This window comes from uncultured Reyranella sp., assembly GCF_945957355.1.
Lineage (GTDB): Bacteria > Pseudomonadota > Alphaproteobacteria > Reyranellales > Reyranellaceae > Reyranella.
The window spans coordinates 1-45,990 of sequence record NZ_CAMFKM010000025.1 but is presented as its reverse complement, the minus strand read 5'-3'; the positions used below and the strand labels follow the sequence as shown (position 1 = coordinate 45,990).

The 45,990-nt window shown below is 67.3% G+C and carries 53 protein-coding genes and 2 tRNA genes; 24 read left to right on the top strand and 31 right to left on the bottom strand.

Annotation, left to right across the window (positions count from 1 at the left end; genetic code table 11):
* Nucleotides 1–744 (top strand): GTP-binding protein (locus Q0Q48_RS25995; protein ID WP_295144767.1); only part of this gene is annotated, 744 nt, incomplete at its 5' end.
* 4 nt (nt 745–748) lie between these two features.
* A complete protein-coding gene (locus Q0Q48_RS25990; RefSeq protein ID WP_295144766.1) occupies nt 749–1,792 on the top strand; it encodes a WD40 repeat domain-containing protein in 1,044 nt (347 codons plus the stop codon).
* A gap of 1 nt (nt 1,793) precedes the next feature.
* Here the strand turns inward: Q0Q48_RS25990 and Q0Q48_RS25985 are convergent, their stop codons facing one another.
* Nucleotides 1,794–2,999 (bottom strand): Bcr/CflA family multidrug efflux MFS transporter, encoded by a 1,206-nt coding sequence (locus Q0Q48_RS25985; protein ID WP_295144763.1) that lies wholly within the window; start codon nt 2,997–2,999, stop codon nt 1,794–1,796.
* Between the two features lie 53 nt (nt 3,000–3,052).
* Between Q0Q48_RS25985 and moeB the strand changes: the two genes are divergently transcribed.
* Genes moeB through Q0Q48_RS25965 form a run of 4 tightly spaced genes read left to right on the top strand, consistent with a single transcriptional unit; the run spans nt 3,053 to nt 6,609 of the window.
* The gene (gene moeB, locus Q0Q48_RS25980; protein WP_295144761.1) at nt 3,053–3,841 is read left to right on the top strand and encodes a molybdopterin-synthase adenylyltransferase MoeB; all 789 of its coding nucleotides are present in this window, start codon (nt 3,053–3,055) and stop codon (nt 3,839–3,841) included.
* A complete protein-coding gene (locus Q0Q48_RS25975; protein WP_295144758.1) occupies nt 3,838–4,227 on the top strand; it encodes a DsrE family protein in 390 nt (129 codons plus the stop codon). The genes moeB and Q0Q48_RS25975 overlap by 4 nt, the downstream gene beginning before the upstream one ends.
* A 16-nt stretch (nt 4,228–4,243) precedes the next feature.
* A complete protein-coding gene (locus Q0Q48_RS25970; protein ID WP_295144757.1) occupies nt 4,244–5,221 on the top strand; it encodes an adenosine kinase in 978 nt (325 codons plus the stop codon).
* The gene (locus Q0Q48_RS25965) at nt 5,218–6,609 is read left to right on the top strand and encodes an MFS transporter (RefSeq protein WP_295144755.1); all 1,392 of its coding nucleotides are present in this window, start codon (nt 5,218–5,220) and stop codon (nt 6,607–6,609) included. The genes Q0Q48_RS25970 and Q0Q48_RS25965 overlap by 4 nt, the downstream gene beginning before the upstream one ends.
* 187 nt (nt 6,610–6,796) lie before the next feature.
* Here the strand turns inward: Q0Q48_RS25965 and phoB are convergent, their stop codons facing one another.
* The 6 genes from phoB to pstS form a co-directional block, all read right to left on the bottom strand.
* The gene (gene phoB, locus Q0Q48_RS25960; protein ID WP_295144777.1) at nt 6,797–7,489 is read right to left on the bottom strand and encodes a phosphate regulon transcriptional regulator PhoB; all 693 of its coding nucleotides are present in this window, start codon (nt 7,487–7,489) and stop codon (nt 6,797–6,799) included.
* A 47-nt stretch (nt 7,490–7,536) separates the two neighbouring features.
* Nucleotides 7,537–8,247 (bottom strand): phosphate signaling complex protein PhoU, encoded by a 711-nt coding sequence (gene phoU / locus Q0Q48_RS25955; protein ID WP_295144753.1) that lies wholly within the window; start codon nt 8,245–8,247, stop codon nt 7,537–7,539.
* 32 nt (nt 8,248–8,279) lie between these two features.
* On the bottom strand, nt 8,280–9,104 hold the full coding sequence (pstB, locus tag Q0Q48_RS25950; RefSeq protein ID WP_295144774.1) for a phosphate ABC transporter ATP-binding protein PstB: 825 nt from the start codon (nt 9,102–9,104) through the stop codon (nt 8,280–8,282).
* Nucleotides 9,105–9,109: 5 nt separating this feature from the next.
* Complete coding sequence (gene pstA, locus Q0Q48_RS25945) at nt 9,110–9,982, bottom strand: phosphate ABC transporter permease PstA (RefSeq protein ID WP_295144751.1); 873 nt, start codon at nt 9,980–9,982, stop codon at nt 9,110–9,112.
* Between the two features lie 5 nt (nt 9,983–9,987).
* On the bottom strand, nt 9,988–10,980 hold the full coding sequence (pstC, locus tag Q0Q48_RS25940; RefSeq protein WP_295144748.1) for a phosphate ABC transporter permease subunit PstC: 993 nt from the start codon (nt 10,978–10,980) through the stop codon (nt 9,988–9,990).
* A gap of 72 nt (nt 10,981–11,052) precedes the next feature.
* Nucleotides 11,053–12,096, bottom strand: coding sequence for a phosphate ABC transporter substrate-binding protein PstS (gene pstS, locus Q0Q48_RS25935; RefSeq protein WP_295144746.1), 1,044 nt, complete (start codon nt 12,094–12,096; stop codon nt 11,053–11,055).
* A gap of 259 nt (nt 12,097–12,355) precedes the next feature.
* On the opposite strand from pstS, the gene phnG reads away from it, so the two are divergent.
* The 8 genes from phnG to phnN are packed head-to-tail and all read left to right on the top strand — an operon-like array spanning nt 12,356 to nt 18,608.
* Complete coding sequence (gene phnG / locus Q0Q48_RS25930) at nt 12,356–12,814, top strand: phosphonate C-P lyase system protein PhnG (protein WP_295144744.1); 459 nt, start codon at nt 12,356–12,358, stop codon at nt 12,812–12,814.
* The gene (gene phnH, locus Q0Q48_RS25925; RefSeq protein WP_295144743.1) at nt 12,811–13,401 is read left to right on the top strand and encodes a phosphonate C-P lyase system protein PhnH; all 591 of its coding nucleotides are present in this window, start codon (nt 12,811–12,813) and stop codon (nt 13,399–13,401) included. Before phnG ends, phnH begins: the two co-directional genes overlap by 4 nt.
* 2 nt (nt 13,402–13,403) lie before the next feature.
* On the top strand, nt 13,404–14,507 hold the full coding sequence (locus tag Q0Q48_RS25920; RefSeq protein WP_295144740.1) for a carbon-phosphorus lyase complex subunit PhnI: 1,104 nt from the start codon (nt 13,404–13,406) through the stop codon (nt 14,505–14,507).
* A gap of 3 nt (nt 14,508–14,510) precedes the next feature.
* Complete coding sequence (locus Q0Q48_RS25915) at nt 14,511–15,368, top strand: alpha-D-ribose 1-methylphosphonate 5-phosphate C-P-lyase PhnJ (RefSeq protein WP_295144737.1); 858 nt, start codon at nt 14,511–14,513, stop codon at nt 15,366–15,368.
* Entirely contained in the window at nt 15,365–16,138 is a 774-nt protein-coding gene (phnK, locus tag Q0Q48_RS25910; RefSeq protein WP_295144735.1) for a phosphonate C-P lyase system protein PhnK, read from the top strand. Before Q0Q48_RS25915 ends, phnK begins: the two co-directional genes overlap by 4 nt.
* 4 nt (nt 16,139–16,142) lie before the next feature.
* Complete coding sequence (gene phnL, locus Q0Q48_RS25905) at nt 16,143–16,877, top strand: phosphonate C-P lyase system protein PhnL (protein WP_295144732.1); 735 nt, start codon at nt 16,143–16,145, stop codon at nt 16,875–16,877.
* The gene (locus Q0Q48_RS25900) at nt 16,874–18,019 is read left to right on the top strand and encodes an alpha-D-ribose 1-methylphosphonate 5-triphosphate diphosphatase (protein ID WP_295144729.1); all 1,146 of its coding nucleotides are present in this window, start codon (nt 16,874–16,876) and stop codon (nt 18,017–18,019) included. The genes phnL and Q0Q48_RS25900 overlap by 4 nt, the downstream gene beginning before the upstream one ends.
* A 10-nt stretch (nt 18,020–18,029) precedes the next feature.
* Nucleotides 18,030–18,608 carry a phosphonate metabolism protein/1,5-bisphosphokinase (PRPP-forming) PhnN gene (gene phnN / locus Q0Q48_RS25895; protein WP_295144773.1) on the top strand — a complete coding sequence of 193 codons (579 nt, stop codon included), beginning with the start codon at nt 18,030–18,032 and terminating at the stop codon, nt 18,606–18,608.
* On the opposite strand, the gene Q0Q48_RS25890 is transcribed toward phnN, so the two are convergent.
* From Q0Q48_RS25890 to Q0Q48_RS25835, 12 genes are all read right to left on the bottom strand, one after another.
* On the bottom strand, nt 18,556–19,305 hold the full coding sequence (locus tag Q0Q48_RS25890; RefSeq protein ID WP_295144727.1) for a DUF1045 domain-containing protein: 750 nt from the start codon (nt 19,303–19,305) through the stop codon (nt 18,556–18,558). The two genes, phnN and Q0Q48_RS25890, sit on opposite strands and share 53 nt — an antisense overlap.
* The gene (gene phnE / locus Q0Q48_RS25885; protein ID WP_295144724.1) at nt 19,302–20,138 is read right to left on the bottom strand and encodes a phosphonate ABC transporter, permease protein PhnE; all 837 of its coding nucleotides are present in this window, start codon (nt 20,136–20,138) and stop codon (nt 19,302–19,304) included. Before phnE (Q0Q48_RS25885) ends, Q0Q48_RS25890 begins: the two co-directional genes overlap by 4 nt.
* Nucleotides 20,138–20,974 carry a phosphonate ABC transporter, permease protein PhnE gene (gene phnE / locus Q0Q48_RS25880; protein WP_295144770.1) on the bottom strand — a complete coding sequence of 279 codons (837 nt, stop codon included), beginning with the start codon at nt 20,972–20,974 and terminating at the stop codon, nt 20,138–20,140. The genes phnE (Q0Q48_RS25885) and phnE (Q0Q48_RS25880) overlap by 1 nt, the downstream gene beginning before the upstream one ends.
* A gap of 85 nt (nt 20,975–21,059) precedes the next feature.
* On the bottom strand, nt 21,060–21,974 hold the full coding sequence (phnD, locus tag Q0Q48_RS25875; RefSeq protein WP_295144721.1) for a phosphonate ABC transporter substrate-binding protein: 915 nt from the start codon (nt 21,972–21,974) through the stop codon (nt 21,060–21,062).
* Between the two features lie 37 nt (nt 21,975–22,011).
* Entirely contained in the window at nt 22,012–22,830 is an 819-nt protein-coding gene (gene phnC, locus Q0Q48_RS25870) for a phosphonate ABC transporter ATP-binding protein (RefSeq protein WP_295144718.1), read from the bottom strand.
* A 200-nt stretch (nt 22,831–23,030) separates the two neighbouring features.
* Nucleotides 23,031–24,074: a 2OG-Fe(II) oxygenase gene (locus Q0Q48_RS25865; RefSeq protein WP_295144715.1), complete on the bottom strand. Its 1,044-nt coding sequence runs from the start codon at nt 24,072–24,074 to the stop codon at nt 23,031–23,033.
* Nucleotides 24,075–24,233: 159 nt separating this feature from the next.
* Entirely contained in the window at nt 24,234–24,932 is a 699-nt protein-coding gene (locus Q0Q48_RS25860) for a response regulator transcription factor (RefSeq protein ID WP_295144712.1), read from the bottom strand.
* Nucleotides 24,933–24,957: 25 nt separating this feature from the next.
* Nucleotides 24,958–25,230 (bottom strand): hypothetical protein, encoded by a 273-nt coding sequence (locus Q0Q48_RS25855; protein ID WP_295144710.1) that lies wholly within the window; start codon nt 25,228–25,230, stop codon nt 24,958–24,960.
* A gap of 92 nt (nt 25,231–25,322) precedes the next feature.
* Complete coding sequence (locus Q0Q48_RS25850; RefSeq protein ID WP_295144708.1) at nt 25,323–25,505, bottom strand: hypothetical protein; 183 nt, start codon at nt 25,503–25,505, stop codon at nt 25,323–25,325.
* 118 nt (nt 25,506–25,623) lie between these two features.
* Nucleotides 25,624–27,018 carry an ATP-binding protein gene (locus tag Q0Q48_RS25845; RefSeq protein WP_295144705.1) on the bottom strand — a complete coding sequence of 465 codons (1,395 nt, stop codon included), beginning with the start codon at nt 27,016–27,018 and terminating at the stop codon, nt 25,624–25,626.
* 17 nt (nt 27,019–27,035) lie between these two features.
* Entirely contained in the window at nt 27,036–27,695 is a 660-nt protein-coding gene (locus tag Q0Q48_RS25840; RefSeq protein ID WP_295144702.1) for a rhomboid family intramembrane serine protease, read from the bottom strand.
* A 40-nt stretch (nt 27,696–27,735) separates the two neighbouring features.
* Nucleotides 27,736–28,992: an argininosuccinate synthase gene (locus Q0Q48_RS25835; protein WP_295144699.1), complete on the bottom strand. Its 1,257-nt coding sequence runs from the start codon at nt 28,990–28,992 to the stop codon at nt 27,736–27,738.
* A gap of 111 nt (nt 28,993–29,103) precedes the next feature.
* Between Q0Q48_RS25835 and Q0Q48_RS25830 the strand changes: the two genes are divergently transcribed.
* The gene (locus Q0Q48_RS25830) at nt 29,104–30,132 is read left to right on the top strand and encodes a class I SAM-dependent methyltransferase (protein WP_295144696.1); all 1,029 of its coding nucleotides are present in this window, start codon (nt 29,104–29,106) and stop codon (nt 30,130–30,132) included.
* Here the strand turns inward: Q0Q48_RS25830 and rlmN are convergent, their stop codons facing one another.
* Both rlmN and Q0Q48_RS25820 read right to left on the bottom strand, forming a co-directional pair.
* Nucleotides 30,133–31,281, bottom strand: a complete 1,149-nt coding sequence (gene rlmN, locus Q0Q48_RS25825; RefSeq protein ID WP_295144694.1) for a 23S rRNA (adenine(2503)-C(2))-methyltransferase RlmN — start codon at nt 31,279–31,281, stop codon at nt 30,133–30,135.
* A 53-nt stretch (nt 31,282–31,334) separates the two neighbouring features.
* Entirely contained in the window at nt 31,335–31,901 is a 567-nt protein-coding gene (locus Q0Q48_RS25820) for an RNA methyltransferase (RefSeq protein ID WP_295144691.1), read from the bottom strand.
* An 83-nt stretch (nt 31,902–31,984) separates the two neighbouring features.
* On the opposite strand from Q0Q48_RS25820, the gene Q0Q48_RS25815 reads away from it, so the two are divergent.
* Nucleotides 31,985–33,235, top strand: coding sequence for a class I SAM-dependent methyltransferase (locus Q0Q48_RS25815; RefSeq protein ID WP_295144689.1), 1,251 nt, complete (start codon nt 31,985–31,987; stop codon nt 33,233–33,235).
* 22 nt (nt 33,236–33,257) lie between these two features.
* Nucleotides 33,258–34,187, top strand: coding sequence for a hypothetical protein (locus Q0Q48_RS25810; protein ID WP_295144686.1), 930 nt, complete (start codon nt 33,258–33,260; stop codon nt 34,185–34,187).
* A gap of 127 nt (nt 34,188–34,314) precedes the next feature.
* Here Q0Q48_RS25810 and Q0Q48_RS25805 read toward each other — a convergent pair whose 3' ends face one another.
* Nucleotides 34,315–35,310: a D-2-hydroxyacid dehydrogenase family protein gene (locus tag Q0Q48_RS25805; protein ID WP_295144684.1), complete on the bottom strand. Its 996-nt coding sequence runs from the start codon at nt 35,308–35,310 to the stop codon at nt 34,315–34,317.
* 54 nt (nt 35,311–35,364) lie between these two features.
* Between Q0Q48_RS25805 and Q0Q48_RS25800 the strand changes: the two genes are divergently transcribed.
* The gene (locus tag Q0Q48_RS25800; protein ID WP_295144681.1) at nt 35,365–36,249 is read left to right on the top strand and encodes a TauD/TfdA family dioxygenase; all 885 of its coding nucleotides are present in this window, start codon (nt 35,365–35,367) and stop codon (nt 36,247–36,249) included.
* A 20-nt stretch (nt 36,250–36,269) separates the two neighbouring features.
* Here the strand turns inward: Q0Q48_RS25800 and panC are convergent, their stop codons facing one another.
* Both panC and Q0Q48_RS25790 read right to left on the bottom strand, forming a co-directional pair.
* On the bottom strand, nt 36,270–37,133 hold the full coding sequence (panC, locus tag Q0Q48_RS25795) for a pantoate--beta-alanine ligase (protein ID WP_295144678.1): 864 nt from the start codon (nt 37,131–37,133) through the stop codon (nt 36,270–36,272).
* 163 nt (nt 37,134–37,296) lie between these two features.
* Nucleotides 37,297–37,371, bottom strand: a tRNA-Gly gene (locus Q0Q48_RS25790).
* A 112-nt stretch (nt 37,372–37,483) separates the two neighbouring features.
* On the opposite strand from Q0Q48_RS25790, the gene Q0Q48_RS25785 reads away from it, so the two are divergent.
* The 3 genes from Q0Q48_RS25785 (at nt 37,484) to Q0Q48_RS25775 (ending at nt 40,713) form a co-directional block, all read left to right on the top strand.
* Nucleotides 37,484–37,978: a prolyl-tRNA synthetase associated domain-containing protein gene (locus tag Q0Q48_RS25785; protein WP_295144675.1), complete on the top strand. Its 495-nt coding sequence runs from the start codon at nt 37,484–37,486 to the stop codon at nt 37,976–37,978.
* 17 nt (nt 37,979–37,995) lie between these two features.
* Entirely contained in the window at nt 37,996–38,901 is a 906-nt protein-coding gene (locus tag Q0Q48_RS25780; RefSeq protein ID WP_295144672.1) for a zinc ABC transporter substrate-binding protein, read from the top strand.
* Nucleotides 38,902–38,985: 84 nt separating this feature from the next.
* The gene (locus tag Q0Q48_RS25775; protein ID WP_295144670.1) at nt 38,986–40,713 is read left to right on the top strand and encodes a GSCFA domain-containing protein; all 1,728 of its coding nucleotides are present in this window, start codon (nt 38,986–38,988) and stop codon (nt 40,711–40,713) included.
* Between the two features lie 7 nt (nt 40,714–40,720).
* On the opposite strand, the gene folD is transcribed toward Q0Q48_RS25775, so the two are convergent.
* The 6 genes from folD to Q0Q48_RS25745 form a co-directional block, all read right to left on the bottom strand.
* Nucleotides 40,721–41,623, bottom strand: a complete 903-nt coding sequence (folD, locus tag Q0Q48_RS25770; RefSeq protein WP_295144668.1) for a bifunctional methylenetetrahydrofolate dehydrogenase/methenyltetrahydrofolate cyclohydrolase FolD — start codon at nt 41,621–41,623, stop codon at nt 40,721–40,723.
* The gene (locus Q0Q48_RS25765) at nt 41,616–41,888 is read right to left on the bottom strand and encodes a DUF167 domain-containing protein (protein ID WP_295144665.1); all 273 of its coding nucleotides are present in this window, start codon (nt 41,886–41,888) and stop codon (nt 41,616–41,618) included. The genes folD and Q0Q48_RS25765 overlap by 8 nt, the downstream gene beginning before the upstream one ends.
* 47 nt (nt 41,889–41,935) lie before the next feature.
* A complete protein-coding gene (locus Q0Q48_RS25760; RefSeq protein WP_295144662.1) occupies nt 41,936–42,229 on the bottom strand; it encodes a YggT family protein in 294 nt (97 codons plus the stop codon).
* Nucleotides 42,230–42,307: 78 nt separating this feature from the next.
* The gene (locus Q0Q48_RS25755) at nt 42,308–42,967 is read right to left on the bottom strand and encodes an FHA domain-containing protein (protein ID WP_295144660.1); all 660 of its coding nucleotides are present in this window, start codon (nt 42,965–42,967) and stop codon (nt 42,308–42,310) included.
* A 3-nt stretch (nt 42,968–42,970) separates the two neighbouring features.
* Nucleotides 42,971–43,210: a hypothetical protein gene (locus Q0Q48_RS25750; RefSeq protein ID WP_295144657.1), complete on the bottom strand. Its 240-nt coding sequence runs from the start codon at nt 43,208–43,210 to the stop codon at nt 42,971–42,973.
* Between the two features lie 4 nt (nt 43,211–43,214).
* Nucleotides 43,215–43,607, bottom strand: a complete 393-nt coding sequence (locus Q0Q48_RS25745) for a RidA family protein (RefSeq protein WP_295144655.1) — start codon at nt 43,605–43,607, stop codon at nt 43,215–43,217.
* Between the two features lie 105 nt (nt 43,608–43,712).
* Here Q0Q48_RS25745 and Q0Q48_RS25740 point away from each other — a divergent pair.
* The 3 genes from Q0Q48_RS25740 to Q0Q48_RS25730 all read left to right on the top strand — a co-directional run bounded on the left by Q0Q48_RS25740 (nt 43,713) and on the right by Q0Q48_RS25730 (nt 45,204).
* Nucleotides 43,713–43,788: transfer RNA gene (locus Q0Q48_RS25740), tRNA-Ala, on the top strand.
* A gap of 78 nt (nt 43,789–43,866) precedes the next feature.
* A complete protein-coding gene (locus Q0Q48_RS25735) occupies nt 43,867–44,532 on the top strand; it encodes a hypothetical protein (RefSeq protein WP_295144652.1) in 666 nt (221 codons plus the stop codon).
* Between the two features lie 12 nt (nt 44,533–44,544).
* Entirely contained in the window at nt 44,545–45,204 is a 660-nt protein-coding gene (locus Q0Q48_RS25730; RefSeq protein ID WP_295144649.1) for a hypothetical protein, read from the top strand.
* Nucleotides 45,205–45,408: 204 nt separating this feature from the next.
* On the opposite strand, the gene Q0Q48_RS25725 is transcribed toward Q0Q48_RS25730, so the two are convergent.
* Nucleotides 45,409–45,990, bottom strand: a 582-nt coding sequence (locus tag Q0Q48_RS25725) for a diiron oxygenase (RefSeq protein WP_295144646.1), incomplete at its 5' end; no start/stop codon positions are given.

Below are 45,990 nucleotides of genomic sequence, written 5' to 3'. Positions count from 1 at the left end.
CTGATCCGCATCATCGAAGGGCTGATGAAGCGCAAGGACAAGTTCGACGGCATCCTGGTCGAGACGACCGGCCTCGCCGATCCCGGTCCCGTCGCGCAGACCTTCTTCACCGACGACGACGTCAAGGCGAAGACACGGCTGGACGCCATCGTCACGGTGATCGACGCCAAGCACTTCTTCGGCCAGCTCGAGCAGGGCAGCGAGGCCGAGCAGCAGGTCGCTTTCGCCGACGTGATCCTGCTCAACAAGACCGACCTGGTGAGCGAAGACGAGCTCAGGAAGGTCGAGGACAAGATCCGCGGCATCAACCGCTACGCCCGCATCTTCCACACGCAGAAGAGCCAGATCGAGCTCGACGCGATCCTCGACAAGGGCGCGTTCGATCTCGGCCGCATCCTCGAGTTCGAGCCGGACTTCCTGCACAGCGGCCACGACCACAATCACGAGGACGAGATCCGCAGCCTGTCGATCGCGGCCGACCGGCCGGTCGATCCCGACAGGTTCCAGAAGTGGATGGGCGCGCTGCTGCAGATCAAGGGCGCCGACATCTTCCGCAGCAAGGGCATCCTCGCCATCGACGGTGCGCCGCGCCGCTATGTCTACCAGGGTGTCCACATGATGATGGACAGCGCCTGGGGCACGCCGTGGAAGGACGGCGAGACGCGCGCGAGCAAGCTGGTCTTCATCGGCCGCAACCTCGACGGCGACAACCTCCAGCGCGGCTTCGAAGAGTGCCTGAAGTAGTCCCGTGAAGATCGATCTCGCCAATCCCGCCTGGCAGCAGACCCTGCCGCCGGCCCGCTCCCTCAGCTCCGACGCGCCTGTGGCCGCCTGCGCCTTCAACAAGGACGGCAGCACCGTTGCCTTCGCCCTGGGCGATGGCCAAGTCCGCGTCCTCCCCGCCGACATCAAGGCAGCCGCGCCCGATGCGGCGGCACCGCTGCACAAGGGCGTCGTGCTGTCGCTGGCCGGCGATCCGGCCGGCGACGGCTTCGTGAGCGGCGGCGACGACGGCCGCGTGCTGCGCATCGCTGCCGACGGCTCCGCGACGGAGCTGCTGGCGCAGAAGGGCAAATGGATCGAGCATCTCGTCGCCCACAAGACGGGCGCGATCGCGGCCTCGGCCGGCAAGACCATGTTCCTGTTCCGCGACGGCGAGGCCCGCGAGTTCGGCCCGCATCCCAGCACGGTGGCCGGCCTCGACTTCAGCAAGGACGGCAGCCGGGTCGCCTGTGCACATTACGGCGGCATCACCGTGTGGAGCCTGAGCAAGGACGTCGCCCTGCCGCCGCGGCGCTTCGCCTGGCAGGGCAGCCACGTGGCGCTGCGCTGGAGCACAGACGGCAAGTTCATCGCCACCGGCACGCAGGAGAACGACATCCATGTCTGGCGCGTGGCGCAGGCCACCGACATGCGCATGCAGGGCTATCCCGCCAAGGTGAAGTCGCTGTCGTGGACCGCCGACGCGCGCTTCCTCTACACCTCCTCGCAGCCGGTGTTCACCGCCTGGCCGTTCTCCGGCAAGGGCCCCGAAGGCAAGCCGCCGCTGCAGTTCGGCGACGAAGGCGCGGGCCTCATGACCGTGGTCGCCGCCCACCCGTCCGCCGAGTTCGTGGCCGGTGGCTACGACTCGGGCGAGCTGCAGCTCGGCGACATCCGGACCAGGCGCTCGGTCGTGCTCAAGATGGCCGACGGCGCCGCAATCACCTGCCTCGCCTGGTCGCCCGACGGCTTCAAGCTCGCCGTCGGCAATGACCGCGGCGATCTGCTGGTGATCGACCTGCGGCGCTGAGCTACCCCCGCCGCACCAGCGCGCGGTGCGAGATCAGGCAGAGGACGCCCGCGATGCCCATCGCCGTCGTCATCGGCGCGATGGTGCCGTCGAAGGTCTGCCCGACGATGGCGCCGAAGATCGCGCCGGCGCCGAATGTCATGACGCCCATCAGCGACGACGCCGTGCCCGCCATGTGCGGGTAGCGCTGCATCGCCATCGCCGTCGAATTGGGCGCGATCAGGCTCAGCGTCGCGATCTGGAAGACCATGCAAACCAGGAAGGGCCACAGGCCGATCGTGCCGTACCGGGCCTCGATCCAGCCCATGACCATCGCCGCTGCGCCGGACACGGCCGGAACGATCACCGCGAAGCGCAGGATGCGCCCTGCTCCCAGGAGGCGCACGAACCGCGCATTGAACAGGCTGCCGATGGTCATGAAGATCACCATGCCGCCGAACACCACGCCGTAGAAACGGGGCGAAATCCCGTAGCGCTCGATGAACACGAACGGCGATCCCGAGATGTACGAGAACAGGGCGGCGAACATGAAGGACGAGGTCAGGGCGTATCCCATGAAGGTGCGCGTGCTCAGCAACTCGCCGAATCGCTTCAGGATCTGGGTGAAGACCAGCGGCTGGCGATACTCAGGCTTCAGCGTCTCGGGCAGCTGGAACCACGCGACGACGAAGGCAATCACGCCGGCGGACGCCAGCACCCAGAAAATGGCGCGCCAACCGGCAAACCACATCACCTGGCCCCCGATCACGGGCGCCAGCATCGGCGCGATGGAGGTGCAGGCCATCATGAGCGACATGGCGCGCGCGGCGTGATCCTTCTCGGCAAGGTCGCGTACCATCGTGCGCGCCAGCACGACGCCGCCGCAGGCGGCGAGGCCCTGCAGGAAACGCAGGCCGATGAGATGGCCTGCCGCCGCCGCAAACGCACAACCGATGCTCGTCAGCACGTAGATCACCAGGCCGATGAGGATGACCGGGCGGCGGCCGAACCGGTCGCCCGCGGGGCCATAGAAGACCTGCCCCACGCCAAAGGCGAACATGAAGGCCGACAGCGTCAGCTGGATGTCGCCGGCCGAGGATTGGAGGTCGACCGCGATCACCGGCAGGGCCGGCAGGTACATGTCGATCGAAAGCGGGGTGAAGGCCGACAACAGCGCCAGCACCGCCAGGAGGAGCGGCGACAGGGTCGGACGGGTTGAGGTGTTCATTGCGCGGTGGCTCTACAGGCATCCATGGCGTCTCGCCATGCTATAAGCGGACCATGACATCGCTGCCTGACCTGTCGGAAACGCAGATCCGCCGTTACGCGCGACATATCGTGCTGGCGGAGATCGGCGGCATCGGCCAGTCGAAGCTGATTGCAGCGAAAGTCCTGGTCGTCGGCGCCGGCGGCCTCGGCGCACCCCTCCTGCAGTATCTGGCGGCGGCGGGTATCGGCACGCTGGGTGTGATCGACCACGACAGGGTCGATCTTTCGAACCTGCAACGGCAGGTGATTCACCGCACGTCCGACGTGGGTGTTTCCAAGGTCGAAAGCGCACGCCGCGCGCTGGAAGAGATCAACCCGGAAGTGAGCGTGCGGACCCATGACGAGCGCCTCACGGCGGACAATGCCGACCGCATCGTGTCGGGCTACGACGTCGTCGCCGACGGCAGCGACAACTTCGCCACGCGCTACCTGCTGAATGACGTCTGCTACCGGCTCCGCAAGACGCTGGTCTCGGCGGCGATCCTGCGCTTCGACGGCCAGATCTCGACCTACAAGGCGTGGCAGGGCGCGGGCCATCCCTGCCTGCGCTGCCTTTTTCCCGAAGCACCATCCGAAGACGCCGTGCCGAGCTGCGCGCAGGCCGGCGTGCTGGGCGCGCTGGCCGGCACGCTGGGTACCCTGCAGGCCACCGAAGTGGTGAAGGAGATCCTGGGCGTCGGCCGCTCGCTCTCGGGATCGCTGCTGATGTACGACGCGCTCAATGCCTCCTTCGAGACCCTGACGGTGACGAAGCGGCCCGACTGCCCGACCTGCGACGTCTCCGCGGGAGCCGCGCTGTGAGCGAAGGCGGCCTTTCGGTCATCCTGCGCTCCGACGACTACGAGAGCGTCCATTACGGCCTCGCCCTGGCAGCGGCCGCGCTGGCCGTCAACAAGCCGGCCGTCCTGTTCTTCACCATGGGGGGCATCCGCGCCCTGCAAGGCTCTCCGCCGGCGTTGCGCGACTGGGCGCGCGATGCCGCCAACCGCGCGCGCGGCGTCGGCGACTTCGAGACGCTGCTGCAGGCCTGCGTCGAGCTTGGCGCGCGCCTGATCGTGTGCGAAATGGGCCTGCGGTCGCTCGACATCGATCGTGCGGGCCTGCGGGCCGACGTACCGTTCACGGTCGCCGGCATCGTCACCTTGCTGGAAGAGACCAAGCCGGGCATGCACCTGGTATCACTGTGACTGTGTGGGAGACTTCATGACATCCGCCCCCTTCGACGTGCTGGGAATCGGCAACGCCATCGTCGACGTCATCGCACGCTCCGACGACGCCTTCCTCGGCCAGCACGGCCTGGTGAAGGGCAGCATGATGCTGATCGACGAGGCCCGCGCCGAGCAGCTCTACGAGGGCATGGGGCCCGGCATCGAGGTGTCCGGCGGCTCCTGCGGCAACACGATGGCCGGCATCGCCTCGTTCGGCGGCAAGGGCGCCTATATCGGCAAAGTGCGCGACGACCAGCTCGGCAAGGTGTTCGGCCACGACCTCAAGGCGACGGGCGTGTCCTTCGCGACGCCGGCCGCGACGGAGGGCCCGGCGACGGCGCGCTGCCTGATCCTGGTGACGCCCGACGCCCAGCGGACCATGAACACCTATCTCGGCGCCTGCACGGGTCTCGGGCCGGCCGACATCGACGCCAAGCTCGTCGCCTCGGCCCAGGTTACCTATGTCGAGGGCTACCTCTGGGACGCGCCGGCCGCCAAGCAGGCGGTGCTCAAGGCCTTCGACGCCGCCCGCGCCGCCGGCCGCAAGGTTTCGATCACCCTGTCGGATTCGTTCTGCGTCCATCGCTACCGCGAGGAGTTCCGCGACCTGATCCGCAACAAGGTCGACATCCTGTTCGGCAACGAGTCCGAGATCAAAGCGCTCTACGAGGTCGAGACCTTCGAGGAAGCGCTCGAGGCCACCCGCAAGGAGGCGAAGATCGCCGCGCTGACGCGCAGCGAGAAGGGCTCGGTCGTGATCAAGGGCAGCGAAACCTACGAGGTTCCGGCGGCCCCGGTTGCCAAGGTCGTCGACACGACCGGCGCAGGCGATCTCTACGCCGCGGGCTTCCTGTTCGGCTTCACGCACGGCAAGCCGCTGGCTGAATGCGCGCGGCTGGGCGGCATTGCCGCGGCCGAGGTCATCTCCCATGTCGGCGCCCGCCCCGAGCTGCCGCTCAAGGGCCTGATTTGAGCGCTGGCGCACAGCCGCCGGGCTGGCGGGAGTCGCTCGCGACTTACCGCCATCCCCGCGTCGTCCAGTTCCTGTTTCTCGGCTTCTCGGCCGGGCTGCCCTTCCTGCTGGTCTTCTCGACCCTGTCGGCGTGGCTGCGCGAGTATGGCATCAGCCGTACCGCCATCGGTTTCATCAGCTGGATCGGCATCACCTATTCGTTCAAGTTCGTCTGGTCGCCGGTCGTCGATCGCGTGCCGCTGCCGCTGCTGACGCGCTGGCTGGGACGGCGTCGTTCCTGGATGCTGCTGGCCCAGAGCGGCATCGCGGGCGGCCTGCTCGCCATGGCGTTCTGCGACCCGCGGACCGACCTCTGGTGGATGGTCGTCTTCGCGCTGATCGTCGCCTTCTCCTCGGCAACGCAGGACATCGCCCTCGACGCCTGCCGCATTGAGGCGACCGACGCGAGCCTGCAGGGAGCGACGGCCGCGACCTATCAGCTGGGCTACCGCATCGCCGTCCTCGCCGCCGGCGCAGGCGCCCTCTACGTGGCGCAGTTCGTCTCCTGGACGGCGGCCTACCAGACGATGGCGGCGCTCGGCCTCGTCGGCATACTCACGACCCTCCTGATCACGGAGCCGGAGCGCCGCGCCACCGCGGGGACGACCGAACTCGAAGGCAAGGTCGCGACCTTCGCCGCAGGGCTCGGAAGCATGCCGGGCTGGGTCCGCAAGGCGCTGATCTTCGTCTATGGCGCGATCGTCTGCCCGTTCGTCGATTTCTTCGCGCGCTTCCGCTGGATGGCCGTCCTGCTGCTGCTGTTCATCGGCCTGTTCAGGCTGTCGGACATCGCCATGGGCGTCATGGCCAACCCGTTCTACATCGACATGGGCTTCAGCAAGGACCAGATCGCCGACGTCTCGAAGATCTTCGGGTTCGTGATGACGATCCTGGGCGCGCTGCTCGGCGGCGCGCTGGTGTTCCGCATGGGCGCGGCGCGGTTGCTGGCGCCGGCGGTGTTCCTGATCGCGGCAAGCAATCTCACCTTCTCCTGGCTCGCCTGGGTCGGACAGCCCGACCTCACGATCCTCACCATCGCCATCAGCGTCGACAACCTGGTGGGCGGCATGTCCGGCTCGATCTTCATCGCCTTCCTGTCGGGCCTGACCAACACGGCCTACACGGCGACGCAGTATGCGCTCTTCACCTCGATCATGACCCTGCCCGGCAAACTGCTGGGCGGCTCCTCGGGATGGGTCGTCGACCGGCTGCAGGAAGACTTCACCGCCACCCACAAGTTCGGCGGCTACGCGATCTTCTTCGTCTACACGGCGCTGCTCGGCCTGCCCGCGCTGGTGCTGGCGGTGATCGTTCGCCGTCACTTCGAAAAAGAAACCCCTCCTTCCTGACGGAAGGAGGGGTCAGTGGCTCGGCTGCGGTTGTCGTGTCCGAGCCGGGGAACCGGCCCATTCCGGGGAGCGGGGCGTGGGGGCCTGCAAGGAACGGGCAAGCTCTCTCTAGGCCTCCGACGCTACAAAAACGTTACTGGGCGTGTGGAAAACCCGCGGGGCGCAACCGCTTTTCCCTCGCGCCGGATCAGCCCGGCGTCGAATCGAGCGCGTAGCCGGCGGCACGGACGGTGCGGATCACATCGGTATGATTGTCGCTGTTCAGGGCGATGCGCAGGCGGCGGATGTGGACGTCGACGGTTCGGGCCTCGACATAGACGTCCTTGCCCCACACCGAATCGAGGAGCTGCTCGCGCGAGAAGACGCGGCCCGGATGCTCCATGAAGTGACGGAGCAGGCGGAACTCGGTGGGGCCGAGATGCAGCGGCTTGCCGCCGCGCGTCACGCGATGCGCCACCAGGTCCATGACGATGTCGGCGTAAGACAACGCCTCGTCGGCCAGCGCCGGGCGAATGCGCCGCAGCACGGCACGGATGCGCGCCACCAGCTCGGTGGGCGAGAAGGGTTTCGGGACGTAATCGTCGGCACCGGCGTCGAGGCCGCGCACACGGTCGCCCTCCTCGCCGCGCGCCGTCAGCATGATGATCGGCACGTTGGCGGTCGATGTCTGACGGCGCAGCTGGCGGCAGACCTCGATGCCCGACATCAGGGGCAGCATCCAGTCGAGCAGGATGAGGTCGGGCACATCTTCCTGCACGGAGCGCAGCGCCTCTTCGCCATCGTAAGCGACGGCGACCTTGAAGCCCGACTGCTCGAGATTGTAGCGCAGCAGCTCGACCAGCGCCGTCTCGTCCTCGACGATCAGCACGTGCGGCTTCATGGACGAGGTCGGCGCGTCGCGACGCGTTGGGCTGGTGGCCACCATACTCACGGCGTGCTGCCCGCGGCGTATATCGCCTCGCTGCCCTTCGGCCGGACCTCGTCGAAGCCGTGGCCTGTCGTGCGGAAGCTCACCAGCTCGGCGATGTTGGTGACGTGATCGCCGGCCCGTTCGATGTTCTTGGCCATGAACATGAGATGCGTGCACGCGGTGATCGTGCGCGGATCCTCCATCATATAGGTGAGCAGCTCGCGGAACAGGCCCGTATAGACCTGGTCGATCTCCTCGTCGCGTTCCCACACGTCGCGCGCCTTGACGACGTCGCCATGGGCGAAGGCGTCGAGGACGTCCTTGAGGGCGGCGCGCACCAGGCGGCCCAGCCGGTCGATGCCGGCGACCCCCGAGACCGGCGGCGCCATCTGGGCCAGCACGATGCTGCGCTTGGCTGTGTTCTTCGCATAGTCGGCGATGCGTTCGAGGGCGGCCGCGATCTTGATCGACGACAGGATGACGCGCAGGTCGACCGCCATCGGCTGGCGCAGCGCCAGCAGCCGCACGGTCTGCTCCTGCACCGCCACGTCGAGCGCATCCACGCGCGGATCCTCGACGATCACCTTCTCCGCGATCTCCGTGTCGCGATCGCGCAGGGCACGAAGCGCCTGTGCGAGCTGGCTCTCGGCCAGGCCGCCCATCTCGCTGATCGTGGCGCTCAGCCGCTCCAGCTCCTCGTCGAACCGCTTCAGGGTATGCTCGGGCATGATCTGTCCCTTCTTCTCGTTCTCGTGGCCGCTCAGCCGAACCGGCCGGTGATGTAGGCCTGGGTGCGCTTGTCGGTCGGGGTGGTGAACAAAGTGGCGGTCGCGCCGAACTCGACCAGTTCGCCCAGGTACATGAAGGCGGTGAAGTCCGAGACGCGGGCGGCCTGCTGCATGTTGTGGGTCACGATGACGATCGTGTAGTCCTGCTTCAGCTCGTCGATCAGCTCCTCGATCTTGGCCGTCGAGATCGGATCGAGCGCCGAGCAGGGTTCGTCGAACAGGATGACTTCGGGCTTCACCGCCACGGTGCGGGCGATGCAGAGCCGCTGCTGCTGGCCACCCGACAGGCTCTGGCCGCTGGCGTTCAGCTTGTCCTTGACCTCGTCCCACAGCGCGCCGCGACGCAGCGCGTGCTCGACCCGGCCGTCGAGCTCCGACTTGGGCAGGTTCTCGTAGAGACGGATGCCGAAGGCGATGTTCTCGTAGATCGACATCGGGAACGGCGTCGGCTTCTGGAACACCATGCCGATGCGCGCGCGCAGCAGGTTGATGTCCTGGCCGTCGCGCAGGAGATTGTCGCCGTCGAACATCACTTCGCCGGTGGCGCGCTGACCGGGATAGAGGTCGTACATCCGGTTCAGGATGCGCAGCAGGGTCGACTTGCCGCAGCCCGAGGGTCCGATGAACGCCGTCGCCTTGTTGGCGTAGAGCGACATGGTGATGCCCTTGAGCGCCCGGCTGTCGCCGTAGAAGAATTCGAGGTTCTTGATCGAAATCTTGGGCGTGAGCGTCGAGACGTCGAGCTTGGCGTGGCTCGCGACGGGAACGGCGACGCTGGGCGTTTCCGAGGATTGCATGGACATCAGGATTTCCTCGCGGAGGTGAGCGAACGGGCCAGGATGCTGAGCCCCAGGACGGTGACGGTGATCAGGAGCGCGCCGGTCCAGGCGAGCTTCTGCCATTCGGCATAGGGCGACAGGGCGAACTGGAAGATGACCACCGGCAGGCTGGGCATCGGCTGGTTCATGTTCATGCTCCAGAACTGGTTGTTCAGGGCGGTGAACAGGAGCGGCGCGGTTTCGCCGCTGATGCGGGCGATGGCCAGCAGGACGCCGGTGACGATACCTGCCTGCGCCGCACGATAGGCGATGCGGACGATCATGTGGGCGCGCGGCAGGCCGATCGAGGCGGCGGCCTCGCGCAGCGTGTCGGGCACCAGGCTCAGCATGTCCTCGGTCGTGCGGACCACGACGGGGATCACGATGACCGCGAGCGCGACCGCGCCGGCCCATCCCGAGAAGTGGCCCATCGGCGCCACCATGATCTCGTAGACAAACAGGCCGATCACGATCGACGGCGCGCTGAGCAGGATGTCGTTGATGAAGCGCACGACGCTCGAGAGCTTGTCGTGACGGCCGTACTCGGCGAGGTAGGTGCCGGCCAGGATGCCGATCGGCGTGCCGATGATCACGGCCAGGATCGTCATCACGAGGCTGCCGACGATCGCGTTGAGCAGGCCGCCCGCGGCGCCCGGCGGCGGCGTATTCTCGGTGAACACCGAAAGCGAGAGCCCGCCGATTCCCTGGTAGAGCAGGACGCCGAGGATCAGGACCAGCCAGCCCAGGCCGAAGATCGTGGCGGCGAGCGCCAGTCCCTTGGCGATGGCATTGCGGCGACGGCGGCCCGCGTAGAGCGGACTGTCGATGGCGGCCGTCTTGGAGGTGGTGATGGCCATTGACGTTACCTCCCCTGCCGCTGCAGGCGGAGCAGCATGTAACGCGCGATCGCCAGCACGCAGAAGGTGATGAAGAAGAGGATGAGGCCGAGCGCGATCAGCGACGAGGTGTAGAGGTCGCCCACCGCCTCGGTGAATTCGTTGGCGATCGAGGCCGAAATCGTCGTGCCGGGAGCGAACAGCGAGGCCGAGACGTGATGGGCGTTGCCGATCACGAAGGTGACGGCCATCGTCTCGCCCAGCGCGCGGCCGAGGCCCAGCATGAAGCCGCCGATGACGCCCACCCGCGTGAACGGCAGGACGACGTGGCGGAACACTTCCCAGGTCGTGCAGCCGACGCCGTAGGCGGCTTCCTTGAGGACCGGCGGCACCGCGTCGAACACGTCGCGCGAGATCGAGGTCACGAAGGGCAGGACCATGATGGCGAGGATCAGGCCGGCGGTGAACATGCCGATGCCGTAGGGCGGGCCCGCGAACAGCGTCGACAGGACCGGCACGTTCTCGAACGCGCCGATGAAGAAGGGCTGCACGTACTGCTGCAGGAACGGCGCGAACACGAACAGGCCCCAGATGCCGTAGATGATGCTGGGAATGCCGGCGAGCAGCTCGATGGCGATGCCGATCGGGCGGCGCAGCGCCTTCGGGCAGAGCTCGGTGAGGAAGAAGGCGACCATCAGGCCGACCGGCACCGCGATCAGCATGGCGATGAGGGACGTGACCAGGGTGCCGAAGATCGGCGCCAGCGCACCGAACCGCTCGGTCACCGGGTTCCAGGATTCGTCGAACAGGAAGCCGAAGCCGAAGGTGCCGAGCGCGGGCGCCGCGCCGATGATGAGGGCGATGATGACGCCGCTCAGCAGGGCGAGCACGGCGAGCGAGGCGCCGCGCGTGAGCCCGTGGAATATCGAGTCGGTCAGCCTCAGGCGTCGCAACACGGCTGCCCGCGAGGCCGATCCCGCCGCCGGTGCGCTGGCGCCCTTTAGTGCAACTTCACTCACGTCCCGTTCCCCCGAAGCCATTCAACTCCCCAAGAATGAGGGGCGGGTGTCACCACCCGCCCCGTCGCGATCCTAGTTGGTCGGCGAGTAGAGCGGCTTGCCGTCCGCGCTCTTGATCTCGGCCTGCCACATCTTCTGGATGTCGCCCACGACGTTGGCCGGCATCGGCACGTAGTCGAGCTCCTCGGCAGCCTTGGCGCCCTTGGCATAGGACCAGGCGAAGAACTTCAGCGCCTCGGCGGTCTCGGCGGCCTTCTCCGGCTTCTTGTAGAGCAGGATCCAGGTCGCGGCGGTCATCGGCCAGGACTGGTCGCCGGGCTGGTTGGCGAGGATCACGCCGTAGCCGGGCTGCGACTTCCAGTCGGCGTTGGCGGCGGCGGCCTGGAACGCGGCCGAGGTCGGCTCGACCGTCTTGCCGGCCTTGTTGACCATCTTGGTGTGGATCAGCTTGTTCTGCTTGGCGTAGGCGTACTCGACATAGCCAATCGAGCCCTTGGTCTGCGCCACGTTGCCGGCGACGCCCTCGTTGCCCTTGGCGCCGATACCCACCGGCCACTGCAGCGCCGTGCTCACGCCGACCTTCGTCTTCCAGTCCGGGCTCACGTCGGCCAGGTAGTAGGCGAAGTTGTAGGTCGTGCCCGATCCGTCCGAACGGCGCACCGGGACGATGGCCTGCTTGGGCAGCTTGACGTTCGGATTGAGCTTGACGATCGCCGGGTCGTCCCAGCTCTTCACTTCACCCAGATAAATCCTGGCAACGGTCGGACCGTCGAGGGTCAGTTCGCCCGGCTTGATACCTTCGAGGTTCACGACGGGGACGATCGCGCCCATCACCATCGGGAACTGCGCGAGCCCGGTCTCGTCGAGATCCTTGCCCGATAGAGGCGCGTCGGTGGCGCCGAAGGTCACGGTCTTGGCCTTGATCTGCTTGATGCCGCCGCCCGAGCCGATCGACTGGTAGTTGAGACCGTTACCGGTCTCCTTCTTGTAGCTGTCGGCCCACTTGGCATAGATCGGGTAGGGGAAGGTGGCGCCGGCGCCGGAAATGTCGATGGCATAGGCAGCCGCCGGCGACAGCGCGAAAGCTGCCGTAAGGACGATCTTGGTAAGGTTCACGGGGTTTCTCCTTCGGTGAATTTCGAAGCGCCCGTCATCTAGGAGCCGTACGTCTCCCTCATATGACGGATATGTGACAATCCGGTTACAGAGACGGCCTGCCCGACACGATGCCCCTCGGCCGGCCATGAATAATTGACCCAAATCAAGGGGTTGGCGGCCGGGCCCGGCGTCGGCATCCCGTCACATTAATTTAACGCCGCGCCCTCGGAACCGTAACGCAGGCCCTCGAAGGTGCGCCCCTTTCGAGAGCATCCCCATGTCGTCCACCTCCATGATCGCGCACCGCCAGCGATGGCTTTCCGTCCTTGCAAAGGCGCCCGGTACGCGGCTCGCTTCCCTCTGGCAGGCGGTCGGACCGATACCTGCCTACACCGTCCTCCGTCGACCCGAGATCGGGCTGGTAATGGTGCAGGGCCGCATTTCCGGCACCGGCGCACCCTTCTGCGCGGGTGAAATGACGGTGACGCGCGCGGCCGTGCGACTGGACAGCGGCGAGATGGGCTTCGGCTATGTCCGGGGCCGCGATGCACGGCATGCCGAAATCGTCGCCGCGGTGGATGCGCTCGGCCAGCGCGCCGAATGGGTCGAGACGCTCGAAGCCGCGATCGTGACACCGCTCGCCGATGAAGCCGAGGCCCGGCACCGCCTGATCGCCGCGCGTGCCGCCGCCACCCGGGTCGACTTCTTCACCGTCGCCCGTGAGGGCGGCGCATGAGCACGACGGTTCTCGCCCCCGGCTTCACCAATGCGCCGCACGATGCGCAACGCCTGTTCCGCGGCGTGCTCGATGCCTTCTCCCATCCCGGCCGCATCGTCGAGTTGCGCGATGCGCCGGCCGGCCCGGGCACGCTGAGCACCGCCGCGATCGGCTTCCTGCTGACCTTCGCCGACCGCGAGACGCCGCTTTGGCTCGAGGCCGGGATCGACAAGCAGGAGGTCCGCGACTTCCTGCGCTTCCACGCCGGTGCGCCGATCGTCCAGGCGCGCGAGGCCGCGACCTTCGGCGTGATCGTCGCCGGCGGCGGCGAGCCCTTCGCCGGCTTCGCCATCGGCACCGATACCTATCCCGACCGCGCCGCAACCTTGGTGATCGAAGTGCCGGCGCTCGACGGCGGCCAGCCCGCGATCTGGCGGGGGCCCGGCATCGACAGAGAGGTCCGCGTCGCAATCGACGGGCTGGGCGACGGCTTCTGGCCGGCCTGGTCCGCCAACCACGCTCTCTTTCCCTGCGGCGTCGACCTCGTCTTCGCCTCCGGATCCCGACTCATCGCGCTGCCGCGCAGCGTCGCCGTGGAGGCCTGACCATGTATGTAGCGGTCAAGGGCGGTGAGACCGCCATCGCCCATTCGCTGGATTTCGTGGCCGACAAGCGCCGCGGCGACCGCGATGTCTCCGAGCTGTCGCTCGAACAGATCGACCAGCAGCTCGGCCTCGCCGTCGACCGCGTCATGACCGAAGGCTCCTGCTACGACCGCAGCCTCGCGGCTCTCGCCATCAAGCAGGCGCGCGGCGACCTGATCGAGGCGATCTTCCTGCTGCGCGCCTATCGCACCACCCTGCCCCGCTTCGGCGCGTCGGAGCCGCTCGACACCACCCGCATGGTGGCGGAGCGGCGCATCTCCGCGACCTTCAAGGACGTGCCGGGCGGCCAGGTCCTGGGCCCGACCTACGACTATACCCACCGCCTGCTGGACTTCTCGCTGGCCGCCGCGGGCGAACGTCCCGAAGCACCGACCGCGCCGGCCGATGCCGCGCACACCCTGCCGCGCGTCGGCGACATCCTGCAGCGCGACGGGCTGCTCGAGCCGCCGCCGTCCCGGCTCAACGGCGAAGCGGGCGACCTGACGCGCGAGCCGCTGGTGCTGCCGGCCGACCGGTCGCTGCGTCTGCAGAACCTGGCGCGCGGCGATGAAGGTTTCCTGCTGGCGCTCGGCTATTCGACGCAGCGCGGCTACGGCAACAACCACCCCTTCGTCGGCGAGATCCGCTACGGCCACGTGCCGGTGTCGTTCGTGCCGGAGGAGCTGGGCTTCGCCATCGAGATCGGCGAGATCGAAGTGACCGAGTGCGACATGGTCAACCAGTTCGCCGGATCGCACGACGTGCCGCCGCAGTTCACGCGCGGTTATGGCCTCGCCTTCGGACATGTCGAGCGCAAGGCGATGTCCATGGCCCTGGTGGATCGTGCGCTGCGGGTCGATGAGCTCGGCGAGGCCGTGACCTCGCCCGCGCAGGACGAGGAATTCGTGCTGGCCCACAGCGACAATGTCGAGGCCTCGGGCTTCGTGCAGCACCTCAAGCTGCCGCACTATGTCGACTTCCAGTCCGAGCTGGTGGTGGTACGGGCGTTGCGCGCCGAGGTCGAGAAACGCCTCGAGCAGGCCGCCCTTGCCCAGGCGGCGGAGTGAACAATGCCTGACACGACGATCCAGAACACGCTCCCGCAGGACGGTGCGTACAACTACGCCTACCTCGACGAGCAGACCAAGCGGATGATCCGGCGCGCCATCCTGAAGGCGGTGGCGGTACCGGGCTACCAGGTCCCGTTCGGCGGCCGCGAGATGCCGCTGCCCTATGGCTGGGGCACCGGCGGCATCCAGGTGACCGCCGCCCTCATCGGCCGCGACGACACGCTAAAGGTGATCGACCAGGGCGCCGACGACACCACGAACGCCGTCTCGATCCGCCGGTTCTTCGCCCGGGTCGCCGACGTCGCCACGACGACCCATACCGAGGAAGCCACCATCATCCAGACACGGCATCGCGTGCCCGAGACGCCGCTTAAGGACGGCCAGATCCTGGTCTTCCAGGTGCCGATTCCCGAGCCGCTGCGCATGCTCGAACCGCGCGAGACCGAGACGCGGACCCTGCATGCACTGTCGGAATACGGCGTCATGCAGGTGAGCCTCTACGAGAGCATCGCCCGCCACGGCCGCATCGCCAAGACCTACAACTATCCGGTGATGGTGAACGGGCGTTACATCATGAGCCCCTCGCCGATCCCGAAGTTCGACAATCCCAAACTCGATCACAGCGCCGCACTGCAGCTCTACGGTGCGGGTCGCGAGAAGCGCATATATGCCGTACCGCCGCACACGCCGGTTAAGAGTCTCGATTTCGACGACCATCCGTTCGAGATCGAGACCTGGACCGAGAGCTGCGCGCTCTGCGGATCGACGGAGAGCTTCCTCGACGAGATGATCGTCGACGACACCGGCAAGCGCCTGTTCGTCTGCTCCGACACCGACTACTGCGAGAGCCGGCGATGAGCAGTCCACTCCTCTCCGCCTGCCGCGTCACCAAGCGCTTCGGCGGCCGCACCGCCTGTCACGACGTGAGCTTCGACCTGTGGCCCGGCGAGGTGCTGGGCATCGTGGGCGAGTCGGGCTCGGGCAAGACGACCCTCCTCAATTGCCTGGCCGGGCGCCTCGTCCCCGACGGCGGATCCGTCGCCTACGAGACGAGGTCCGCCGGCATCGTGGACGTACACCACCTTTCCGAGGCCCGACGCCGGCTGCTGGCGCGGACCGAATGGGGCTTCGTTAACCAGGACGCCCGCGAGGGACTGCGCATGGGCGTCAGCGCCGGCGCCAACATCGGCGAGCGGCTGATGGCCGTTGGTGCGCGCCACTACGGCGAGATCCGCGGCCAGGCCATCGACTGGATGGCCCGGGTCGAGATCGATGCCGACCGCATCGACGACCGGCCCACGACCTATTCCGGCGGCATGCGCCAGCGCCTGCAGATCGCCCGCAACCTGGTGAGCAATCCGCGGCTGGTCTTCATGGACGAGCCGACCGGCGGCCTCGACGTCTCGGTGCAGGCACGCATCCTCGACCTGCTGCGCGGCCTCGTCGAAGGGCTGCACCTGTCGGCGGTGCTGGTGACCCACGATCTCGGAGTCGCGCGACTGCTGACGCATCGGCTGATGGTGATGCAGGGCGGCGCGGTCGTGGAGCAGGGGCTCACCGACCAGGTGCTCGACGATCCGCAGCATCCCTACACCCAGATGCTCGTCGCCTCGATCCTGCCGGTGTAACGATATGACCTCCTCCCAACCCGCCCTGCGCGTCTGCGGCCTCGCCAAGTCCTTCACCGTCCATGCCCAGGGTGGCCTGGCGCTTCCCGTGCTGCGCGACGTGTCGCTGGCGGTGTCGCCCGGCGAATGCCTGGCGCTGGTCGGTCCGTCGGGCGCCGGCAAGAGCACCTTGCTGCGATCGCTCTACGGCAACTATCGCGCCGACAGCGGCTCGATCCGCGTACGCCAGGACGATTCCTGGACCGAGCTGGTCGGCGCCGAGCCGCGCACAGTACTCGACGTGCGTCATCGCACGATGGGCTTCGTCAGCCAGTTCCTGCGGGTGATCCCGCGCGTCTCGGCCGTCGACATCGTGGCCGAGCCGCTGCGGCGGCGCGGCGCCGATCCCGCGGAGGCGCGGCGCAAAGCCGAGTTCCTGCTGGGCATGCTCGGCATTCCGTCGCGGCTGTGGGCGCTGCCGCCTGCGACCTTTTCCGGCGGCGAGCAGCAGAGGATCAACATCGCCCGCTCGCTGATCGTCGACTATCCGGTCCTGCTGCTCGACGAGCCGACCGCCTCGCTCGACGTCGCCAATCGCGACGGTGTCGTCGAACTCATCTGCCAGCGCCGCGACGCCGGCGCCGCCATCGTCGGCATCTTCCACGACACCGACGTGCGCGATGCCGTGGCGACCCGGGTGCATGAAGTCATCCCCCCTGCCTCAAGTCCCCCCGTCTCCCCGGCCGGAGTTTCCCCATGAGCCTCGAGACCATCCTGACCAACGCCCGCGTCGTCACCGCCGACGCGGAGTTCGACGGCACCGTCGTCGTTCGGGGCGGACGCATCGCCGGGATCGACACCGAGCGTTCCCATGCCGCGGGCGCCCTCGATCTCGAAGGCGACTATCTCGTGCCCGGCCTGGTCGAGCTGCACACCGACAACATGGAGAAGCACTTCGCCCCGCGTCCGGGCGTGAAATGGCCGAGCGTTTCGGCCGTGATGGCGCACGACACCCAGATCAGCGCCGCCGGCATCACGACGGTGTTCGATTCGCTGGCGCTGGGCGATGTCCACGGCAAGTCGGATCGCGTGCAGAACCGCGAGCGCATGATCGAGGCGATCTGCACCGCCAGCGACCGGCGCATCACGAGAGCGGAGCACCGCATTCACCTGCGCTGCGAGATCACGGCCGACGATGCCGTCGAGGCCGTCGACAGGTGGATCGACCTGCCCCTGGTCGGCCTGGTGTCGATCAACGATCACACGCCCGGCCAGCGCCAGTTCCTCGATCCGGAGAAGCTGAAGCAATACTACAAGGGCAAGTATTCCATGACCGACGCGCAGTTCGAGGAATTCTCGATCCGCGTCACCGAGCTCCATCACCGCAACGCCGTCCGGCATCGCAGTGAGATCGTGGGTCGCGCCCAGGCCCGCGCCCTCCCGATCGCGAGCCACGACGACGCGACCCACGGCCATGTCCAGGAAGCCGTTGCCAATGGCATGACCATCGCGGAATTCCCGACCACGCATGAGGCCGCCAGCGCCTCGCGGGACGCCGGCCTCGCCGTGCTGATGGGAGCGCCGAACCTGGTGCTCGGCGGTTCTCATTCCGGCAACATCGCCGCGATCGACCTGCTGCGCGCCCGCCAGGTCGACATTCTTTCGTCGGACTATGTGCCGGCCAGCCTGATGGAGAGCGTGTTCAAGCTGCCGTCGTCCGGCATCGGGATCTCGCTGCCGCAGGCCGTTCGACTTGCAACACTCAATCCGGCGCGCGCGGTCGGCCTCGGCGACCGCGGCGAGATCGCTCCCGAGCGCCGCGCCGACCTGGTGCGGGTTCGCACGGTCGACGGCGCCGCCGTCGTCCGCGCCGTGTGGCGCGAGGGCGAGCGCGTCGTCTGAACCGGTGACGATGATGGAAGGCTCGCTGGTCTACGTCATGGGTCCTTCCGGCGCCGGCAAGGACTCCGTCCTCGGCCGCGCCCGCGCCTTGCTGCCCGCCGAGGCGCCCATCGTGTTCGCCCATCGCTACATCACCCGGCCAGCCGACGCCGGCGGCGAGAACCACGTGGCGGTGACGCGCGCAGAGTTCGCCGTTCGTCGCGCCTACGGCCTGTTCGCCTATCACTGGCACGCCCATGGCAACGACTATGCCGTCGGCCGCGAAATCCACGACTGGCGGGCCGCCGGCATGACTGTCGTGGTGAGTGGCTCGCGCGACCATTTCCTGCGGACCGGCGGCCTCGACTCGCAGGCGCGGCCCGTGTTGATCACGGCGCCCGCCGAGCGCCTGCAACAGCGCCTTGCCGGCCGCGGCCGCGAATCCGCCGTCGAGGCGGCAGAACGGCTGCAGCGCGCCGAAGCCTACGAAATCGACGACCCGCGCCTGGTGACGATCGTCAACGACGGCACGATCGACGACGCCGCCGCGTCCTTCGTCAGGCTGCTCGCCAGACCTGAGTGGCCAGGCGCCGTCCTCCGCCGAGCCTGAACCGCGCCAGGACGGTGAAGGGCCGGCCCGGCGCCGGCTGACGGAAGACGCAGAGGTCGCGCACGGCCAGCGGCCGGTCGACGAAGGCCACGAAGCGCCGGCGCAGCTCGTCGAGAATGACGCCGCGTTCGCGGAGATCCGGAATCCGACCGGTCAGGGTCAGATGAAAGCGGCCCTGCTCGAGGACATAAGGATAACCCCAGCGCAGCAGCAGATCCTCCTGCCGCTGCGTCAGGCTGGCTGCGCGCCGGCGCGCCAGCTCGGCCTCGCCGGCGGGGCGGCGAAACTCGTCGAACTCCACGACGCAGCGATCCGAGAAGTCCTGCAGGGCAGCGCAACGGCCCGTCGGGACCAGCGCCAGGAAATCCTGCAGCTCGGCCAGCGTCATGGAAGGCACGTCGATCTGGCATTCGGTCGCGGCGAGGGTGCCGACGGCCTCGAGGAAGTCGCGTTCGGTCGCGCCCTCGACGAGCGCGATCGGCGGCTTCAGCGTGCCGTGGAAGCCGTAGAGACGCGGATCGGTGACGATCTGTGACAGCCGCTCGTGCGAAATGCCGCCCACCGGGACAAGGTCCCGCGCCTCGCCTGTGTCCGGGCTGCGGCCGAGCCACCGGCTGGCGGCCACGGCCAGCGCTTCCTCCGCACGCGGCGCATAGTACAGCGCATAGCGGGGCAACTCCGGGGACGGATCGTTCATTTCCCTATCCCTGCACGCCGGCCGATCATGGCGAAGCGGAGCTGGCTGGAGACGATATCGATGGCGGCCACGGTGACGAGGATCATCAGGATGATGAACGAGGTCTGCTGAAGCTCCAGCGTCCGGATCGCCTCGGCGAGGTGCAGACCGATGCCGCCGGCGCCCACGATGCCGATGATGGTGGCCGAGCGGGTGTTGGACTCGAAATAATAGAGAACCTGGCTCGCCAGCACCGGGAAGACTTCTGGCAGAATGCCGAAGCGAATGCCCAGCAGATGGCTGCCGCCCGTCGATTCGATACCTTCGACCGGCTTGCGGTCCGCAGCCTCGATGGCTTCCGAGAAGAGCTTGCCGAAGCTGCCGATGTCGGAGGTCATGATGGCGAGCGCCCCGGCAAAGGGACCCAGCCCGACCACATTGATCCAGATCAGCGCCCAGATCAGGATGTCGACGCTGCGGATCGTATCGAGCGAGCGCCGGGCGAGGAACCGGACGATGCGCCGGGCCGTCACGTTGCGGGCCGCCAGCAGGCCAACCGGCAGGGCGAGGATCGCCGCCGACAACGTTCCGAGCAGGGCGATGGCCACCGTCTCGATCAGCGCCATGCCATAGGCCCGGGCATGCGCCCACGATCCGGGATCGGGCGGCAGCATGAGGCCGGCAATCTCGACCAGCCGGCCCATTCCCGACAGGAGCTTGCCGTCGAAGAAGCCCAGCCTTTCCATGCCGAACAGGAGGAGAGCGAACATCGCGGTCGCAATGGCGATCACGGGCAGGCGCTGGGCGCCGGTGCGCCGGAAATGCTCGGGATAGCGGTCGCGCAGGGCGTCCATCAGTTCTTCCCCTCGAGACCGATCAGGCGATGCCGCAACAGGGAGGTCAGGCTGTCGATGATTGCCACGGTGACCAGGATCATCACCAGGATGGCGGAAACGTCCGAATAGTAGAACTTGCGGATCGCCTCGATCAGGTCCTGGCCGATACCGCCCGCGCCGACGAAGCCCATGACGGCGGCGCCGCGCACGTTGACCTCGAAGCGCAGCAGCGCATAACTCGCAAAGTTGGACAGGACCTGCGGCAGCGCGCCGAAGCGCATCGCGACGTGCCACGGCGCCCCCGTCGACGACACGCCCTCGACCGGCTTCATGTCGATGTTCTCGACGACTTCGGCGAAAAGCTTGCCGAGCGCCCCCAGCGTATGAATGGCCACGGCGAGGACGCCCGCCATGGGACCGAGGCCGAAGGCGATCACGAACAGCAGCGCGAAGACCAGCTCAGGCACGGTGCGGCAGAGCTCACAGAACCGGCGCACGACCAGGCGCACCCAGCGCGCTGGCGCGACGTTGGCCGCCCCCAGGAAGGCGAGGCACGCAGCAGTCAGAGCCCCCAGCAGCGTGCCGACATAGGCCATCAGCAGAGTCTCCCAGAGCAGCCGAAGCCAGCGGCCCAGGCCCCAGAACCACTCTCCGAAGTCCGTCCAGACAGGCTGGCCATTCTCGAGATGGAACAGTCGGATGATGTAGCTGGGGAAGCGATGGATGTTCTCGAGGAACTTGACCGGCGAGACCTCTGCCGAGATCGACGCGAGCAACATCGCCGCCGCGACACACGCCACCATCAGCAGCGTGTGCCACCGACGCGACCGCACCGAGGCATCGTAGGCCGCCATGAGCGGCCGCAGCTGCGCCTCGGGCAGGCGGACGACGTGGGTACTCAAGACAACACGGACGCCAGAAAGGAAGCCCGGGTCCCGATCAGCTCTTCTGCTTGCGGAGCTGGTCGATGAACTTGATGAGCTCGACGACAGGCTCGTAGTACTGCGCGTCGACGACCTTGAACTCGCGATCCTTGCCGTCGGACAGCTTGTCGAACGCCGCCTTGGCCTTGGTCGGCGATTCCATGAAGGCCTTGGTGATCGCGGCTTTCAGGTCGGGCGGCAGGCTCGCGAGATAGGCGAACGGCGAGTTGGGAATCAGGTCCGACTTGTAGATGATGCGGAAGTCTTCCTTCTTGGCCAGCCCCTTGGAGACCATGCGCGTCAGGTTGGAGTCGTTCTCGGCGTTCCACCAGTTGGCGGCGACGTCGACCGTCTTCTGCTGCAGCGCGATGACCGCATTCTCGTGGCTGCCAGCGTAGGTGACGCGGGCGAAGAAGGTCTCGGGATTGAGCTTGAGCTTGTTCAGCGCAAAGCGCGGGACGTTGTTGCCCGAGGTCGAATTGGGATCGACGAGGCCGAGGTTCTTGCCCTTCAGGTCGTCGATCGTCTTGTACGGGCTGTCGGCGCGCACGTAGAAGACGGAATAGTAGCCGACCGTGCCATCATTGTTCACGGTGGTGACGAACGGCTCGACCTTGACGCCGGTTACGATCGCCCGGGCATAGGAGGCCGGGCCGTAGCCCGCGATATGGATCGACCCGTTGCGCTGCCCCTCGATGACGGCGGCGTAGTCGTTGGCGACCCGCAGGGTCACCTTGGTGCCGAGCGTCTGCGACAGGTACTCGATGAACGGACCGTAGCGCTCCGTCACGCCCGAGGCGTTCTCGGCCGGAATCACGGCGAAGACGAGCTCGGGATAGGCACTTTTCCAGGACTGGGCGTGGGCGGCACCGGTGAGGACGAACGACGAGGCCGCGAGCGCGGCGCCCAGGGCATGACGACGGGTAAGCATGGTTGTTCTCCTTGGATGACGATCGATTGTCTGAAGATCAGGAGCCGGCCAGGGCGAGGCCGGGTTGTACGCCGGCCGGCAGGGCCGCAGGCGAAGGCACGCCATGGCCCATGACGTCGCCGGCTTCGAGCCCGTAGAGCTCGCGGGCCGTCGCTTCGGTGAGCGCCGCCGGCACGTCGTCGAACACGACGCGACCGCCGGCCATGCCGACCAGCCGGTCGCAATAGCCGCGCGCAAGGTCGAGGCTGTGGAGGTTGCACATCACGGTGATGCCGAGATGGCGGTTGATGTGCTGCAGCGCATCCATCACCACCTTGGTGTTGCGCGGGTCCAGGGAGGCGATGGGCTCGTCGGCGAGGACGATGTCGGGCTGCTGGACGAGGGCGCGCGCGATGGCGACCCGCTGCTGCTGGCCGCCGGACAGGGTCTCGGCGCGCTGGCCGGCCATCCGCGCCATGTCGAGGCTTTCGAGCGCCGACAGAGCCTGGGCCTTCTCGTCGTCGCTCCACATCTTCAGGAGGGCCCGGGTGGCCGGCATGTGGAAGGCCCGGCCCATCATGACATTGGTCAGCACGTCGAGGCGGCCGGCGAGATTGAACTGCTGGAAGATCATGGCGCAGCGCGCGCGCCAGGCACGCAGCGGCCGGCCGCGCAGCGCGGTCACATCGGTATCGCCGAACAGAATGCGGCCCGAGGTCGGGTCGCCGAGGCGATTGATCATGCGCAGGAGGGTCGACTTGCCGGCGCCCGACCGGCCGATCACGCCGACCATCTGTCCCGCCGGCACGACGAGCGAAACGCCGTCCACGGCATGCTTGCCGCCGAAGCTCTTGGTAACGCCTTCCAGTCGCAGCATCCCGCCTCCGCTCCCACGGAGGCTCGGTACCGGCCGCACGCTTCGACCACGCTACACTTTCGTTACGGACATGAGACACGCAGTGGAGAAGCGGCTGGGCCGGGACGCCTCATTCGGCGTCGCCGGCAGAGGGCAATCGCGTGCCGGGCGTGTCTCCACAGGCCCGATCGGGACGATGGCCGCGCTCCTGGACGGGTTTTCTATCGCGCCATGCCCCGCGGACCGTAACCGGCAGCCGACCCACCCGACGAAAGGAAGGTGAAGAGGCCAAAACGGCGACCTCGCGTCACCGGATTGACCTCGTGCAGCAAGGCCGCCGAGAACACCACGGCGCAACCGACGGCGGGCCGGTAGAGCTGACGGCCGAACTCGGGGAAGCGCAGTTCGCCTCCTTCATATTCGTCGCCTGGATTGAGGTTGATGCTGACCGCAAACTGGCGGTGCGCGGTCATGCGGCTCGTATTGTCGCGATGGCGGCGGAACCAGCCGCCACTCGCCACATCGTAGCAACCGATGCGTGGCGCTTCGATCACCGAGGTATGGATGTGCGAGGCCTGGGTGATGGCCGGCGCCACGCGGCGCACGAGCGAGTCGCGCACGCGGGCGAACAGGGCGGGGTCAGCGAGGTTGGTGTCGAGGCGGCGCTTCGTCTGGGTATCGACGACATTGCCGTCGTCCGACCCGACGATGCTGGCGACCTTGTCGCGGACCGACCAGTACTCGATCAGGGAACGGCAGAGTTCAGGCTCGAGCACGCGATTGAGCAGTATGATCGGTGCGGCGTTCCGAACCACCACCGGTTCCGTCGCGTCGTAGAGGCGCTCGACAATGGCTGCGACGTCGTCTGCCGATGGGGAGGGCACCAAAGCCGCCACACGGCCGGCCGTATCAACCACGATCGCAAGCGTTCCCTGTGCACCGAACGCCCGGGCGAGTTCGCCGTCCCGATCGACGATGCACGCCGCATCCGTGCCAAGGCCATCCGACGGCTGGCGCGCCACGAAGCACAACATCGCCTCGCACCTCGCGAGGCGCGCCGCCATCCTTGCGATTCCCTCCCCGCAAGGCTGCGAACCAAGCCAATAGACTCGCGTGAAGCCCGACACGGCGGCATCCCAGGAGTCGAAGATAACGCCGGAATGGAGGGGCAGCGTGATGCGCGGCATCGGATCGCCGACGCCAAGGCCGGGCGGATGGTACGGACGGCCGACGAGCGTCTCATTCCAGCTTCGAGTTCGCTTCATGACGTTGGTCTCCCTGACGTCAATGAACTCCTTAAGCCTGAATCGAACCTTACATCTCGGGTGGGAAGCACATATGCAACACTGAAACAGTTGCCGTGCCTCCCACATTACAACTGTCGCCTGCATCTCGGGTGAACATGTCGAACGGCTCGGACAGGCTCATGCCCCGGCCATCGCACCCGCCGCCGCGACCGGCTTCATCAGGTAGCCGACACCGCGGATCGTGTGGATCTCGACATTGGATCCGGCGTCGGCCAGCAGGCGACGCAGGCGATGGATATAGACTTCGACAGCATTCGACGACTTGTCGTGCGTGCCCCCGAACACCAGGGCGTCGAGGACGTCGTGGACCAGCACCCTCCCGCCACGCTTCAGAAAAACCTCCAGCAGCTCGGCTTCCCGGGCCGGAACGCTGAAGGCATTGCCGTTGACGACCGCTCTACGACTGCCGGCATCGAACGCCACGTTGCCCAGCACGAAGACATGAGAAGGCACGTCCGGCGGGCGCTGCATGAGTGCCCGCAGTCGGGCGACCAGCTCGGCCGTGGCGAACGGTTTGATCATGTAGTCGCTGGCGCCCCTGTGGAGGCCGCCGACCCTGTCGCCCAGCGCACTGCGCGACGACAGGATGAGCACCGGCGTCGGATCGTGACGCTTCTTCATATGATCGAGCACGGCCAGTCCGTCGGCATCGGGGAGGCCGAGATCGAGCACGATCGCCGAGTACTGTATGGCCTGGACGGCGAGCCTCGCCTCCTCGGCGAGGCCCACGATATCGGCGTCCATGCCTGCACGTTTCAGGGCGTCGCCGATCAATCCTGCCAGTTCGTGGCTATCCTCGATGATGAGCACACGCATGGCCGGATCTCCCTCGTTGCAAGTACTACCCGCGCGATGGCAGGTCGATCTTGGCGTTCCTCAGCGCCTTCTCGATTGCGGGAATGCCGCTCGTGTCGCCCGCCTTGCATTTCTCGACGGCGGCTCGCGAATCCAGGCTCTGCGGCTGCTGGACGCGTCCCGAATTCTTGTCGAGATACTGTTCATACTTCTGCACCAGGGCGGTGCAGTAGGTCGCGTCGGCGGACTGGGCGAATGCGGCCATTGGCATCAGCGTCGCCACCAGCATTGCAGAACCGAGCAGCATCTTCTTCATCATCTGATCCTCCTTCGCTCTCAACGAGCACCACCAGTGAAGACGGGAACGGAGGCTCGATTGCGGCTGCAGGATTTCGAGGAGCTTACGATGCGCTACTTGTGACCCAGCATCCGCAACGCCTGCAGCATCGTCGGCGTCGGCATGCTGAGGGCAAGACTTTCCGGAGGCGCTGCCGCCGCCATTGCCCGGTAGGCCATGGCCAGCGCCTCGCCGTCGGCGAGGGACGGCCACGATTTCACGACGTCGAGACCGGCCCGGATCATTCGGGCCGTCACGACAATTTCGCTCGGGTCGCTTGCTTTGCATGTCATGGGGAGGGCTCTTGCGGACTCAATTCCCCAAACTATGCGTCGGATTCCTTACAAAGCGCTTTCGCGACGACCGAAGCCGGGTTCAGGCGGCGTCCGACGCCGGCAGGGTCACCGTGAAGGTCGACCCCTTGCCCGGCGTGCTCTGGATGTCGAGCCGGCCACGGTGGCGGTTGACGACATGCTTCACGATGGCAAGGCCGAGGCCCGTGCCGCCGAGCTGGCGCGAGCGGGCGGTATCGACGCGGTAGAAACGCTCGGTGAGCCGCGGCAGATGCGCTGCGGGAATACCGTCGCCCTCGTCCTTGACCGCGACCGCGACACGGTCCGTGCCCGACGGACGTGCCTCGACGCGGACGGACGTGGCCGGCCGCGCATACTTGACCGCATTGTCGATCAGGTTCTGGAACACGATGATGAGCTCGTCATGGTCGCCGACGGCTCGCGGCAGATCCGCCGGCAGGTCGAGTTCCAGCCTGACCTTGCGCGACGAGGCCTTGAGCTGCAGCAGGTCGAGCACGGAGCGCAGCACGCGGCCGAGATCCACGGCGGCGGCGGGCTTCGCATGTTCGTGCTGCTCGATGCGCGACAGCATCAGCAGGTCGTCGACCAGGCGGCGCATGCGGTCGGCCTGCTCGGCCATGATGCCGAGGAAGCGCTCGCGCGCCGCCGTGTCTTCCCGCGCCGGGCCGCGCAGCGTCTCGATGAAGCCCGCCAGGCCCGCGATCGGCGTCTTCAGCTCGTGGCTGGCATTGGCCACGAAATCGGCGCGCATGCGCTCGGCCCGGCGCAGCGCCGTCGTGTCGTGCAGCACGATCAGCGCCAGCGAGCCATCGGCGGCCGCCCGCGGCAGGCGCCGCAGATGGGCCACCATGTCGAGCTCCGGCGGCCCGGCCAGCACCAGTTCGACCACGCTCTGGTCGGCGCGCGCGAAGTTGCCGTCCGGACCGGTTTCGAGCAGGGCATCGATGGCCGCCAGGAGCTGCGGCTGGCGCAGCACGGTCGAGACGTCACGTTCGGAGCCGCCGGGACTGCCCAGCAACAGGGCGGCCGCGAGATTTGTGCGCACGATGCGGCGTTGCCGGTCGAGGCACACCAGGGGGTCGGGAAGACCGTCGACGATGGTCTGCGCCGACGCCGCCAGATTGTCGATCGATGCCCGCTGGCGCCGCCAGCCGATCGAGAGAGTCGCGGCCGCGCTCGCCAGTTCCTCGGTCGCCGGCGCGAAGGAAAGCCGCGGCATCACCGGCGCGCGCTCGTCGGACAGCTCGCCGACGAAGCGCGCAAAGCTCGCCAGCGAACTGAGATAGCGCTGGACCAGGAGGGTGGTGACCGCGGCGATGCCTGCCATCGCGATCAGCGTGGTCCGGCCCGACAGTTCGCCGAGACCGAAGAGGATGGCGAGCGCACCCCAGGACGGCGCCAACGCCACGGCGTTGGCGACCAGCGTGCGACGGAGGGGAATCGCGTTGTCGGCCATGTGCCGACTATAGCGGCTCAGCTCATCCGGGGCGCGAAGAAGCGTATGCTCGCCATGCCGAACACGAAGCCGGCGATGTGCGCGACCCAGGCGACCGATTCGCCGCCCGCACCGGGCGTGCCGCCGAAGATGCCGAAGAAGACGTTGAGGCCGATCCAGATGCCGGCGACCGGCAGCAGCGACGTCAGGCTGCCGACGTAGCGCATCAGCATCAGCACGGCGCCGAAGATGCCGCTGATGGCGCCGGATGCGCCGACCACCGGATCGACCGAATCGGGATAGACGAGGATGTGCACGAGGCCGGCGACGACGCCGCACAGGAGATAGAAGAACACGAAGCGGCGCACGCCGAGCAGCCGTTCGACCGGCGCGCCGAACGCCGCCAAGGTCAGCATGTTGATGCCGAGATGCATCCAGCCGCCATGGAGGAACTGGTAGGTGACCGGCGCCACCAGCAGCGAGAAGAGATCCTGGCCGCTGTCGGTCGTGTAGGCGGCCGGAACCAGCCCGAACTGGAGGATGATCTCCTGGTCGGCCTGTTCGCCGAGAAGCTGGCGCAGCAGATGGACGGCGACGTTGATGCCGATCAGCCACAGCACGGCGGGCGGCAGGTTGATCGCCCGCTCGCCCGTTCCGCGCCCTCCGGGAAGGCGGCGCTCGTCGTCGTCGAATGGCATGCGCCGTTCCCGTCAGGTCAGGAGGTTCAGCTCGAGCCCGCTAGCTCTTGGGGCCACCCTGGCCGAGTGCACGCAGGCGCAACCTGAGCGCGTTCAGCTTGATGAAGCCCTCGGCGTCGCGCTGGTTGTAGGCGCCCTGGTCTTCCTCGAAGGTCACGTGCTGCATCGAGTAGAGCGACACGGGCGACTTGCGGCCAACGACGGTCGTGTTGCCCTTGTAGAGCTTGAGCCGCACCGTGCCGGTGACGTTCTCCTGGCTCTTGTCGATCAGCGCCTGCAGCATCTCGCGCTCCGGCGAGTACCAGAAGCCGTAGTAGATCAGCTCGGCATACTTCGGCATCACCTCGTCCTTGAGGTGCCCGGCGCCGCGGTCGAGCGTGATCGATTCGATGCCGCGATGGGCGGCGTAGAGGATCGTGCCACCGGGCGTCTCGTAGATGCCGCGGCTCTTCATGCCGACGAAGCGGTTCTCGACCAAGTCGAGGCGGCCGATGCCGTTGGCCTTGCCCAGTTCGTTGAGTTTCGTGAGCAGCGTCGCGGGCGACATCGCGACGCCGTCGATGGCGACGGCATCGCCCTTCTCGAACTCGATCTCGATGTAAGTCGCCTTGTCCGGCGCGCTCTCGGGCGAGATGGTGCGCTGGTAGACCATCTCATCGGCCTCTTCCCACGGATCTTCGAGGATCTTGCCCTCGCTGGACGAGTGCAGGAGGTTGGCGTCGACCGAGAACGGGGCCTCGCCGCGCTTGTCCTTGGCGATGGGAATCTGGTGCTCCTCGGCGAACTCGAGCAGCTTGGTGCGCGAGGTCAGCTCCCACTCGCGCCACGGTGCAATCACCTTGATGTCCGGCTTCAGCGCGTAATAGGACAGCTCGAAGCGGACCTGGTCGTTGCCCTTTCCGGTGGCGCCGTGGCAGACGGCGTCGGCGCCGGTCTTCAGCGCGAGATCGATCTGATGCTTCGAGATCAGGGGCCGCGCGATCGAGGTGCCGAGCAGGTACTGGCCCTCGTACAGGGCGTTGGCGCGGAACATCGGGAAGACGAAATCCTTCACGAATTCTTCGCGTACGTCCTCGATGAAGATGTTCTCGGGCTTGATGCCGAGCAGCTCCGCCTTCTTGCGGGCCGGCGACAGCTCCTCGCCCTGGCCGAGATCGGCGGTGAAGGTCACCACCTCGCAGCCATAGGCCGTCTGCAGCCACTTCAGGATGACCGAGGTGTCGAGGCCGCCGGAATAGGCCAGGACGACCTTCTTGATGTCGCCCTTCTTGTAGGGCCCGGTATAAGAAACGCTCATGCTGGCCGCTTTCGTGTCGATTCGGTAAAGGCGCGCGGAATATAGCGGTCGACCCCACCGGGGCAAGCGCGCCGCAAAGAGGCTACAATCCGGGACAAAATCGAGCCAACCATGGTTTCCGCCCTCGATCGCCTTTCCTACGCCGCCCGCCAGACCGCTCGGGTCGCCTGGTACGCCGGCCACTATGCCGCCGGACGCCGGCTGATGAAGCCCATGCCCAAGCCCGATTTTGCCATCGGGCCGACGCCCGGGCGGGCCGAACTGACGGCCGATATGCGCGCCTTGTTCCGGCGCGAATGGCGGGACGTCGCGGCCGGCCTGTTTCCCGCACCTCGCCTGCTGGGACCGGAGCCCGCCGAGTTCCTGCGCCGCAGCCTGCTCTATTTCCGCGACCTGCCGCAGGTCGATGCGCGGCGGCACGGCGCGCTGGACGGCGAACTCCCGCCCGGCACCCAGGCCGACAGGCTCCCTGACTATTACCGGCAGAATTTCCACTTCCAGAGCGACGGCTGGCTCTCGGATCACTCGGCCGCCCTGTACGACACCCAGGTCGAGGTCCTGTTCACCGGCGCCGCCGACGTCATGCGCCGCCGCGCGCTGGCGCCGATCGCCACCTGGCTCGCCGGCCGCAGCCAGCGCGACCTCCGCGGCCTCGACGTCGCCTGCGGCACCGGCCGCCTGCTCGCCGCCCTCCATGGCGCCTGGCCTGGCATGAAGCTCACCGGCATCGACCTCAGCCGCCCCTATCTCGACGAAGCGCGCCGCCTGGTCGGCCGCACGGCGCGGGTGAAACTTGACGAAGCGGCGGCCGAGGCACTGCCCTTCGCCGACGCGAGCCTCGATCTCGTCGTCTCCTCATTCCTGCTGCACGAGCTGCCGAAGGAGATCCGCGCGAAGGCGATTGCCGGGATGGCGCGAGTCGTGAAGCCCGGCGGCCTGGTCGTGATCGTCGATTCCCTGCAGAAGGGCGACCGCCCCGACTGGGACGGCCTGCTCGACCTCTTCCCGCATTACTTCCACGAGCCCTATTACGCGGAGTATACCGCCGGCAGCCTCGACGACTGGTTCGGCACAACCGGACTTCAACCGGTTTCGACGGAACTCGCGTTCCTCTCGAAGGTCGCGGCCTTCACGAAGTAGTTAAAGCGCGACCTTCGTGCCGCGCTGGCGCAGGCTGGCGCTCTTGAGCTGGCCGCAGGCGGCGGAGATGTCGCGGCCGCGCGGCGTGCGCACGGGGGCGCTGAGGCCGCCATCGTTCACGATCTCGGCGAACCGGTGGATGCGATTGTTGGAGCTGCACTCGTAGGGCGCGCCCGGCCAGGGGTTGAACGGGATCAGGTTCACCTTGGCGTGGATCGGCTTCAGGATGCGCACCAGTTCGCGCGCATCGGCGTCGCTGTCGTTCACGCCCTTCAGCATCGCGTATTCGAAGGTGATGCGCCGGCTGTTGCGCGCACCGGGATAGTCGGCGCAGGCCCTGAGCAGCTCGGCAATCGGCCATTTCCGGTTGATCGGCACCAGCGTGTCGCGAATCTCGTCGTTCACCGCGTGCAGCGACACCGCGAGGTTGACGTCGAGCGCCTCGCCCATCTTCGGGATCATCGGCACGACGCCGGAGGTCGAAAGCGTGATGCGGCGGCGGCTGAGCGCGATGCCCTGGTCGTCCATGACGATCTTCAGCGCCGTGACGACGTTGTCGAAATTGTAGAGCGGCTCGCCCATGCCCATCATGACGATGTTGCTGAGCATGCGCTGGGCATCGGCGGTCGGCGTCGGCCATTCGCCGTAGCTGTCGCGCGCCACCATGAACTGGCCGACGATCTCGTCGGGCGTGAGGTTGCGCACCAGCGGCTGGGTGCCGGTGTGGCAGAAGGTGCAGGTGAGCGTGCAGCCGACCTGGCTGGAGACGCAGACCGAACCACGATCCGCTTCGGGAATGTTCACCGTCTCGGCTTCGTTGCCGTCGGCGAAGCGCAGCAGCCACTTGCGCGTACCGTCGACCGAACGCTGCTCGGTCACGATCGAGGGCCGTTCGATCACGAACTGGTCGGCCAGGCGATCACGCGCCTTCTTGGCGATGTTGGTCATGCGCCCGAAGTCGGTGACCCCGTGCCAGTAGATCCATTGCCAGATCTGGGCGGCGCGGAACGGCTCCAGGCCCGCCTCGGCCAGCGCCGCCTTCAGGCCGTCGCGCGACAGGCCGATCAGGTTGCGGCGCAGATCGTTGCGGCCGTGCGCGGGGGCGCCGGGCTCCAGGATCTGCAGCGGTTCGGTGGGCAGGACGGACATTGAGCGCCCGAGATAGTCGTCGCACTCCCTCTGCGCAACCGCGCCACGGCAATCTATTGTTTTGATTGCTCTTTTTGCCGCAGGCGCAGCCGCTGCTTGCGCTTGTAGAGCGGCTCGCCGAACACCGGCACCTCCAGCGCCTCGGTCGGAGCGCCCTCGCCGACCGGCCGCGGCGCGTGGCGGCCGAGGCTGATCAGCCGGTCGTACATCACGAGGGCGCCGGCGGTCCCGAGATTGACCGAGAATCGGGTCGGGATCTTCACGACGTAATCGCATAGCGCCTGAACGCCTGGAGAGAGGCCCTCGCGCTCCGAACCCAGGATGTAGGCGGCCTGGCGCGGATGCCGGAAACTCGGCAACTCGATCGCATCGTCGGTGATCTCGATTCCGACCAGCCGACAGCCCAGCGGCAGGCGAAAGGACTCGAGATCGGGGAACCGGTAGGTCGGCACCGACAGTGGCGTGTCCGACGTGTCGGCCAGCGCCCCGGCGCGGACGTCGTACTGGGCGCGCAGGGTGAAGACGAACGAGGCGCCGAACGCATGGGCCGTCCGGAACAGGGTGCCGACGTTCATCGACTTGCTCGGACCCTCGATGCCGATGCCGAAATAGCCTTTCATGGCCCTTCGATTTGTTGCAGTAATGATTGGCAGGTGCTGCCATCCCCCCGGTAGCGCCCCGCCCGCCGTCAAACAAGGCCCTGATGACCGTTTCCTCGCCGTTGGACAGTGTTCGCGCCCAGTACGAGGCGCTGCCCTATCCTTCCCGAGACCCGCGCGACGAGGCGATCCGCCTGATCACGGGAACGCCGAGCCATGTCCTCGAGATAAACCACTATCTCTTCTCCGGCCGGCTGAACTTCATCCGTCCCTTCCGCGCGCTGGTCGCCGGCGGCGGCACGGGCGATGCCTGCATCATGCTGGCCCAGCAGCTCGTCGATCGACGCTGCCCCGGCGAGGTCTTCTATCTCGACCTTTCCTCGGCCTCGCGGCAGATCTGCGAGGCGCGCGCCAAGGCGCGCGGCCTGCGCAACATCACGTTCCTGACCGGTTCGCTGCTCGACCTGCCGACGATGAACATCGGCCTGTTCGACTACATCGACTGCACCGGCGTACTGCACCACCTGCCCGATCCGACGGCCGGCATGCAGGCGCTGGCCAGCGTGCTGCATGCCGAGGGCGGCATGGGCGTCATGCTCTACGGCGAGTATGGCCGCAGCGGCGTCTATCCCCTGCAGGAGATGCTGCAGACCCTGGCGCCGCCGTCGATGGCGATCGAGGACCGGCTGGCGATGGCCAAGCGCCTGATCCGCTTCCTGCCGACGACCAACCTGTTCCGCCGCAACCCCTATCTCAACGACCATGTGACGGGCGGCGATGCGGGCCTCTACGACCTGTTGCTGCACAGCTGCGACCGCGCCTTCACGGTGCCGCAGATCGGCGCGATGGCCGCCGCCTCCGGCCTGAGGGTGGTCGCCTTCCTCGAGCCGGTGCGCTACGAGCCCGCGACCTACATGAGCGATCCGATGATCGCCCGCCAGATGAGCTCGCTGCCGCTGCTCGAACGCGCGGCCTTCGCCGAGCGCCTGGCCGGCAACCTGCGCACCCACGTCTTCTATGCCACGCGCGCGGGCTTCGACACGGTCGCGCGGCCCGAGGATACGTCGGCCATTCCGGTGCTGCGCGAGATGGATGCGCAGAAGTTCGCGGCCGGCCTGCAGCCCGGCGCGCCGCTGGTCGCCAACCTCGACGGCTTTCCCTGGCGTGCCCAGTTGCCGCCGCTGGCGCCGCGCATCATCTCGCAGATCGACGGCCGCCGGACGGTCGCGGAAATCTATACCTCGCTGGGCAGCCAGGGCGGCCTGCCGCAGTGGGAGGATTTCTACACGCAGTTCGAGGATCTCTACGTCAAGCTGAACGGCGTCAATCACCTGCTGCTGCGCTTCCGCACCTGAGATAACGCCTCCGAGATCCGCAATGAGCGGTCACGTCCTGGCCATCGCGCTCGGCAACTCCCTCCTCTGGTCGGTCTATCTCCTGCTGACGCGCCATGTCGTGAGCGGCGCGCAGCTCGATGCCTGGGCCTACACGCTGGTGCAGCTGCTGAGCGCGGGCCTCGCCATGCTCTGGGTCGGCCGCCGCACGCCCGGGAGCTGGGCCGACCTGCTGGTGCCGTGGACAGTCTGCTACGCCTTCATGCGCGTGATCATCAACGGCTGCACGGCCGCCGCCATCGTCTGGCTGGCCGTGACGCAGAGCACGCTGCTCTCCACGATGAGCGTGCTGATCGGCGCAGGGTCGGGCTGGGCGCTAACGCGCCAGGCACCGTCACGGCGCGACTGGCCGGGCCTCGCGCTGCTGGCGCTGGGCGTCGTGGCCTTCGCCGCCGGCCTGGGATCGGAGACGGCCTGGCGGGGCGTCGCCTGGCTGATCGCCTCGGAAGCCATCGCGGTCGCGGCCTCGTGGATGATCGCCTGGCACCCGCGCAACCGCGCGGCCGATCCGGCGGCGCGCAGCCGCTTCACCGGCGAGATCCTGGTGGCTGCCTCGCTGGCGCTGATCCTCGTCTGGACGCTGGCCGGCCTGGCGGGCGCGATGGCCTCGCCGTGGGCCGGCGGCGGCGACGCCTTCGGCCGGGTCGAACTCTGGCTCTACGCGATCCTCGCCGGCCTGCTGTTCCGTGCGCCCGGCACCTGGCTCGGCTTCTGGACCATCAACCATTCGGGCGTGCAGACCTACCTGATCGCCCTCACCGCGATGCCGTTCTTCGCCATCGCGCTGGAAGCCATCTTCGCCCGCCTGGGCTGGCTGACGCCCGCGAGCCTCACCACGCCGGAATGGCTGGCCGCCGGCGTGATCCTCGCCGGCGCCGTCTGGCTGATCGTCGCGCGTGTGCGAACGAAATAGACGATTCAGAAGCACCAATCAGCAACATTGTTGCGCTGCATTCACGGCAGCAGGGAATCCCGGGGGTGCGACATCCCTTTCGATTGTTTCGTTTAGCCGCCCTGACTCCGGCTTTTTCAGCCGCCTGTCAGGCCTTCTTCAGCGCGTCCGGGTTGAGGACGTTGATCGGCTGGCCGTCCAGCCAAGCCTCGATGTCCTTGACCGTGCCCTCGTAGAAGTGCCGGTAGCTGTCCTCGACGACATAGCCAAGATGGGGAATCAGCGTGACGTTGTCGAGCTTCGTGAGCGGATGGTCGGCCGGCAGCGGTTCCTTGTCGTACACGTCGAGGCCGGCATGCAGGATGGTGCGGTTCTTCAGCGCCGCGATGAGCGCCGCCTCGTCGACGATCGGCCCGCGCGAGGTGTTCACCAGGATCGCGGTCTTCTTCATCCTGGCGAGATCGGCGGCGCCGATCAGACCGCGCGTACGATCCGACAGGGCAAGATGGATCGACACGAAGTCGGACGTCGCCAGCAGCTCGTCCTTCGTAACGTACTTCGCGCCGCCCGCTTCCGCCTTCTCGGGTGTGAGGTTCTGGCTCCAGGCCACGACCTCCATGCCGAAGGCCTTGGCATAGCGCGCCACGCGGCTGCCGAGCTTGCCGAGACCCAGGATGCCCAGCCGCTTGCCCTCGAGCACCACCATCTGCTCGATGCCGTCATGCCACTTGCCCTGGCGCGCCAGCCGCTCGGCCTTGGCGAGGTCGCGCGCGCACATCATCAGGAGCGCCCAGCCCAGCTCCGCCGTCGGGGCGTTCGAGGTACCGCCCGGCGTCGTCGAGACCGGGATGCCGCGCTCGGCCGCGGCCTTGTCGTCGAGGCTGGCGGCGCGGGCGCCGGTCAGCACCATGAACTTCAGCTTGGGCAGCTTCTCGATCAGCGCCCGCGGGAAGGCGGTCCGCTCGCGCAGCAATCCCAGAATGTCGAAGGGTGCCAATTTCTGCGCGGCATCCTCGACCGAGGTGAAGGGCTCGTGGAAGACCGTGATCTCGATGCCGCGCTTCTTGAGCCGATCCCAGTCGGCCATGCGCAGAGCGACCTTCTGGTAATCGTCGAGCAGGGCGAGCTTCATCGTTTGCGGCATGGCGTTTCCTGGGAGACAATGATTGGAAACGCATTATAGCCGCGGGAGGCGGTCATGAGCATCACGGTTGCGCCAGTGCATCCCGGGTTCGTCGCCGAGATCAGCGGCGTCGACGTGGCAAGGCCGCTGAGCCCGGACAATCGGCAGGCCATCGAGGATGCGATCAACCGCTATGCGGTCGTGGTCTTTCGGGGACAGACGCTCGACGACGAAAAACAGGTCGCCTTCGCCGGCAATTTCGGCCCCGTCGAATCCTCGGCGCTGAAACTCCGGCATCGCGACATCAAGCACCGGATCGAATCCAACCAGGTCGCCGACATCTCGAACCTCGACGGCGACGGCAATGTGCTGAAGCCCGACGCGCGCCGCCGGCTCGACGGCCTGGCCAATCGGCTCTGGCACACCGACGCCTCGTTCCGCGCCGTGCCCGGCGCCCTCTCGATGCTCTATGCGCATGTCATTCCCGACGAAGGCGGCGACACGGAGTTCGCCGACATGCGCGCGGCCTACGACGCGCTGCCCGACGCGAAGAAGAAGGCACTGGAGGGCCTGGTCGCCGAGCATTCGATCTGGCGGTCGCGCGAGCAGCTCGGCGTCGTGCAGTACACGGAGGAGGAGCGCGCCTCGCTGCCGCCGGTGCCGCAGCGTGTCGTGCGCACCCACCCCGGCTCGCATCGCAAGACGCTTTACCTTGCCGCCCATGCCTCGCACATCCTGGGCATGCCGGTCGCCGACGGACGCCTGATCATCCTCGACCTGATCGAGCACGCGACGCAGCCGCGATTCGTCCATGCCCATCGCTGGGTGAAGGGCGATCTCGTGATCTGGGACAATCGCTGCACCATGCATCGCGCCCGGCCGTTCGACACGACCAAGGTCCGCGACCTGCGCCGCGTGACGACGCGCGACGTCGCTTCGACACTCGAACAGGCGGCCTGACGTTCCCGTCCGGCGCCCGGTCAGACCGCCAGATTGTCGATCAAACGCGTGCGGCCGAGACGGGCGGCGGCGATGACACGCGCTGGGCCCGTGACATGCTCGAGCGGCTTCAGGCTCTCGGCATCGACCACGGTGAAATACTCGACGATGTCGAAACCGCCGTCGCGCAGCGCCTGCGATGCCGCCGCCGTGGCCTCGGTGCAGGATTTCTTTCCGTCGCGCACCGTGTCGGCGACCGTCACGAGCTGCCGGTACATGCAAAGCGCCTTGGTGCGCTCCTCGGCGCTGAGGTAGCGATTGCGCGACGACATGGCGAGCCCGTCCTTCTCGCGCACCGTCGGCATGCCCACGATCTCGAACGGCATCGCGAGATCGCGCACCATGCGCTTGATGACCTGGAGCTGCTGGTAGTCCTTCTCGCCGAAATAGGCGCGATCCGGCATCGCCATCAGCAGGAGTTTGCTCACCACCGTGGCGACGCCCTGGAAGTGACCGGGCCGCAGCGGACCGCACAGGCCGTCGGTGATGCCGGCGACGGTCACGGTCGTGAGCTGCTCGCCGGGATACATCTCGTCCTTGCTCGGCGCGAAGACGATGCGGCACTGCGCATCGCGCAGCTTGTCGAAGTCGCCCTGCTCGTCGCGCGGATAGGCGGAGAAATCCTCCTTCGGTCCGAACTGCGTCGGATTGACGAAGATGCTGGTCACCGGCACGTCGCCGCGACCGAGCGCACCCTTCACCAGGCTGACATGGCCTTCGTGCAACGCACCCATGGTCGGGACGAGGCCGATCGTGCGACCGGCTTTCCGAAAGTCAGCCACGGCACGGCGCAGATCCGCCACGGTGCGGACGACGAGAAGGCCCTGGTCGGTCGATGTATTCATTTGAGCCTCACACGCATGGACGAGCCGGCCGCATAGACAATGCAGGCGGCGAAAATGGGACGCGCAATCTATCGAAAGAGGACCAAAAGCATCAGGCCTCACCCCGGTCCGCGACCGGGATGCGAACCGGCGACCGGTTCAGGCAAGATACCTTGGTAGAAATTGGAGCGGGCGAAGGGATTCGAACCCTCGACCCCGACCTTGGCAAGGTCGTGCTCTACCCCTGAGCTACGCCCGCGCTCCAGATCCGGCCGGGTAGGTTGCCGGAAGGCGGCGTTGATAGGGCTTTTCCGATCCCTTGGCAAGGGGCTGGCGAAGGGCTCATTTCATGGGTAGAGCCGACACGCACCATGCTTGATCCGCACCAACTTCTCGCCCGACTCGACGCGCTGGGCATCGCCCATCGCACCGTCGAACACCCGCCGGTCTATACGGTCGAGGAAGCCAAGGCTCATCGCGGCGACCTGCCCGGCCATCACATCAAGAACCTCTTCCTGCGCAACCGGAAGGAAGAGATGTGGCTGGTGGTGGCGCTGGAGGACCGCGCCATCGACCTGAAACGACTTGGCGAGCGGCTGGGCGCCGGCAAGTTCTCGTTCGGCAGCCCGGACCGCCTGCGGCGCCATCTAGGCGTCGAACCGGGCTCGGTGACGCCGCTGGCCGTGATCAACGACCCGGAGCACCAGGTCCGGCTGGTTCTCGACCGCGGCCTCGCCGACGGCGCCGGGCCGATCAATGCCCACCCGCTGGTCAATACGATGACCACGGCGCTCAGCCTGGCCGACCTGCTGCGCTTCTTCGCGGCGACCGGCCACACCCCGGAGTGGCTCGACTTTCCACTCTGACGTTATACTATAACGGAATGCTTTTCCGTGCACTGCTGCTGGCCCTGGGCCTGATCGCCGTTTCCCTGCCGGCTTCGGCCGAGATCAAGGCCGTCGCGACCTTCTCGATCCTGGGCAACCTGCTGGCCGAAGTGGCGGGCGACAAGGCGGCGGTGTCGGCGGTGGTCGGCCCCGACATGGATGCCCATGCCTACCAGCCCCGTCCTGGCGACGCGCGCGCGCTGGCCGAGGCGCAGGTGCTGGTGAGCAACGGGCTGGGCTTCGAGGGCTGGATCGAGCGACTGGCCAAGGCGGCGCCCTTCAAGGGCAAGGCGGTCGTGGCCACGACCGGCGTGGCGACCCTCGCCGCGGGATCGGATCAGGGCCATTCCCATGGACACGCGCACGATCACGCGGCGGATCCGCATTGCTGGCAGGATGTCCAGAGGGTCCGCACCTATGTCGCCAACATCGCCAGAGGCCTCGCCGAAGCCGATCCGCCGAACGCCGCCTACTACCGCGAGCGCGCCGAGGCCTTCGACCGTAGGCTGGCCGAGTTGGATGCCTGGGTGAAGGAAGAGATCGCCAAGGTGCCGGCCGACAAGCGCCGGGCGATCACCGGCCACGATTCCTTCCGCTATTTCTCCAGTGCCTATGGCGTTAAATTCCAGTCGCCGCGCGGCTACAACACCAGCAGCGAGCCTTCGGCGCGCGACGTTGCGGCGCTGATCCGCGCGGCGCGCGAGCAGCGCATCAAGGCGCTGTTCGTCGAGAACATGACCAACCCCGGCCTGATCGACCAGATCGCGCGCGAATCCGGCGCCGTGGTCGGCCCTCGCCTCTACACCGATGCGCTGTCGGGCCCGGATGGACCGGCCCCGACCTACGAGAAGATGATGCGCCACAACGTGTCGGCCCTCGTCGCAGGCATGCTGAAGAACTGACGGCGCGCGAGGTCGCGAACAGGAGCCGGCTTTCCCCCGGTTACTCAGGGATGCTAGCCATGTGTCCAGAGGGTCAGGGACACGATGCCAATTCGCCGGATCAGTGCTGCCGATGCCTACGGCACGTTAAAGACCAACCCCGACAGCAACTGGCCGCGTCGTGACGATCCTGCGAACAGGTTCGCACACTTCGCCGATCCATCGTTCAAGCCGCGCTTCACGCTGGAGCCGGGCCAGCGCATCTTCACCATCGGTTCCTGCTTCGCCCGCGGCATCGAGAGGACGCTGGCCGACCGCGGCTTCGACATTCCCACGCTGGCCCTGAAGGTCGACAAGACAGGGTGGAGCGGTGACCCGACGACGATCCTGAACAACTACGTGCCGCCGGCAATCGCGCCGCAGATCCGCTGGGCGTTCGGCCTCGATGAATTCGACATCGGCCGTCATGCCATCGAAGTCGCTCCGGGGCGGTATATCGACCCGCAGCTGACGCTCGGCTTCCGGCCCGTCTCCGCCGAAGCACTGGTCGGGCGGCGCAACGACATCAGCGCGATCTACCGCAATCTCGCCAGCAGCCACGTGGTGCTGATCACCCTGGGCCTGATCGAGGCGTGGTTCGACAATCGCTCGGGCCTCTACATCAACTGCCCGCCGCCCAAGGGAATCGTCCGGACCGATCCCTCTCGCTTCGAACTGCATGTTCTCGACTATGCCGACGTGACGCGTTCGCTCGCCGACCTCCTCGATCTGCTCGACCGGGTCTGCCCGCAAGACTATCGCATCATCCTCACCGTCTCGCCCGTGCCGCTCCAGGCGACCTTCACCTCGTCCGACGTGGCGGTGGCGAACGCCTACAGCAAGGCGGTCCTGCGGGCGGCGGTCGAGCCGTTCGTCGCCGACCGGGCCCACATCGAATACTTCCCCTCCTACGAGAGCGTGGTCCTGACCGACCGGTCGATCGCCTTCGTCGACGACCAAGTCCATATCCAGACGTCGATGGTGCGCTTCAACGTCGACCGCATGATCAACCGCTATGTCGAGACCGGCGACGACACCATCGCCAACGTGCTCGCACGCGCCCGCGAGGATGGTGCGGCCGGACGCTTCCACGCCGGACTCAAGCGGCTGCAGCAGGCCTGGGCGTTACATCCCGGGAATCCCGATCTCACGATCGCGCTGGCGCGGGCGCATCTCCGGGCCGGCAATGGCGGGGCCGCGGAATCACTGCTGCTCGAGTTGCTGGAAACCCACGAAAGCGTTCCCGCCCGCACCCTGCTCGCACGTCACTACAACGAGAGCGGCCGCCACGAGGAAGCCGCGTTGCAGGCCGAGAAGGCCTGCGAACACGGCAAGGCGATGCTCGACCCCTCGCTGCAGCGGGTCGAGGCCTACTATCACCTCGGCCGATTCGAGGAAGGCTTCGTCGTGCTCGACAGGATCCGCTGGCCCCTCGAGCGCAAATCGCTGCTGCTCCACTGGAAGGCGCGCTACTGCGAGCGGCTGGGACGGCTCGCGGATACCGAAGCGCTTTGGCGGGAGTGCAACGGCCTCGTTGAAAATCCGGTCTACATGGCGGCCTTCGCCGAATTCCTGGCGAAGCAGGATCGCTGGCCGGAAGCCGCCGAATGGGTCGATCGGACCTTGCTCCGTGAGCCGAACGAGAAGACGGCCCTGCGCCTGCGCGCCCAGATCCGAAAGGCCCGCCTGCCGACCCGCCGGGCCGGCGCTGCAAGCCCTGGCGCGGCGAACCCTTTCGAAAGGGCCGCACGATGGTCGACCGCCCTGATCCGGCGCGCCGTCGGAAAGGCCTGACCGCCGCTCAGGCGGCCATCATCGCCATTCCGGCCTTGTGGCGTGCGGCCTGCAACGTGTTGAACATCAGGCAGGCCACGGTCATGGGGCCGACGCCACCCGGCACGGGCGTTATGTATCCCGCCACCTTCTGCGCCTCGGCAAAGGCCACGTCGCCGACCAGCCGGCTCTTGCCCTCCGGCGTCGGGATGCGGTTGATGCCGACATCGATCACCGCCGCCCCTGGCTTGATCCAGTCGCCCTTCACGAACTCGGTCTTGCCGATCGCCACCACCAGGATGTCGGCCTGGCGGCAGACACCGGGCAGGTCGCGCGTGCGCGAATGGGTGATGGTCACCGTGCAATCGGCGCGAAGCAGCAGTTGCGCCACGGGGCGGCCAACGAGGTTCGACCGGCCGACGATCACCGCATTCAGGCCCGACAGCGACCCCAGCGCGTCCTGCAGCAGCATCGAGACGCCGAGCGGCGTGCAGGGCACCGGAAAGTCGAGCGGCGCACCCGGCGCGATCGAGCCGAGGCGGCCGACATTCACCGGATGGAAGCCGTCGACATCCTTGGCCGGATCGATGGCGATCAGGACCTGCGCCGTGTCGAGATGCTTCGGGAGAGGCAGCTGGACCAGGATGCCGTTGACCGAGGGATCGACGTTCAGGCGCCCGATCAGCTCCAGCAGCTCGGCCTGGGTCGTGTCCCCGGGCAGCTGGTGGTCGAAGCTCGCCATGCCGAGCTCGACCGCGAGCCGGCCCTTGCTGCGGACATAGACTTGGCTGGCCGGATCGTCGCCGACCAGCACCGTGGCGAGGCCGGGCTTGGGCCCGCCCTTGGCGACGAACTCGGCAACCCCGGCGCCCACCCTCTGGCGCAGGCCGCCCGCGAAGGCTTTTCCGTCGATCAGTCTTGCATCAGCCATTCTTGTCCATCCATTCGGCAATCCGTCGGGCCAGCGCCTCGGGCTCGCCCGCGACGCTGAGCGTCTTTTCCCGCGCCGTTCCGCCGCGCACGATTTCTATGGTCGATTTCGGCACGCGCCAAGCGTCTGCCAGCAGGGCGACGACGGCCGCATTGGCCTTGCCATCCTCGGGCGCCACCGTCACTGCGGCCTTGAGCGCACCTTCAGGCGTGCGCTGGAGCGCCGTGCGGCGCGCCCGCGGCTGCACGCGCAGCTGGATGGTCACGCCGCCGGGGTTCCGCCGCAGGAAAATCGGATCGGTCGGGGGAGCGCTCAGCGCACGAAGGCCGGCCAGACGTACTCCCACAGCAGGCTGCGGATGAAGAACAGGCCGAGCAGGAGGATGACGGGCGAGATATCGACGCCGCCCAGATTGGGCAGCGCATTGCGGATCGGGCGCAGGACCGGCTCGGTCAGCTTGAAGAGCATGTCGACGACGACGCTGATGAACCGGTTACGGATATTCACCACGCCGAACGCCACCAGCCAGCTCATGATCGCGCTCGCGATCACGATCCAGGTGTAGATGTCGATCACCTTGTCGATCAGCATCGCCAGCGACAGCATCGAGTCCCCGCCCGTTGAGGCCGGCGGTCCGCCGGCCGCGGCACCCTACTCGGCAGGCCTTGCCGATCACAAGTCCATTCAGGCCCGCGAAAGCGCGAGTTCCACGCTGCCCAGCCGGATCGAGCGCACCGCGCTGATGTCGCGCGGTCCGTGCTCGGGCAGCAGCCGGGCGCCGTCGAGGAAGGTGCCGCCCGGGCTGCCGAGATCCTCGAGGCCGAGACGGTTGCCCGACAGCATGAGCCGGGCATGGGGCTGGCCGACCGACGGATCGGGCACGGTGAGATCGGTCGGTGCTCCGGTGTGCGCGCCCGTCAGCGCATAGGTCCCCGACGTGCCCGCAACCGCCAGAGACACCGTGCCGCCATGGCCGAGCACACCGGAGAGCCGCCAGCCGCGCGCATCGGGCAGGGCCATCGAGGGACCTGCCAGAACAGCCGGGCCGGGCGCCGGTGCCGGACCGGACGCAGGCGCGAACCCGCCGCCCGCCACGCCTCCGAGACCGTTCCCGGGTTCGTCGCGCGGCCAGCGCATGAAAGCGAAGATCCAGAGCAGGATCAGCGGCACGATCGTGCCCACGCCGGTCAGCGTGAGCAGGATGGCGCCGAGGCCGGTCCATCCCGGCAGCCCCGCTTTCTCGACGATGCGCCAGGCCATCCACGCCGCCAGCACGGTGCCGACCAGCGCGAAGGCGCCGGTCAGGCCGAAGAAGCTCGTCAGAGCCGCGATTTCGATGCCCATCGGCTAACGCCTCGGCGCCGCTTCGCCGGCGGGCCAGGTGCTGAAGGCCAGCATGCCCATGACGATGAAGGAGCCGATGAACGGCACCAGATGGAAGAGCGACAGCGCCCCGGAGAAGCCGGCCCGCGTGCAGATGCGCCAGGTCGGGATGATGAGGACGAGCGACACAAGCACGTAGCTGACGAGCATCAGGGCCACCGTGAGGGAGCCCAGGGCCAGCATCCAAGTCACCAGGCTGGCCATGTCGTCAGGCGAGGGCAACGACTTCGATCTCCACCATGACGTCGCGCGGCAGGCGGGCGACTTCGACCGTCGAGCGCGCGGGCGTCGAACTGCCGAAATATTCGGGCAGCCCATAGACCTCGTTCATGGCGGCGAAGCTGTCCATGCTCTTCAGGAACACGGTCGTCTTGACGGCGTGGCCGAGATCGCTGCCGGCCGCCTTCAGCACCGCGCGCAGGTTCTTCAGCACCTGGTGCGTCTGCTCGGCGATGCCGCCCTCGACGATGTTGCCGGTCACCGGGTCGAGCGGGATCTGGCCGGCGCAGAAGACCAGCCCGTTGGCCACGACCGCCTGCGAATAGGGGCCGAGCGCCTTGGGGGCGGCGTCGGTCTGAACGACTTTCTTGGCGTGGGCCATGGTCTTGCCTCTCCTTCAAAAATACCGGCCGGACGCTATCACAGCCCGGTTTGCTTGACAGGGGGCGCGGCAACCATTATCCGCGCGGTTCTCCAAGGGTCGGAGGGGGCTGTAGCTCAGCTGGGAGAGCGCCTCGTTCGCAATGAGGAGGTCAGGGGTTCGATCCCCCTCAGCTCCACCAACCACCCCGACCCCGGGCCGGAAGCAGACGGCCTCATTCACTGGCCTGTCGCGGCGCATCACGGCACTATTGCACTCGATGCGCAGACGCAAACGTCCCACACCGGTAGAACTCGGCCTCACCGCCGCAGAAGGACGCCTCCTCACGTCGCTGCGCACGCCGCAGCGCATCCAGGAATACGTCTCGGCCCTCCCGGCCAACTTCGAGCCGGACGGCGATTGCCTGCGGTCCGTGCGCGGCGTGCTGCGCCATCGCGAGGCCCATTGCCTCGAAGCGGCCTTCGTCGCGGCCTGCGCGCTGTGGCTGCAGGGTGAGCCGCCGCTGGTCATGGACCTGACGGCCACGCGCGAGGATGCCGATCACGTCGTCACCCTGTTCCGCCGAGACGGCTGCTGGGGCGCGATCTCCAAGAGCAATCACGTCTGGCTGCGCTGGCGCGACCCGGTCTATCGCAGCCTGCGCGAGCTCGCGATGTCCTACTTCCACGAATACTTCAACAAGGGCCGCAAGACCCTGCGGACCTATTCGGTCTCGATCGACCTGCGCCGCTTCGCGCCCGGCACCTGGATCACCAGTGAGGAGGATTGCTGGGAAGTCGGTGCGGCGCTCGACGATGCGCGCCACTATCCGCTGATCAGGCCGGCGCAGAAGCGCTGGCTGGTGCCGCCCGACGCCACGGTGCTCAGGGCCGACGACCTCGTCCAGTACGAAAGCCGCGACCGAAAGACGGCCCGCAAATACTGAAGGGAGCCCGCCATGAGACGACTCCGCGCGATCCTGCTGCTGATCCTGCTGGGCACCGCCACACCGGCGGCGGCCCAGATCCCCGCCGAATGGCAGGCCGCGGCACAGGCCGTGATCGGCGAGCTGGAGCGCGACACGCCCCTGGCCACCAGGCCGTGGACCGGGGCGGAGCTGACCCAGGGCTGGAACCTCGCCCGCGCCTGGCGCCGGCACAACAACGGCAACGTCGAGATCATCCTCGCGGAGTACCTGATGTTCGTGGCGCTCTGCCGGATCGGCTGCGCCGGCAGCACGATCGAAGGTCAGGGCTATGTCGCCGCGGCCGGAGAGGTGAAGGCACTGATCGCCCGGAATGGCGGCTCCTATGCGCTGGCGGCGAACGCCAGCAACTGGCTCGAGGGCCTGGCCGATCCGACAGGCGCGGCCAGGAAGAACGTCGCTCTCTGGGCGAAGGATCCCGACATCCCGTCGGCCGACTTCGCGACCGGCAACATCTATGCGCTCAGCTGGCTGCTGGCGCGCAAGCGACCGACGCCCGCCGAGCAGGCGGACACCTTCGCGCGCTTCGCGATCTTCGTGCAGACCAAGGCCTGGATCGGCCCGCGCTGCCTCGACATCTCGAAGGTCGCGACGGTGCTCGGCGCCCCGCCGCGCATCGAGGCGTGTCGGTAAAAAATCAGAAGTAGCCGTCGTCTCGACCGAAGCGCCGAAGGCGCGAAGCGGGGAGACCTTCGTGCCCCCCAAAGCCGGCAAATCGTGGAGGGAAGATCTCTCCACTCCGCCGCGCTACGCGCGGCTCCGGTCGAGATGACGGGAGAAGCCAAGAGAAAAGGGGGCCATGAGGCCCCCTTTCCGATTCCAGCTGCGATTGCTTTGCTACTCGGCGGCGATCTGGGAGTTCACGAACTTCTTGGCGTCGAAGTCATCGGCGACCTTGAGGTCGTTGGCGATCAGCTTCTCGACGTCGACCTCGGCGTAGCCCAGCACGCCCATCTCGCCCAGCGCCTTCTGCACCTTCGGCCCGAACAGGCCGATCTCCTTGAGGATCGGCACGATGCGGGTGAAGAGGCGGGTACGGAACGACTGCATGGCGCCCGAATGATAGGCGTATTCCAGCATCTCCTTCACCGGCAGGCCGGACCGCGCCCAGACCTCGCCTTGGTTGAAGCGGTCGCGCATGAAGTAGAGCGCCTCGACGACGAACTCCTCGCGCTCGGCGCGCTCGGCATCGGAGATGTGCGGGTAGTATTCGCGCAGCGCCATGCGGCCGAAGGTGACGTGACGCGCCTCGTCCTGCATGACGTAGGCGTTCACGGCGCCGGCCAGGTTGTTCTTGGCGGTGTCGCGGATGCGCTGGAAGGCGGCGAGCGCCAGGCCTTCGATCAGCACCTGCATGCCGAGATAGGTCATGTCCCAGCGGCGGTCGGTCAGCGTCTGCTCGAGCAGGTTCTTGAGCGA

Bases quoted from the DNA above. Each gene is read 5' to 3' on its own strand.
- Q0Q48_RS25985 (WP_295144763.1), bottom strand. From the start codon at position 2,999: ATGAACACCTCAACCCGTCCGACCCTGTCGCCGCTCCTCCTGGCGGTG.
- moeB (WP_295144761.1), top strand. From the start codon at position 3,053: ATGACATCGCTGCCTGACCTGTCGGAAACGCAGATCCGCCGTTACGCG.
- Q0Q48_RS25970 (WP_295144757.1), top strand. From the start codon at position 4,244: ATGACATCCGCCCCCTTCGACGTGCTGGGAATCGGCAACGCCATCGTC.
- phoB (WP_295144777.1), bottom strand. From the start codon at position 7,489: ATGAAGCCGCACGTGCTGATCGTCGAGGACGAGACGGCGCTGGTCGAG.
- phoU (WP_295144753.1), bottom strand. From the start codon at position 8,247: ATGCCCGAGCATACCCTGAAGCGGTTCGACGAGGAGCTGGAGCGGCTG.
- pstB (WP_295144774.1), bottom strand. From the start codon at position 9,104: ATGCAATCCTCGGAAACGCCCAGCGTCGCCGTTCCCGTCGCGAGCCAC.
- pstA (WP_295144751.1), bottom strand. From the start codon at position 9,982: ATGGCCATCACCACCTCCAAGACGGCCGCCATCGACAGTCCGCTCTAC.
- phnG (WP_295144744.1), top strand. From the start codon at position 12,356: ATGTCGTCCACCTCCATGATCGCGCACCGCCAGCGATGGCTTTCCGTC.
- phnH (WP_295144743.1), top strand. From the start codon at position 12,811: ATGAGCACGACGGTTCTCGCCCCCGGCTTCACCAATGCGCCGCACGAT.
- Q0Q48_RS25920 (WP_295144740.1), top strand. From the start codon at position 13,404: ATGTATGTAGCGGTCAAGGGCGGTGAGACCGCCATCGCCCATTCGCTG.
- Q0Q48_RS25915 (WP_295144737.1), top strand. From the start codon at position 14,511: ATGCCTGACACGACGATCCAGAACACGCTCCCGCAGGACGGTGCGTAC.
- phnK (WP_295144735.1), top strand. From the start codon at position 15,365: ATGAGCAGTCCACTCCTCTCCGCCTGCCGCGTCACCAAGCGCTTCGGC.
- phnL (WP_295144732.1), top strand. From the start codon at position 16,143: ATGACCTCCTCCCAACCCGCCCTGCGCGTCTGCGGCCTCGCCAAGTCC.
- Q0Q48_RS25900 (WP_295144729.1), top strand. From the start codon at position 16,874: ATGAGCCTCGAGACCATCCTGACCAACGCCCGCGTCGTCACCGCCGAC.
- phnN (WP_295144773.1), top strand. From the start codon at position 18,030: ATGATGGAAGGCTCGCTGGTCTACGTCATGGGTCCTTCCGGCGCCGGC.
- Q0Q48_RS25890 (WP_295144727.1), bottom strand. From the start codon at position 19,305: ATGAACGATCCGTCCCCGGAGTTGCCCCGCTATGCGCTGTACTATGCG.
- phnE (WP_295144724.1), bottom strand. From the start codon at position 20,138: ATGGACGCCCTGCGCGACCGCTATCCCGAGCATTTCCGGCGCACCGGC.
- phnE (WP_295144770.1), bottom strand. From the start codon at position 20,974: ATGGCGGCCTACGATGCCTCGGTGCGGTCGCGTCGGTGGCACACGCTG.
- phnD (WP_295144721.1), bottom strand. From the start codon at position 21,974: ATGCTTACCCGTCGTCATGCCCTGGGCGCCGCGCTCGCGGCCTCGTCG.
- phnC (WP_295144718.1), bottom strand. From the start codon at position 22,830: ATGCTGCGACTGGAAGGCGTTACCAAGAGCTTCGGCGGCAAGCATGCC.
- Q0Q48_RS25865 (WP_295144715.1), bottom strand. From the start codon at position 24,074: ATGAAGCGAACTCGAAGCTGGAATGAGACGCTCGTCGGCCGTCCGTAC.
- Q0Q48_RS25860 (WP_295144712.1), bottom strand. From the start codon at position 24,932: ATGCGTGTGCTCATCATCGAGGATAGCCACGAACTGGCAGGATTGATC.
- Q0Q48_RS25855 (WP_295144710.1), bottom strand. From the start codon at position 25,230: ATGATGAAGAAGATGCTGCTCGGTTCTGCAATGCTGGTGGCGACGCTG.
- Q0Q48_RS25845 (WP_295144705.1), bottom strand. From the start codon at position 27,018: ATGGCCGACAACGCGATTCCCCTCCGTCGCACGCTGGTCGCCAACGCC.
- Q0Q48_RS25840 (WP_295144702.1), bottom strand. From the start codon at position 27,695: ATGCCATTCGACGACGACGAGCGCCGCCTTCCCGGAGGGCGCGGAACG.
- Q0Q48_RS25835 (WP_295144699.1), bottom strand. From the start codon at position 28,992: ATGAGCGTTTCTTATACCGGGCCCTACAAGAAGGGCGACATCAAGAAG.
- Q0Q48_RS25830 (WP_295144696.1), top strand. From the start codon at position 29,104: ATGGTTTCCGCCCTCGATCGCCTTTCCTACGCCGCCCGCCAGACCGCT.
- rlmN (WP_295144694.1), bottom strand. From the start codon at position 31,281: ATGTCCGTCCTGCCCACCGAACCGCTGCAGATCCTGGAGCCCGGCGCC.
- Q0Q48_RS25820 (WP_295144691.1), bottom strand. From the start codon at position 31,901: ATGAAAGGCTATTTCGGCATCGGCATCGAGGGTCCGAGCAAGTCGATG.
- Q0Q48_RS25815 (WP_295144689.1), top strand. From the start codon at position 31,985: ATGACCGTTTCCTCGCCGTTGGACAGTGTTCGCGCCCAGTACGAGGCG.
- Q0Q48_RS25810 (WP_295144686.1), top strand. From the start codon at position 33,258: ATGAGCGGTCACGTCCTGGCCATCGCGCTCGGCAACTCCCTCCTCTGG.
- Q0Q48_RS25805 (WP_295144684.1), bottom strand. From the start codon at position 35,310: ATGCCGCAAACGATGAAGCTCGCCCTGCTCGACGATTACCAGAAGGTC.
- Q0Q48_RS25800 (WP_295144681.1), top strand. From the start codon at position 35,365: ATGAGCATCACGGTTGCGCCAGTGCATCCCGGGTTCGTCGCCGAGATC.
- panC (WP_295144678.1), bottom strand. From the start codon at position 37,133: ATGAATACATCGACCGACCAGGGCCTTCTCGTCGTCCGCACCGTGGCG.
- Q0Q48_RS25785 (WP_295144675.1), top strand. From the start codon at position 37,484: ATGCTTGATCCGCACCAACTTCTCGCCCGACTCGACGCGCTGGGCATC.
- Q0Q48_RS25780 (WP_295144672.1), top strand. From the start codon at position 37,996: ATGCTTTTCCGTGCACTGCTGCTGGCCCTGGGCCTGATCGCCGTTTCC.
- Q0Q48_RS25775 (WP_295144670.1), top strand. From the start codon at position 38,986: ATGCCAATTCGCCGGATCAGTGCTGCCGATGCCTACGGCACGTTAAAG.
- folD (WP_295144668.1), bottom strand. From the start codon at position 41,623: ATGGCTGATGCAAGACTGATCGACGGAAAAGCCTTCGCGGGCGGCCTG.
- Q0Q48_RS25760 (WP_295144662.1), bottom strand. From the start codon at position 42,229: ATGCTGTCGCTGGCGATGCTGATCGACAAGGTGATCGACATCTACACC.
- Q0Q48_RS25755 (WP_295144660.1), bottom strand. From the start codon at position 42,967: ATGGGCATCGAAATCGCGGCTCTGACGAGCTTCTTCGGCCTGACCGGC.
- Q0Q48_RS25750 (WP_295144657.1), bottom strand. From the start codon at position 43,210: ATGGCCAGCCTGGTGACTTGGATGCTGGCCCTGGGCTCCCTCACGGTG.
- Q0Q48_RS25745 (WP_295144655.1), bottom strand. From the start codon at position 43,607: ATGGCCCACGCCAAGAAAGTCGTTCAGACCGACGCCGCCCCCAAGGCG.
- Q0Q48_RS25735 (WP_295144652.1), top strand. From the start codon at position 43,867: ATGCGCAGACGCAAACGTCCCACACCGGTAGAACTCGGCCTCACCGCC.
- Q0Q48_RS25730 (WP_295144649.1), top strand. From the start codon at position 44,545: ATGAGACGACTCCGCGCGATCCTGCTGCTGATCCTGCTGGGCACCGCC.